Raw genomic sequence first — 57,671 nt, forward strand, 5'->3', positions numbered from 1 at the left:
TACGACATACTTCCTTGATGTACCTGGCATCTCTGATCCTCCTGTACGAGATGCCGAGAGCATACAAAAGCATGACAATTAGAGATAGAGCAACTAGTAGGTCAGGCCTCGCCTGACGTTGGTCGCACGCTGGTGGATTGACCACCTCAAATCACATGCTCCGTCGATTGATACGTAGGCCGGATGAAGGAGGCTCTTCGACGCCCATCCGGCACGGTTTGCCTCGCTCGAGCCATCACGACTGCCGGAGCTGCGCCGAAGCGGCTTGTTCCGGCCTACGGGTGGGGAGGGTGAAAGGGGGAAGGAACACAGGGCATCAGATCGTAGGTCAGGCCTCGCCTGACGTTGGTCGCTGGCCGTGGGGGGCACCATCTCAAACGATGTTCTTCGTCGAGATTCTTTTCGGCCGACTTGGTTGGATTGGGCAATCGCGAAATGGCATTGCCGGATGTGGCCCGCGTTGACTTGTTCCGGCTTCCTTTCTTCCGCTGCGAGACATTCGGAATTGGATGGTGGCAACGGGAATTGATTGCCGCCAAACTGCACGCGTTCCTTCCTACTGAACAAGGTGCTGCATGCTCGCTCGACGAAGTCTTGTTTTCATTGCCTGGTCCCTCTTCACCGCGTCCGCTGGGGTGTGGTTTGCGTTGGAAGCCAACCACAAAGCGACCGCCCAAGACGCAAGCCTCCAGGCCCCTCCTTCACCGACGCAAACGGATCCGGCTGAGCTCACGCTAAAACGGCTTTTCAAAACATCCGATTTCGCGTCTCGACTGCGGACGTTGAAATGGGATGACCAAAACGAATTCTTGTGGGAGCTGAAACGCGGCAAGGAGGGGCCCGCTTTGCAACGGTTCTCGATTCCGGCTTTGGGAGCGACGACGATTGTGCCGCGAGAACGTTTTTTGCTGCCCGCGACGGAATCGACCGATCCTGATACCGAGCAGCGCAGCGAGCCCCAGCCCATCGACATCGCCGAATGGACCTTTTCTGCCGATGAAAAGCGATTGCTCGTCTACAACAACACGCGTCGTGTATGGCGGCAGCACACGCGGGGCGATTACTGGCTGACGGATCTGACGAAGGAGGAGGTAGTTTGGCGTCAGGTCGGCGGCAAAGCGGAGGAGGCGAGCACGATGTTCGCGACGTTCGCACCGGACGGCCAATCCATCGCTTTCGTTCGAGACAACGATCTGTATCTGGAGGACTGCTCCACAGGTGACCTGCAGATGGTGGCGGGGTCCGACGATCCGCGGCTGATCCACGGGACGTTCGATTGGGTGTACGAAGAGGAGCTCGGATTGAGGAACGGGTTTCGATTCAGTCCCAACAGTCAGAAGCTGGCGTTTTGGCAATTGGACAGCACCGGGGTGCCGGTCCAAACGATGATTGACAACACATCCCAGCGGTACGCCCAGACCATCGAGTTTGCATATCCGAAAGTCGGGCAAACCAATTCGGCGGCGAAGGTTGGTGTCTGGGATCGAAACAGCAAGCACACGGTTTGGCTCGATCTGCCGGGTGATCCACGAGAACACTATGTTGCCGCGGTTGATTGGTTGCCCAAAGAATTTGCAAACGCGAATGGTCGTTTGTTGGTGCAGCAACTGAACCGCAAGCAAAATCACAACCGAGTGTTCTTGTGCGATGTCGAAACCGGACACTGCGTCAACATCCACACGGAAGTCAACGATGCCTGGGTTCGGCACCAGCCAAAACTTCACTGGATCCCGGCTTCGGCGTTGGGGGAATCCACCAGCAATCCAGCACCACGGTTGCTCTGGTTGTCCGAGCGATCTGGTTGGCAGCACATTGAAGCGATTGAAATCCCGACGCCAGAATCGTTTGACGACGAGTCCAGTCTTCCGTCGCGAATCACGCCGCTGACGGGAGGTGATTGGGATGTCCTTTCGATCGAAGCCGTTGCCGACGACGGCCGACGAATCGACTTTGTCGCATCTCCCGAACATGCCGCTCAGCGAGCCTTGTACCGCGTGACGCTGGCGGACGGCGGAACGACCAAGATCCAGACAACTCCCCAGCGAGTTTCTCCTGATGATGGCGGGACATTCACTTATTCAATCAGCCGCAACGCAAGACATGCCCTGGAGACCTGGTCTGATTTCAATTCCGCGCCGGTCAAACGCTTGGTGCAGCTGGATCCGTACCAGCAATTGAAGATCGTCTCGGACAACGAAACCCTTCAGCAATCGCTGGACGATTTGACGCCAGTCCACACTGAATTTTTGCGGCTACCGATCGGTGAGTTCACCGACGACACGGCCTCCGAGCAGATGGAGCTGGATGTGTGGATCATGATGCCCGTTGCGAACGCTTCCTCCGGAAACGACGCACCGCGAGAAAGCATTCCGTTGTTGGTGCATGTGTACGGTGAACCTGCTGGGCAGACGGTGCTTGATCGCTACGGCGGAACCAGTTACCTGTGGCACCGCATGTTGACTCAACATGGAATTGCCGTCGCCAGCGTTGACAATCGCGGAGCCAACTCGCCTCGCGGGAAGGCATTTCGACAATCAATCTACAAGCAAATTGGTCGCATCTCGATCTCGGATCAAGCTCACGCGACGCAGGCTCTGCTCAAGCGTTTTCCGGTGCTCGATCCAAATCGAGTTGGATTGTGGGGCTGGAGTGGCGGTGGATCATCGACATTGAACGGACTGTTCCAGTTCCCGGAGTTGTATTCCATGGGCATCGCCATCGCGCCGGTTCCCGACCAACTGGACTACGACACGATCTACCAAGAACGTTACATGGGACTCGTGACCGAAAACCGCGAAGCATTCGTTGCCGGCTCACCGATCACGCATGCTGGTGGCCTTTCGGATCCGTTGCTTCTGGTTCATGGGACGGCTGACGATAACGTGCACTACGCGTCGTCCGAGCGTTTGATCAATCGTCTGATCGCCGAAAACAAGCAGTTCCGATTGATGGCTTACCCCGGTCGCACGCACTCCATCAAAGAAGGAGAAGGCACTCGCTATCACCTGCGAACGATGATGACTGAGTTTGTTTTGGAGAAGCTGAAAGGGGAAAGGTAGCAGGGCCAGAGTCGAACCGTTGTCTCCAACGGTTTCGGTGCCAGGACTGCGGTGTTGGCAAGCTCGAATGAAAGCGAAGCCAATGCGAACGCAGAGCGGTTTGAGGCCGCGTTGCTGCGTTCGTTCGGCCTGCGTTTGAACTTGGGAACAGGCAACGATTGGAAAGGAACGTTTGGGACAAACGTTCTACTCGTCTTGCCAAAAAAACGTTTGAGACAAACGTCCTACACTTGTTGCCCAAGGGACATTTGGGGCAAATGTTCTACACTTCCGTGACTCAGTCTTTGTCGACGCCGAAACGATGGATGGTGGTTTCTTTCAGCGTGTCGCCGGGACGAAGCAAGGTGCTCTTGAAATTGGGATGATTGCAGGCGTCTGGGGAGTGTTGCGTTTCCAAACAGAAAGCTTCGTGGCTTTTGTGGCCGGCGGAGGAATCGTTGCCGCCCAGGTGGTTGCCCGTGTAAAGCTGCATGCCTGGTTGCGTCGTTTCGATTTCCAAAGTGCGACCGCTGTTGGGTTCCAGCACGCTCGCCGCGGGACGAAGTTTGCCTGGCTCTCCGGCGACAACGTAGCAATGGTCGTAACCCTTCGTCGCGGGCAATTGATCGATGCGTTTGCCGATCATTTCCGGATGCAAGAAATCAAAGGGCGTGCCCTCCACGCCGGACGTCGAGCCGGTTGGGATCAGGTCCTCGTCGACATCCAATGTCTCGTTGCAATGCAGCAGCAAGACATGGTCGTGAACCGAGCTGGCACCCCCGTCACCCGCCGCGATGCCAGCGAGATTCCAGTAGGCGTGATTGGTCAAGTTCACATGGGTCGGCTTCGTGGTGGTTGCTGAGTAGATGACGGTGAGTTCATTGTCGTCGTTCCACCGGTACTCTGCACCCGCGGTGACTTCGCCGGGAAAGCCTTCATCGCCGTCGGGGCTGAGCAAGCTGAAACGCACCCCAATTTCGTCGCGACCCTGGTCATCTTTTCCTGTGAACAGGTCCGCGTCCCACCATTTGTGCGAGAAGTTCTCTTTGCCACCGTGCAAGCAGTGTTTGCCATGATTCACGGTGACTTGATAGGTCTCGCCGTCAATGTCGAACTTCGCCAGTCCGATGCGATTGCAGAATCGACCGATGGAGCTACCAAAACCCGGATGAGGTTCGAGGTAGCGGTCCAGCGAATCAAAGACCATGTTCACGTTTGCCAAGTTGCCTAGGCGGTCTGGGACCTCGACCTCCAAAAGCGAGGCTCCCCAGTTCATTACCGAAACGCGATGCCCGTGCGAATTGGTCATCGTGATCTTTTGAACCGCTTTTCCGTCTTTGGTTTGACCGAATGGAGTGGTGACGAAACTCATGGGGCAACTGCGTTGAGAGGACAGGGGAAAAGGACAATGCATCGCGAGCGACGCGGCGTCTGTAGACTGTCATTTTCAACGCAGCCACGCAAGGTGCGGGCGTATGGTCAATGTTGGGGCCGCAGTTTCCAGCGAATCATCATCGAGGCAATCACGATCAGAAGCAGGCTGCTCACGAAATAGCCAATCACCAAAGTCGGCTCTCCCGGGTAGCTGTTGCCTCCTCGCATCAAGTTTTCATCCATCGGAAGTGCGAACAGAGCTGAGAAAGGACTCAAAACACCGGCCACCTGGACTCCCGACTGGATGCTCGACGAAAGCCCCAATGTCGACGAAAGAATTTTGGCCCCGGGCGGCACGACATACAGGATCAACAACGCCAGGTAGGTCGTCATCAATGCCATTGATGTGCGTTGTTGGTAGAGCGAGGCGGTCATCGCGATCACCGCGTTGACGACGCTGACCACGACGGGGATCGAAAACATCCCGACAATCAGCCGCCAATTGGAATAGAAGTCGGTGTTCAACCCGACGCCCAGCAACATCGGCCAAACCAGAAAACTGGTGAGCACGAACGCGACACGAAAACCGACAATGAACTTGCCCCAAAAAATTTTCCACGGCGACAACGTGGTGGTCATCAGCAGGTCCAGCGTTTGTCGCTCACGTTCGCTGGTCATCGTTCCCGCTAAAAACACAGGGCCGACCAACATGTTGAACACAATCACATAGACCGCGAACCAGGGTGCATTGGGTGTTTGCCAGAACAGCAACACGCCCATCAACGGGATCGCCAACAGGATGCTGATTTGGATCACCAAACGCAGCATCAACGTTCCTTGGCTGAAAATCTCGCCGTGGATCTCCTTGTCGTAAACCGGATTGGCCCCGTCCTCCATCAACGTTTCTTTTCGCGGTGGCGCGAACAAGCGATCGGGGAACTGGTCGGGCTGAATCACCAACCCAACGGCCTCCGCGGCTTCCTGTTCCAAGTCGATGACCTCCTTGCCTTCGCTGCCGACATCGGGTGGATACAGCATGCGGGAGGCTGCTGCCGCGGACATCAGAATCACGGCGGCGACCGCGAAGGCCGGAACCACCAACACGATGACTTTCAAACGCAACAAGCCATCACCGGCCAATGATTGCCACAGCAAGACACCGCCGATCACGAGCGGCAAAATCAACAGGTAACTCACCACTAGCGAGTTGCTCGTGCGAGAGAAGTAGCTGCTGCAAAAGACACCGATCGCACCAAACAAAACGACCGAAACGAACAGTCCCAAGTAAGCCGCCGCGACCTCATAAACACTGACGCCACCCAGCGGCAGAAACAGCACGATGATGGGCAGCGAAGCGACAATCAGTAACGCCAAATGCGTGAGCGCGGCGATCAGCTTCCCCATCACGATGGAGCCCGGTTTGAGCGGACTGGCCAAAAGCATCTCGTAGGTTTGACGCTCTTTTTCACCCGAGATCGTTCCCGCCGCGAAACTGGGGGCCATCAAACTGGCGATGACATACTGTCCCAAGAAAAACAGGTCGACCAACCGGCGTGCCGAAGGCGGGTTCTTGGACAGGTCCAATCGGTCATCGTCGGGCCACGCGATCAACGTCACAGCGGCCAACACCAACTGGTAAACCAACAGCAACAGAAACGAACGATTGGTGCGCAGGTTCACCAACAGTTCTCGCTGCAGCACCGGATTGTTCCGTAGCCATGCCACCGGATTGATCTGAAACAATCCTCGGATTGAATTCGTGATCGACTGGGCGAGCGTGGCCCCCGCTGAGTTCGCATTGGCGTCGAGGTGACTCGTGGTGTCAGCGGATGATTGGCTCAACGCGTTGTCCTTGGGGAATGAGTCGTGGCAACCTGCAGATCGTCTGTGCCCCGGAGCGCTGTTAGCGTTCAGATCCGCGTTTTCGTGACCTCGGGCCTACAATCGAGTCTTCGACGCTTCACCGGCTTGCTCGCACACGAAACGTGGCACGGCAAATCCAGGCAACCGCGATTCTAGCTGACGGATCAACTCGCGACCACGATCGTCGTCGACCTCGAAGTGAGCCGCTCCGCGGACGCGATCCAAGCGATGCAAGTAATACGGCATGACTCGCAGGTCGATCAGACGCCGTGACAAAGCTTCCAGTGCATCGGCGTCATCGTTGATGTCTTTCAACAAGACGGCTTGGTTCAGCACCGGAATCCCGGCGTCGACCAAACTCATCAGCGCGTCGCCGGTCACCGCATCCAATTCATTGGCGTGATTGCAATGGACCACGACCCACGACGTCAGTCGCGAACGTTTCATGCGATCGATCCAGTCCATCGTCACGCGAGACGGAATGACGATCGGCATGCGCGTGTGCCAACGCAAACGTTTGACGTGAGAGATCGCCTCCAGCCGCGTTAGCAATCGGTCCAAGACTTCATCGGTCAGCGTCAGTGGATCGCCGCCGCTGAGCAAGACTTCTTCGATCGAATCGTTTTGGCTCAGGTAGTCGATCGCCGCGTCCAGGTTGTTCCCGAGACTGGTGTTTTCACCATAAGGGAATTCGCGACGGAAACAGTAACGGCAATGGATGCCACACGCACCGGTCGTGATCGCGAGGGCTCGTCCGTGATATTTGTGGAGCAAGCCGGGTGCGACGGCGGCGTTCAGGTCTCCCACCGGATCGTCCGAAAACCCATCGGCCGAAACGCCCTCCTGCGGCAGAGGCAAAACCTGTCGAAGAAGAGGATCAGTTGGGTCGCCCGGTTTCATCCGAGCGGCGAATTCTAGCGGGACAAAGACCGGAAATCCGTGATCGTCCGACTCGATCGAGTTTTCCGCGTCGTTGGGCGGCAGATTCAGCTGCCGGCGGAGCTCGGAGGACGATCGGATGGCATGCTTCATCGAATGCCGCCAATGGGCCTCTTTTTCTGGCGTTTTGCCAGATTGCTTCGATGTGACGCCAGATTGAACCGGTGGCAACGGCGGGCATGGCGGCTGGTCGAGAACCTCGTCGATTCCGCCCCCCGAGGTGAGTTCCCCCACCGGGACAAACTCGGGCTCGATCGCTAAACTGCCCGCTCGAACGTTTCCTTCTGGGACTCGGTTCACTGAATCATCTTCCGTTTGGCTTATCTGATTGAGAGTGGAGCCCACCGTGGCAAGTTACAACACCAGCGATTTTCGCAAAGGACTGAAGGTTCAAATCGATGGCGAACCTTATTTGATAACTGAAATGAACTTCGTCAAACCCGGGAAGGGTAACGCGATGTACAAGTGCAAGATGAAAAACTTGATTCGCGGCACGACCCTGGACCGGACCTACAAAGGCGGCGACTCGCTGGAAGCCGCGGACGTGGAAACGACCTCCGTGCAATTCTTGTATCGCCAAGGACAGGATTACGTGTTCATGGACGGCACCACGTTTGATCAGTACGAAGTTCCCGGTGATGTCGCAGGCGAAATCTGGAAGTACCTGAAAGATGGTACCGAGTGCACGATGACGCTCTACAACGGCGCCGCGATCGTGGTCGAACCGCCGCAACACGTTTCACTGGAAGTCACCGAGTGTGGCCCCGGAACGAAAGGCGACACCGCCACCAACGTGACCAAGCCTGCAATGGTCGAAACCGGTGCGGAATTCAACGTCCCTGGTTTCATCAAAGAAGGCAACGTGATCAAGATCAACACCACCAACGACGAATACGTCGAACGCGTCAGCAACTGATTCGGCCGTCCGGCACATCACCGCTCACGCTGCGTCATGAGTTAGCACCAGGAGGTCGTCATGGTGAACACGCTCTTTCTGCCTGAACTTCGCGAAATGTTGCAGCTTGGCCAGGAATCGGAGCTGCGCGAGTTTTGCGTGACGCTGAATGCGGGACGCACGGCGGAGTTCATGGAGGGCCTGCACGACGCGGAAGTTTGGGCCGTTCTGCAATATGCCGAGCCTGAACGTCGCGCGGAGATCTTTGGTTACTTTGAAGAACCACGCCAACTGCACATGTTGGCGCGAGAGCCGGCGGGTCAGGCGGCGGAATTGGTGGAATACATTCCGCCCGATGACCGAGTCGACTTGATCCAGAACTTGCCGGAAGAAGCCGTCGAGAAGATCCTGCCGCTGTTGCCGGCGATTGATCGTCGCGACATCGAGCGGTTGCGTTCGTACGACGAGGGCACCGCCGGTTCGTTGATGACGACGGACGTCGCGAAGTTGGCCGAACGCTTCACGGCTCGCGAAGCGCTCGAGGAACTCGGGCGACGGGCCAGCGACTTGGAAACGATTTACTATCTGTACGTCGTTGACGACAACAACTTGCTTCGCGGGATCGTTTCCGCTCGGCAACTGGTTTCCGCCATCAGCAACACGACCAAAACGCTTGGCGATTTGATGGAAACCGATGTCGTCGTGGCCTTGGTGGGCGAGGATCAAGAATCGGTGGCCGAGAAGGTCGAGCGATTCAATTTGCTGGCGATCCCCGTCGTGGATTCCGGGCGACAATTGCTGGGCATCATCACGCACGATGATGTGATCGACGTGGTTCGCGAAGAATTGACCGAGGACGCTCAGCGGATTGCCGCGGTGGCTCCTTTGGAAGATGAGTTTCTTCGCATCGGTTTGTTCACGTTGTCTTATAAGCGTGGCATTTGGTTGACGATTCTGTTCTTTGCCGCCTTGCTGACCGCGTTTGCTTTGCGAGCTTACGAAACGGAGTTGGAGCTTTACGCGTGGTTGGTTTGGTTCATTCCGCTGATCATCAGTGCCGGTGGAAACTCCGGCAGTCAATCCGCGACGTTGGTCATCACGGCCATGACCAGTGGCGAAGTCAAAAATCGTGATCTGCCGCGAGTGCTCAGTCGTGAATTGGTCGTGTCGTTGCTGCTGGGATTGTTCCTGGCGTTCATCGGTTTCGCGGTGGCGCTGTTCATTGCGCCTTCGCCGTGGGACGCGATGGTGATTCCGTTCACGTTGTTGTCCGTGATCGTGTGTGGCTGCATGTGCGGTGTTGCCTTGCCGATCATGTTCAAACGCATGGGTTTGGACCCGGCTTTGATGAGCAACCCCTTTGTGGCCGGAATTGTTGATATCCTAGGCATCGTGATCTACATCAACGTCGCCCGGGTCCTGCTGGCTGATTGAACCTCCGTTCAATCTCAGCGCCGCTACGGCACGTTCAGACGCCCTCTCGCCCAAGACAAGCGGAGTTGCGTGGGCGGTTTCTCGTTTTGCAAAGGATGGATGAATGTCCCATTGGCCCATAGGCGTGTTTGCTTCGATTGATGCGGGACTCGGTGTGGCATGGCCCGTGATCCGAGAACTGGGACTGCCGACCATTCAACTGCACGCACCGCACGCGGGTAACCGAACGGCGGAAGCGGCACAGAAATTCAAATCACAACTGGATGATTTCGGCATCCAGTGCACCGCTGTGTTCGGTGGTTTTGATGGCGAAAGCTACGCCGACATTCCGACGGTCGTCAAAACCGTGGGATTGGTGCCCGCGGAAACACGGGCGGCTCGTTTAAAAGAGATGATGGAAATCAGCGACTTCGCACGCGCATTGGCGGTCGACTGCGTGGCGTTGCACATCGGGTTTGTGCCTCACGATCCACTGGATCAGGAATACGAAGGCATCGTGGAGGTGACTCGCCAACTGTGTGACCATTGCCGAGCCAACGAACAATTCCTGCACCTGGAAACCGGTCAAGAAACCGCGGACGGGTTGCTGACGTTCATCGAGTCGGTCGAACGAGACAACCTGAAGATCAACTTCGATCCCGCCAACATGATTCTTTACGGCTCCGGCGACCCGATCGAAGCTCTGCGAAAGGTCGGACCGTACGTTCGCAGCGTGCATTGCAAAGACGGTACCTGGAGCGATCAACCGGGAGTCACCTTCGGTTGCGAAGTTCCGTTGGGACAAGGCGATGTGGGAATGGAGAACTACCTGCAAACCTTGAAAGACATCGGCTACACCGGCCCGCTAACCATCGAACGCGAAATTCCAGAAGACCCCGCGCGGCAAAAAGCCGAAATCGGCGACGCCGTCCAACTGCTGACCGAGATTCGCAGCGAAATTCTGTTGTGAGCAATTTGATGATCAGCGTGTATGACTCCCAAAGTCATAATATTTCCATCAATTCTCTCGGATTTTCATGGTATTTCGATCGATTCAAAGACTAACCGAATAGAGATTTGTCTCCGTTTCCATCACGCATTGGTTCTGGTAGTCGTCTGGACAAAGCAGGCGAATGCAACATAGCCGCTCGGTGAAAGCGGCGTGTTGTAGTCGTGGCATCGTCCATCCTGAGCTATTCGTTGAGAGCGTCAGACAGAAGTGTTCAACGGTCGACGGCGACGTCGCCAAACAATGCCTCCGAGACTCGCAAACCCGAGCACCGCCAGCGACGACGGCTCGGGCACAGCCGAAGCATTGAGGCTGGCGTTTGTGCTTCCAACAAGCACGCTGCCATCAAGCTCCCCAACACCGGTAACCCCTACGTTAGTCAGCTGTAGGTTGATCGCGTTCGTATCTAGACTTAGGCTAGATGTGCCATCACCAACCAGGCTCTGTTCGTTAAGGATAAGTGTTGCTCCGCCTAGAACACTCGAAAGGTCAACCGTAGTGTTCGGAGCGATATCACCAGTGAGAGTCAAATCACCATCGAGATTCAAGCCAACTTGCGTTCCGTTTACCAGAACTTGAAGATTTGCAACGTTCATCATCCCGCTTGAAGAAAGCGAACCGAAGTCTCCATTCACAGCTGACGATACAGTGATCGTATCTGCGGTGATGGAAAGGACATCCGCAGCGACAGGCAAATCTCCTATCGAAAGGTCCAAGTCCTCAATTACCTGGCTCCCAATCGCGTTTTTAGTTCCCAGGCTCCCGTCAACGGTCGAAGAAGCAAGGGTCATTACGGAGCTGGAGCTGACTCCCAACGTGGTGATTACCCCTGATTCAACTCCCGCATCTGCCGCGATACCTAAAACCTCCTCCTCGACCGAATAGGCTGCCGGCGCTGATCCTGAAACGGAAGGGCCCAATGTCAGGTCGCCCGATACTGAAACGCCACCTAGTATCGGTAGTAGACTGACCTCAAGATCAGAGCTTAGGAAGCTGGAAGAGCTGCTTCCACCAATGACTGCTGCGTTGGCAATGCTTGATAGCATCATCAAGATGCCAGTCATTGCCCCGAAGATTCTCCATCTCATAAATGAGCCCCATAAAAGTAGAAAACGAAGGCCCTCAATGTCTTGCGGGCATCCCCAAACTACCAATTGTGACGCCTTGGAAATCCGTTAATTTTGAATCTGAGGGAAATCCCGCTTGTGCAAACACTCACCTCTTGTCTTATGAACACTGGTGTTTCCCCTGGTGATGTATTCTTCTTGAATACAGTTGTTGGTCCGGTCGGGGGGCGGGGCGACATAAGTTATCGAGAGAAAAAATTTTCTTTCAACGACGTGGTGGACGGACTTCTATGAGAAGAAAGTTGATCGTCATCATTCAGGTTGATGTGCCGTGTTCGAATCTGGTGCTACCGAAAGTAGGAAACCGCTTATTGCTTGGTATCTGTTGTCTCGCGGGTTCGATAGAGGAAGGCGTCGGAGGTTAGCAGGGATGTAATCAGTGCGTTCATGCTGCCGCCGCTTTCTTGGTAGGCCCGATGGGCGTCTTGTAAGACGGGTCGGTCGTGGATGGTTTCGTTGCGGCCCATCCAAAATCGAAATGCGTGACGCACAAAGACTTGCTCGACCCGTTCACTGCTGGCGATTCGCTGGATCATCTCGATCGCGTTAGCGACCTCGCCGTCCAAGTCCGCATCGCCGCTGTTGATGATCTCGCCGGATGTGTCGACGGGTTCGTTCAGTTCCAGCGTTCGGTACACACCCGCGTGGTTGTACATCTCGAACGGCAGTCCCAACGGATCCATCTTCTGGTGACAGGTCCAGCAGTATTCCTCGCGAGTCACCCGCATGCGTTCTCGCAAAGTGTGCTTCGGTTCGTCGGGCAGCATCGCGTCGACGGTGATCGGCACGTCGGGGACACCGCCGCCGAGCAAACGTTCGCGAATCCAACGGCCGCGACGAATCGCGTGATTGTCCATGGCGTCCGAATGCGAGACCAGCCAACTGGGATGCGTGAGGATTCCCATGCGTTGCCCTTCGGGTGCCGTCGCCAAAACCCGCTCGGGTTTGAGCGATCCGGTGCCGAAGCTGCGATGGCTGACTCGTGCGTAAATCATGGGGCCGTCCAGGCTGGCTTCCATCACGTCGTGGTTCGTGCGCGCTCGTGAGCGCCGGGCAGCTGCATGCTGACGCTCCTTCGTCTCGAGACGCTGTTTGGCTTGGCTCAACTTTTTGCGGATGTCTTTGTCGTCCGGCGACTCTTTCGATTGAACTTCGAGTTCTGCGATCGATTGTTCCAGCGCGGCAATAACAGCGGCTTCTTGCTTTTCCGCTTCCTTCGAAGCCGCTTTCGTTGCGGCGACGGAGGTCCGGCGTTCTTCCGGTGTGCTGCGACGACCGAAGTAGATATTGTCGTTCGGGCCTGCCACCACGGTTTGCGTTGTCAGTAGCTCTTGCAGGACGTTTTGATCCTTTTCCAAGATCCATTCCACCAAACGGTCAGTGCTCGCCGTTGCGTCGAACATGGCTTTGTAGTGCGTCATGCCCTGAGCGTTCACGCCGGTCGCCGAAAGGGCTTTGGTGTCCTTGCAAACGTAGCCACCAAGGTCGTAATCGAAGTAGTCCCGAAAGAACTGCAACACGCGAGGCTTGCGAATGCTTTCGTCAGCAAGCATTCGCGTGACTTCGCGGCGCACGTCTTCGCGAGTTCGCATGCGTCCGTCGACGATGGATTGCCGGAGTTGTGGATCCGGTGCGATGTAGCTCAGCGCGTGATTCACCGCCAATCCAAGTTCCCAATCCTGCAACATCACTCGGCCGTGTTCGTCCGGCGATCCGGTTTCGACCAATTCCGGCCGAAACAAAGCGTCTCGGTCCAAGAAGATCGCGGACAATCCGAGGACCACGCCGTCTGCCTTGCCCAACGTCTCGACGGAGTCATGGGTCAACGCGATGTACTCTGCAAGTTCCGCTTCGCTCGGCGGTCGAAACGTCACCGCTTCGAAGAGGTAACGCACGGATGCTTCCAAGACTTCGTCGTTGACGTCGTCCCCACGCATCAATTCGCGAATGGGCGTGATGGGACGCACTTCTTGGGTGCTGTAAACCAATGAGGTTGGCAGGCCACGAATGTCGCCTTTCATCTCGTAGGTTCGCGGGTCATCCGTGATTTGCTCGGGGTTGGCGATACTCAGCGGACCATCGGCCATGTAGCGAAGGATGTCCGCCGCGGCGCTCATGATCTGAGTCGCTTCGGCACTGTTGACGGTGTAGTAGGCCGGATAGTTTTCGAGCCCATGATTTCGTGCGGTCGACAAAATGGCTGGGATGCTTTTCACCGCGGTCGCGTAAGCCACCGTGCCGCCCTGCCACTTGATGATCCGGTCGACACCGAAGTACATCTTCAGCTCGCCGCCATGGTTGGTGGGAACCGCATCTCCACGGGTTCGCTGGCCCGGCCGCTTGGGATCGAACTCGGGTTCAGAGTTGATCAACTCGTTCAGTCGCGTGAGGTGTTCCTGTGGTGTCAAACGCCAAAGTCGTGCTGGTGAAGCGGTTGGGCGGAGCGTGATGGAATCGGGGAGCTCCTCAAAAAGCAGATCGTGATCCAGGAAGTTGCCCTTCTCTGGATCGCGGTGGGCATCGAAGCCGCCTTTCTCTCGCATCGCATCGGTCAACTCGTGAACGATGCCATCGGTGAATTTCAAACGCTCCACCACATCGAGACTGGATGCATCCGGAGGCGGCATTTCTTTCAAAGCAACTTGAGCCCAGATGCTTCGCCACGTGGCCGCGTTGATCTCGTCAACAGGGCCCAGGTTTTTTAGCGTCAGATTGCCTTCCGGGTAAGAGCCTCCGTGACAATCCGTGCAGTGGTTCTCAAGAAAGTTCTTGGCGAACGATTGAAAGTCTCCCGAGGGGCGATCTCCCGGCGTGTAAGTCTCTGCGTCCCGCGAGGTGTCACGCGAAGGATCGGGATCGGCGGCCAACAGCGGCGACATGAAACCGTTGACGATGATCGCCCAGCAAAGTCCCAAAACGCTTTTGCGCCGACTCGCGATTCTAAAACCTTGCATCACGCCAACACTTCCGACAATGGTCCGTTGCCTTCGTCGAACTTCTTTGCCATTTGTTCGGACATGTTGAATCGGTCCACGTTCTGTCCGGCAACACGCAGCAGCGTCGTGTACAGCGAGTTGATGGGACGTTTGCCGTCGATCTGTGTGAAGCACCCGGTCTTGAAAATGCCTCCGCAATTGCCGAGCAACATCACCGGCCAATTGGCGCCGTTTGTATGTTGCTTGTCCGCGTTGTTGCTGGTGTACACGATCAACGTGTTGTCCATCATGGTGCCGCTACCCTCCGGAATGCTTTCCAACTTTTCCATGATGCGAACCAACATGCGGCTGTTGTACTGTCGGATCTTGATCCAGATTGGATTGTCAGGTTGATCCATGTGGCCCAGGTTGTGACCTTGTTGGTCGATCCCCAGACCTTTCCATGCCCCGAAAATTTCACCGCGGCCGGAACCGATTGTCAGGGTGTTGGTGATGCCCGAGGTGAGTGACGAAATGCCCAGGTCGAGCAATCGGTCATGCCAATCGGTTTCACACTCCGGTTGGGCGTAGCGTTCATCGACTCTCGGAGCGAACTGACGCAAGTGTTCCGAGATGGTCGACAGTTGCTCGCGAAGACCGTTGGTGTCCTGGAATCCGCGAACGAATTGGCCGTAGCGATGTTGGTCTTCGGCTGGCAGAGACTGACCTTTCGCGGCTGCCAAGGCCTCGATCTTGTTCATGACATTTGATCGGGCTTCGTGTTGCCGACGAATTTCGCCTTCGGCGATGCCACCATACAGCAGTTGGTACAAGTGGTTCGGGTTGGAGTGCATGAAAATCGGCTGCCCCGCACCACTGGCGGATAACCGCGCGATCGTGGGTTTGGTCTTCATGTTTTCGATGGAGTCCATGCCGATGCACAAATGTGGCAACATGGTTTGCGGCAAGACTTTGCTGAGTTCGTAGTCGATCGTGGAGCCGCTTGGCGGAACCCCATCGCCACCTCGATAACCACCTAGTGCACCAAAGAACGCACTGTGCGATGGGCTGGTGTGCGTGCCGTGCAGACCGTTGATGATGTGCAGACGATCTTTGAACGGTTCAAGCGGACTAATGGGCTCGGGGAGCTTGGCTGTGCCCAATGAACCGCTGTGTTTCATTCCTTTGGGGATGCAGGTCCGAGGGTCGAAGCCTTGGTTCTGCATGAAGAACACAATGCGTTTTGGCCCACCACCGGAACGGAGTGTGGCACTGGGCAAGCCAGACTCGGTGGGAGCAGCGAACGAGCGCGGGCTGGGCATCCCCATGGCAACGCCGGCTCCGGAAAAGGCAGCTTGCAGCATTCGACGTCGATTCAACATGACGATGGCTTCGCGAAAGGTGGGAAACATCGATGGCGTGCAATCGATGTCCGGCGGGCGGGGTGTCGATGAATGCCGGTGCCGAATTCGTTTTGGTCGAATCAACGTGGTGTCATCCACGTCGACGGCGTTTCATCGAAGCAAGTTGGGTGGGACAGGTGGGACTTCAGCGGTGGCGATCATTTGGCTGCATCGCGACTCACTGGCGACGTCTCATGTTAGCCGTGCTATGAATGAGATTGCAACAAATTTTTCACCAAGGGAAGGCAGCGGGACGGTATGCCATTTTGGTGAGTTTGAAACCGTTTCCAGCTTGTGCAGGGAAACGATTTCGACCCGATTCAGAACGATTTGCGACAGCCCGCGAAGTGGTTTGTAGTCGCGCATGAAAAAGCCCAATTGATGGGACACCAATTGGGCTGGATTTCGTGGTTTCGTCAGGTCGAGCCGGACGCGAATCAGCTGTCGGACTTTTTGGCTTTCTTTTCGAAGCCTTTGCTGAACGCTTTGTCGTTGAACACCAATTCTGCTTGCTTGTCTTTTTCGGTGCCTTCGACTTTGCCTTTGCATCCGTTGCAGCAGAAGGCAACTTTTGCACCGGCAACGGTGAGCGTGGTTTCTGGATTCACCTCGCCACCGCTGAAGGGGCAGCCCTTTTGCTCGTACTGCTTGGTTTGAACCAATTGGCGGTTGGCTTGGACGGAGAATTTCTCAGGCGTCTTGGCGAACTTGCCCGCACATCCGCCGCAGCAGAAGTACACCTTGCCTTCTTTGTAATCCGCCGATTTGCTTTCTTGAGCATCGCGGCTGGCGATCACACATTGGACATCGTCGAGTTTGACTTGTTCGACCGCATCGGCGGCGACCACGGTGGTGGCGGCGACCAACAGGACGGCAAATGCCGACATCATGTTCTTGACCATCGTTTCAGTTCTTTCAAAAGTGAAATTGGGACAGCTGACTTCGTTGAGCAACCAGCGAAAGTGCGTTGGGAAGGGACGCAGGAAATTTCGATCGGTCGCAATCGGGCACGCGGCGAATGGACGCAGGCGGATCTCCCATAGGCTAAGTCCCGCGGGGATCCGGTGTCAAATCCGGTTGAGTCGACTTTGACGGTCCAAATTGCCGCTCGCGAGGACCGACTTCACCTGCGATTATTACCGGAAGTCGAGCCCGAGTTGGCGTTTGCCTTGGACTTGGCGACCGCGGCGGCCCAGGGATTCAGCTTGGCCGGTTCAGCGTCCGTGGCCTCCTTCACCCCGGGCTGCGTGTCGACCGGCTCGTCCGCTGGCGTTGTGGTTGGTGCCTCAAGCTTGGCGGGCTCCTGAGGCGTGGATTCAGCAGCAGGCGGATCTGCTGAAACAGGCTGGGCGACGGGCGGCTCCGCAACAGGAATCTCGGCGGGAACTTCAACAGGAACCTCTGCCGTGGCCGGTTCCGACGTCGTCACATCCGGTGTCGTCACATTCGGTGTTGGGGCCGAACTCTCGGCGTCCGCGGTACTTGGAACGTTCTCGACCGCGTCGGACACGGGGGTCTGTGCTGCGGGCTGGCTGTCGCCGCTTTCTGTCTTGATTGGCGACTGCGGGGCCGAATCGGTGACTGCGGGTGAATCCTCACCGCTCGCCAAACGTTCGGCTTTGGCCTGCTTTTTCGCGAGCCGCCGGGCGACGTGCTGAGCAGCCAATTCTTCCATCGTATAGATCGTCTCGGGTTGATCCCGTCCGGTCTGTTTGAGGTAGAGCGCGGCGATGAATTCTTTCAGCGGCTTTTTCCAGGGCTGGTCCTTGATGTCCGCGTAGCTGGGAAAACGACGAGGCTCCAGCCCCAATTCGCGGGCCATTTGGACTTCGGCGTGCGTCAGTTTGTATTGCTTTCGGATGTTGATCCAAGGCAAAAATTTGTGGGGAATTCTGGCTTTTTTCTTGTTCGCCATGGGCTTTGATGAGGGGGGAAGGGGACGATTGCGAGGCGATTCTTCGTTGGGTCGGTCTTGACGGTTCGCCGCAAGGCTCCGTATTGAAGCAGAAGTGTTTCAACGCGTCAGTGCGTCGAAGCCGTCGAAAACGGACTTTCGACTATCCCGCATATATTTCACGGAAGAGTCTCGCCATGACAGATCGTTCCCTCGGCGTTCCTTTGCTGGACGTCAATCGTGACAACGCCCCGCACCGCGAAGAGTTTTTGGAAGCACTGACGGAAGTGCTCGACAGCGGGCGTTTCTTGTTCGGTCCCGATGTCAGCGAGTTGGAAAACGAAGTTGCGGCCTACACCGAAACTCCCAACGCCGTCGGTTGTGCATCGGGCAGCGATGCCTTGTTGTTGTCGTTGATGGCATTGGATGTCAAAGCGGGCGATGAAGTCATCGTTCCCAGCTTCACGTTCTTCGCTTCGGTCAGTTGCATCACGCGATTGGGTGCGACCCCCGTGTTCGCCGACATCTGCCCGGACACCTACAACGTCGATCCTGAATCGATTGAGTCGCTGATCACGGACAAGACCGCGGCAATCATTCCCGTTCACCTGTTTGGACAGTGTGCCCAAATCGATCGCATCTGTGAGATCGCAGCCAAGCACGACATTCCCGTTGTCGAAGACGCCGCACAAGCAATCGGCGCCGCTTACAAAGATCGTCCAGCCGGCAGTTGGGGTCAGGTTGGTTGCTTCAGCTTTTATCCCACCAAAAACTTGGGCGGCATGGGCGACGGCGGAATCCTGACCTCCAACGACGCTAGCTTTGCCGATCGTTTGCGTCTGTTCGCGGGCCATGGCATGCGGCCTCGTTACTACCACCAAGTCGTCGGAATCAACAGCCGTTTGGATACGTTTCAAGCCGCCGTGTTGCGGGTCAAGCTGCGACACCTCGATGCCGCGGTCGAAGCTCGCACGGTCAACGCGAATCGCTACACCCGATTGCTGACGGAAGCCGGCTTGGTTGGCGAAGGCCAATTGGAAACACCGTATCACGACAGCAACGCACGTCACGTGTGGAACCAATACACGTTGCGAGTTCCCGGCGAACGTCGCGACGCGTTGCGAGCTCATTTGTCCGAGCGAAACATCGGGTCGGAAATCTATTACCCCGTCCCGATGCACAAACAGGAATGCTTCCAAGACATCATGTTCCGCCACAACGGGTTGGAGCACACGGAAGCCGCCAGCGCCGAAGTTTTGAACCTGCCGATCTTCCCATCGCTCACCGAAGAAGAACAAATTCGCGTGGTGGATTCGATCGCGTCGTTCTATCAACAAGCCAGCCGAGCGGCTGCCTGAGTTGAAACTGATTGAGTCAACTCAAATGCAGTTGCCGCTTTCCTGATGAACCTGCTGCCGCCTGATTTCGAACGGCGGAAGTTGAACTTGAACGTCCGGTTCCGACCGGACGTTTGGCTCAAATGGATTGAGCCGTGACCTCTGTCTCTTCCTTTTCTTCGATCTCGCCATGTTGGTGACTCGTATTCAATCGTCCGTCTCGCGTTCGTCTCCATCGACGCCAGACACCATCACTCAACGCGTGTCTTCGCGAGGCATGTCGGGTTGGGCCGCGTCGATCGTGCTTGCCCTGTTCTGCTCCGCATCTGCCCTCTTCTGCACCGCTTTGACATGCGTCGCAGAGGAAGCTGATCTGCAAGCGGTCACCGCGGAATTGTTGCAAAACACTCAGGCGGAACAGTGGGACGATGCGATGCAGTCGGCTCGTTCGATTGCCGCCACAGAAAAAACCTCGGTGCGTTCCATCGCGGCGTTGATTCAATTGGCGCGCCGACTGGACTCGTCCGCCAACCACGCGGAAGACGCCGCGGACGTGCATGACATGGCGGCTTACGCTTTGATGCGTTTACGGACGCAACAACCGGAAGCATTGAACGACGCGCAAGCCGGCAATTTGTTGTTGGGCGTCGCCCGCGGTCTCTCACGAGCCGGTCGCCACACCGACGCGCATCGTTGGTTAACCGAAGTCCAAGCACTTGAAATCGATCACCCAGAGTGGATTGCAACGTGCATGACCATCGCATCGGGTTTGCTGGACGAAGGGCAACTGGAATCAGCGGAGCAGACTTACACATGGGTGATTGAATCTGGCGAGAGCCCACAGCTCGCCACCGCGCGACTCGGACGGGCTTGGTGCGTGGCGATGTCCGGCCAAGACGACCCCGCCGCGATCGAAGCCATCAATCAATTCCTTCAACATCATCCCGACCACGCCGATGTACCTTCCGCGTTGTTGATGCGGATGTCGTGCCAATCTCGATCGGGTCAAACCGATGCTGCCGACCAATCGTTTGAACAACTGATCCGCGATCACGCGGACTCGGGTGCTTGTTTGCAAGCTATCGTGGCTCGGTGCAACCAGCGTCCCTTGCAAGTGAATCATGGGTTGTTGGCAGAGCAATTGATCACGCGTTGGGAAGCGTTCGTCGACTCACCGACTTTCAACGCTTCTTTGCGATCGGTCGCGATGGGATTGTTGGCGGCTGCGGCCGGTGGTGATGCCGATGCGGAATCCGCCTACGCCGACTCGATTGCGAAACAAGACGAAACGGGCGACATCACCGCGATGGTGCTCGAGCAATTGGTTCAAGCCGATCGAAAAGCGGACGCGGAACGAATCGCGGTTCGTTGGATCGCGTTGCCAAACGTTGGCGGATCGCGTGACCAAGTCGCTGCAACGGGCGATCGATTCATCACCGCTGGCGTGCGTGAGTCGGCCTGTCGTTGGGCGGGACGAACCGGCAACTGGTCGATGCTCGCCGCAGCCGCGAAGGATGAAGAAACGTATTTGGATGGAAGCGACCAAACCGCAGAAATTCGCGGGCGAAACCTGCACGTCGAGCGTTTGTTCGCCGAAGGTTTGCTGCAGACCGGCGATGCAAAAGCCTCGTTCCGATGGTGGAAACGGATTGTCGATGACGGCGGCGCGGAGGACTTTCCGACTTTGTTGCGTTTGGCCGAGACGGCATCGTCCTCGGGCACCGTGACGGAAGCCGCACAACGAATTGCAGCCGCGCGGGCTGCCATCTCGCCGTCATCGCCTCAATCCGCTTTGGTCAACTTGTTGGCTGCGGACGTGGAGATTCGGCAACTGAATTTCGATCGTGGTCGATCGCTTTTGGAAAGCGTCGTTCGCTTGGGATCGGCTGACGAGGATGCTCGCGGTCGCGCTCAATGGATGATCGGCGAAACCTATTACATGCAGGAACGATTCACCGATGCCATCGATGCATATCGATTGGTGGAAGGAATCAGCGGCGACGGGCAATGGACCGCCGCCGCGTTGGTTCAAGCTGGGAAATCGTTCGAACAATTGGGGCGGACACGCGAAGCCGCCGTGTGCTATTCAACGTTGGTGCGTCGCTTTGCGAACAGCCAACACGCAAACGGTGCGCGACGCCGATTGGCCGCGCTGTCGCCGGATGCCTCCTCTGAATCCCCACTTCGACGATGATTCCACATCGAAACGATTCCCGTTCACGACCTGGCCGCCTGCGTCCGACGCTGGCGGTCGCTTCGCGTTTTCTGCCTGTGATCGTTCTCACCGTCGGCATGTCCGTTTGGTCGAACTGGCACGCGTCCGTGACGGCGCAAAACTACAGCAACCAGGGATTCAGCCAGCCATCCATGAACGGTGGCTTTGGCAACAACGGCTACAACAACTCGTTCAATAACAACGCGTCGTCGCAGCAATACGGCGGCGGCAATTTTGGTGCGTCTCAGCCCGCCGCTCGCATTGCAGCCAACCCGACCGCCACCCAAAGCATGTCCATTCCCGAAGCTCCCGCATCCGAACCGGTGGGCGAAGGCGAAACGGAAGAAGCCACAGGCGAAGGATGGCAACCACCGGCGTTTGTGGGCAAAATTGCCGAAGGCGGTGTCTTGATGATCCCACTGGCGGTCTGTTCGTTGATCGTATTGGGATTGTCGATGGAACGTCTGATTGCCCTGCGTCGCAGTCGCGTGATCCCCAAACCCTTTGTGCGTCGCTTCACCGAATGCGTGGAAGACGGCCAACTGAGCTACGAAGAAGCGACATCGATCTGTGACGAGTTTGATTGCCCCGTGGCAGAGGTCTTCCACGCCGCGGTTCGCCGCTGGGGACGACCGATGTTAGAAATTGAACAAGCCGTGATTGACGCGGGCGACCGTGTTGGCGACTCGCTGCGTCGATTCCTACGAGTCTTTCACGCGATCAGCAACGTGACTCCGCTGATCGGTTTGTTGGGAACCGTCTTGGGAATGATCCAAGCCTTCGAAACGATTGCGGATCCCAACGCCGGCGGTCAAAGCGATCTGTTGGCATCGGGAATCAGCACCGCGTTGATGACCACCGCCGGTGGTTTGAGCGTGGCCATTCCGGCCTACCTGGCGTACATGTATTTCGGCGCCAAATCCGACGGCTACTTGGGTGAGATCGACAAGCTTTGCCAACGCGTGATTGACTGCATCTCCGCCGAAGGGTTGGAGAACGCTGGAACGGCCAAGGTACCTCGCAAACGACGGGCGGCTTGATGAAACGCAATCGCGGAACCGAAGACGCGTCGATCAACCTGACACCCATGATCGATGTGGTGTTCCTGTTGGTGATCTTTTTCATGGTCAGCAGCAAAATGGATTCGGGTGACAGCGGCGTCCAAGTCAACGTCGCTGCCGCGGACATGCGTTCGATGGCTCGCACGCCGGATCAGCGCGTGGTCGAAGTTCGCAACGACGGAACCTTGTTGCTGGATGGAACCCCGATGAGTTCCGAACAGCTAACCCAAACTCTGAAACAACAACGCGATGCTTACCCTGGTTTGCAAGTCTCCTTGAAAGGCGACAGCGACAGTGCACTGCACCGAGTCGTGCAGGTCATGCGTCAAATCGAACAAGCCGGGGTGCGAAAGATTGGCGTCAGCGAACGCCGTTAACCGCGACTGATCTTGCCGATGACTGCCGTTCCTCCCACGCCGATGATTCCGGTTGCCGAAGCGTCCGACGCGCGGCGGGTGGCTTCGTGGGATCACCTGGAAACATTGTGGGCCGACCCGAACGTTGTTCGCGGAGTCGCCTTGGTCGCGGTGACGCTGTTGGTCATCACGATCGTTCTCTTTCGACGTCGCAAAGCCAGCGGTCGTGGGGCCGCAATCATCTGTTTGATCCTGTCCGTGGCCTTGCACGGCGTCTTGATCCTATACGTTCCAAAGTTGTCGGTCTTTTGGAACGGTGGCGGCCCCGAGAGTGATGCGACGGCGAGCGAAGGTGCGTCGGAAATCGCCGTGACCACGTTCGATCCGGAGATGCTGGAATCGCTGCAGGAATCCTCGGAAGAAACGGCTCAGCCATCCGCTTTGGCGGCTTTGAAATTGCCGGAACCATTGCTGCCGGAACGCGACGTTGAGGCCGAAGCCACACCCATCGCATCGGAAGATGTCAGCTCCACCGAACTGGAATCCCCTACGCCGGAGCCCCCAACGCCCGAACCCGAAAACATACCGATCCCGTCCATGCCAGCCATCCTGGCGTCCGCTCCGAAGCCGGCGGAGTTGAGCGAGATGGACTCCAACGAAGAAGCAACCGTTCCCGAGACCATCGAAAGTTCCATTGACGATTGGTTGCAATCCGCGTTGGCTGAAACACCACCGGACGTGGAGCCAATCCAGGAACTCGCCCCTTCACCAATCGTTCCGGAAACTCCAGCGCCGGCGTCAACCGCGGCTTCGATGACGAACGGATCCGCGACGAAGGCGAGCCCGGATGCGGTGGCCAAGATCGCTTCTGTTCACCCGGCAGCCTCGTTACCCGAGCAGCCTTCGTTGGGCAACGTCGACGAAGACTTTGCATCGCGGGCCGGTGCGGCAAAGGCTCATGCGTTGGCTCAAAATGGTGGAGACGCCAGCACCGAAGCCGCGGTGGAAGCCGCCCTGAAATACTTGGCGGCTCAACAACGAAGCGACGGAGCCTGGGATCCCAAAACCACCGGTGCCGGACAAGAGCGAGCGCCGCTGGGACTGCATCGTGGCGGCGCGGGACGCAATGCGGAAACGGCCATCACCGGGTTGGCGTTGCTGGCGATGCTTGGATCCGGACACACTCATCAAGAAGGCGAACATCGCGACACCGTGTATCGCGGTCTCGCGTTCTTACTTTCGCGGCAGCAATCCAACGGTTCGTTGGCGGGCCCGGCGTCGGTGTACGCGGCTCACTACAGCCATGCCATGGCCGGATTGGCACTCGCTGAAACCGCGGCAATGACCGGCGACCCATCCGCCATCGAAGCCACACGTCGATCGATCGCGTACACCCGTTCGATGCAGCATCCGGTCACCGGCGGTTGGCGTTACAACCGAGGCGACACAGGCGACCTCAGCCAGCTCGGTTGGCAAGCGTTGTTGATTGACGCCGCCGAGCGAGCCGAGGCGGTCCAGCCAAACCGCCGCATGTCCGACGGTATATCGCGGTTTTTGGACTCGGTGAGGCGCGGACGCGCCGGGGGACAAGCCTGCTATCGACCCGGCGAACCCACGTCGCCAACGATGACCGCGGAAGCTCTCGCCACGCGATTGCTGATCGGTCAGAAGCTTCCCGACGCAACAATTCAAGAAGCCGAATCGGTGCTGTTGTCGAACTTGCCTGGTCAAGGCACCGGGCCTGACAACTATTACTACTGGTACTACGCCACGATGGCTCTGCATCAATTGCAAGATGATGCCTGGGAACGATGGAACGCGGCGTTGAAACAACGTTTGCTCTCAACGCAACGCCCCGATGGATCCTGGTCCGATCAGACCTTGTGGGGCGGCTACGGAGGCACGGTTTACACCACGTCCATGGCCACGTTGTGTCTCGAAAGCTACTATCGACATTCACGCCGTACCGAGTGAACATCGGCTGAACCAAACGCCATTGACTACTCGACCAGCACCACGTCACGAGCCGCGGGAAAGGGCGAAGAGGGAGCCAACGTGGTTTGGCCCAAAGTGACGAAACGAATCGTCCCCGCAGCGATCTTCAGGTCGTAACGGCTGTTGGCACCGACCAAGGACACATGCCCCCACTTGGCGTAGATCGTCCCCGAGAGATCGTTGTCACCGATGAGTTGCTGACATTCCAGCAGCATCGGACGGCGATCGGAAGGATGCTGGTAGATCAGCATTTCATGATACGGCGAGGACGGATGATTCAGGCCCGTCAGTTTGCCACCAGGTAGCAACGGTGCGATCACGACGCTGGGAGGGATAGTAGAAACGAGATTGGGAGGCGGTTCTGAACCCGTCATGTCCTCACCAATCAAATTGCCGCTGCCATCGAAAGTGGCGGACGGAGTGAGATAGAACATCACGCCTTCGGCTTGAATTGGCCCCAACAAACACAAGGAAATTTCAGTCACCGGGTTCTTGCCCGTGATGACGTAGACGCCCGGTTCGAAGCGGACTCCTCCCGTGGGAGCGACCACCGTGATCGATCGGTAGACGCCCGGTGAGTAAACCGTTTGGGCGAGCGTTTGTTCCAGCGGGGCTCTGAAAGGTGCCAGCAATGGACGAAGCAGGCTCGTCAATCCGGCCGTGACTTCATCCAGCACATCCTGAGCACCCGCCACGGAAAGCGTGATTCCCACAATGTCAGCGTTCGGGTGTGAGTTGCTCGGGGTTCCAAACGAAAGGGGCGACGGCAAACCTTCCAGCGGGTCCGGAACCGGCGAGCGATTGGCCTGCAGAGGTGATGCGGCACCTGAATCCAAGGGTTGATAGCAGGATCTTCGATCAACACCACCTGCCACCCGTATGTGTTCGGCTTTCAATCGTGTCGTCGACAGCAACGGCATGCAGGCGACTGCGTGCGGGTAATGCGGGTTCTCACCAACTGGATCGCCTCGTTCATCGACGCCGCCCCATTCATTGTTGACGTGCACGGAACCTTCTACCTGCAGACATCCAAGCCCTTCGACTTCGAGCCCCGCCGTCAACGTGGGAAGATGAAGCGGGACAAGGTTCTGAACGACCTGATCAAGCGTTTGGGCGACCACTGTTAACGTCGCGTCGAGCAATTCATTTTGCAGCAACGCCTCCACAATGCCCGACAGTAACGGCACGGCGGACAGCAATGAACCAAGTTCGTATTGATTGATGGCCAGATTGCGAACACTGAGGTGACCAAGGCTTTGCAACAGAGAAGGAAGGTCGGCAACGGAAAGCGTTTCGGGATCCGGATCCAATGCCACCAACGCCGCACCGGGTGTGACCGCATCGCATCCCGCAACGGATCGCGTGGTCATGGTGTATTCGCGTTGTCCCGCAAAGAGTCCCATGAAAGATGCGTGATAAGTCGTGTCGACAATCACCTCGACGTAGTTTGCATTGCCTTGATAAGAACCGCTCGCCGGCGGCCGATTGATCGAAACATTCGCGGTGGGAAGGCTGTGGTCCAAACAGACGATTCGATCCGCGACCGAATGCAGTTGGCCGGTAATTCCAAGTTGCAACTGATTCGCCGCCGCCATTGCCGCCGAGTCGGTAGCGTGTTGCTGAACCCATTGGTCCGTCGCCAAACGACCGCCGTCGAAAACCAATCCAACGAAAGCGAGAAGGGTGGGCAACAGAATTACAAGCGAGACAAGGATCTTGCCTTGCCGTGGCTCTCTTGCGTCGCGGCGGTTTGCTGCGTGCTGAAAAGAATAGAGTTTGGCTGGATGCATGAAGGTGCTCTCAATTGACGATCGTCATGGTGGAGGTGCCTTGCAGTTCAAACGGTCCCCATGGAAACAGACCAGGCACCAGCGAATCATGAGTGAATTCGAGTTGAACCCTCACGCGATCTCCGGGGCGTTGTTCGCCATCCGGCCACTCCACTTTCATCGAAACGCTTTCTGGATCCATCGTCGGCAGAAAGGCTTGCAAATTTCCGGCGTAGTGCGTTCCCGAGACCATGTTTCCGCTGAATGACTCGGGCCCCCAAGTGCCGTTGGCTGGCGGGCTCATTGAACCGTGCAGCGTCGCACGTCGGCCGATGCGGCGAGCAGTATCCGAGAGAGCGTTCATTCGAATGGCCGCGGTACCGAGGTCCAACAAAGCCAACAAAATCCACAGCAACAACGGCAGTGTGAAAGCTGCCTCGACCGCCGTGGCACCACGACGCGATTGCCGATGCGATTTCGATTCTCGAAAGCACATCGGATCGGGGATAACTATTTTGGAGATGGTTCGCCGTTTCATCGGAATTGCTGAAACTCCGCGACATGACGCACCTGAACTTCCTGCGGAAGGACCGGCCACTGAACAATCGTGCGAAACGGGATGGACACCTCACTCGCGATGATCTTCTGTCCGTTTCCATTGTCACGGTGGGAAACCGAGACGATGGCATCCGCTGAATCAATGGAAAGGTGTCCCAGCTCATCCTGAATAGCTTGCTGAACATTGCTTCGCCACTGTGACTCATTCTGTGGATGAAACCGATTCATGGCGCCGTGCAAGGAACCCACTCGCGCCGCATTGGCCACCACTTGGCGAACGTGAATGATCCGTGCGAAATCGCAACACGCAAAAACCAAAAGCAAAATCACTGGCAGCAACAATGCGAATTCGGTCGCGGTTGCTCCCGATCGTTCCGCGACTTTTTCGCGACGCAAGTGCCGATTGGGTGAAAGAAGCAAGTTGCTCATTGGCCCGCGAAAGCCTCCTGGATCTTGAAGGCGGCCGGGCTGACCAGCACGATGAAGATGGCCGGAAAGATGAACAGCATCGTGGGAAGGATGATTTTGACCGATGCCTTTTGTGCATTCTCTTCTGCGGCTTGTTCTCGTTGAAAGCGGAGCATGTCCGAATGCCCACGCAACGCTTCGCTGATGTTGGTTCCGAACCGCTGTCCCTCACGCACCAGTGAACTCAGCGTGCGAAGAGCATCGTCGTTGGTGCGGTCCGCGAATCTTCTCAGAGCTCGTTCCACCGGTGATCCCAATTCAATGTCTTGCTGGACCATACTGATTTGCGTTGCAAAATCGGGATGGATCCATTGCAATTCTTGACCGACACGCTGGATGCTTTCTTGCAAGCTCAATCCCGCATCCAGACACACCACCATCAGATCCAAAAAGTCAGGAAGAGCGTTCCGCAACATGCGATGAAATTGCCTGGATGTCCGGCGCAGCCACAGGATCGGTGCGGCGTAACCCACCGTCATGAGAATCGCGGCTACGCAAAAAGCATGTTGCATCGGAAGCTTGCCTGCCCAATAGCAAGCACCGAGGGCAAAGGGAGGGACCACCAACAACAAACACCGAAGTGTGGACAAGAAAAACCACATTCCACGGTGGTGAATACCCGCTTCCATCATCGGTGCGGCCGTTAGCCAGGAACGCAGCCCCGGCCGAACGCGATCGGACTTGCCGTCACGGTTGACCCCCGAGTCGTGTTCGGCCCAATCGACCGAGTCACCGTCCTCATCCTGTGAAAGTTCCGCCAAGCGACCTTGCACGTCTCGCCAGTAGGGATCCCACCAATGAAAGATGAGATACGTCACCAAAGAAACGGTGGCAAAAATCCCAAGCAACGCGACCGCTTGCGGAGCGACATCAATGACATTCATTTCAATACTCAAAACGGACGATGCGGCGGATCAAATAGGCACCCACAAGTTGGGAAGTAGCGGTTGCCGCAAGAAGTCGAGGGCGTTCCAAGAGCGTGCTGGCGTACTCGGGAGAAAAAGCGACGATCGCCCCCAGCGCCACCACGGGAAGCAAGATCAATACCCATGCCTGCATCCGACCTTCAGCAGTCAACGCCTGCAACTTGTCTCGCATTCGCAAACGCTTGGTGACCAGCAGTGAGAGATTGTCCAGCAGCTCCACCAAGTCGCCGCCAGAACGATTTTGAACGAGTAACGCGACCACAAAAATTCGCAATTCCATCACGGGGTTGCGTTCGGCAAGTTTACGCAGGGCCAGTTCGCGGCCCATGCCAAGGTCTTGTTGCTCGTAACAAAGAGCGAACTCTTCACGGATCGGGGATTGGTGGTCTTCGGCGATCATTTGCAACGCCGCGGTAACCGTTTGGCCGGATCGCACCGCCCGGCTGATGATCTGGAACACTTCCGGAAGTTGTCTGCTGAGTTGTTGATTTCGCGAATGGCGTTTGAGGTACAGGTACAGGAACGGGAAAGCACTGCCGATCACCGCTGATGCGGCGGCGACTTGCCAATTCCACAACATTCCAAACGTCGCGAGAGAGACGGTGACAGCAAGCGTTCCCAACCAAAGTTGACGGAGACTCCAATTGACTCCCGCTTGTTCGATCAACTTGGTGATGGTGGCGGGATGGATTAGGAACGGCCACTTCGTTGAGTGAGAACCCGTGGTCTTGAAAAGGTCCGCAGCATCCATGTCTTCCGCGTCGTGGCTCAATGCCGCCATTCGCCGACGCACGCCGAATCGATACCGAAACACGTGCTGATGCAGCACGGTACTGGTTGCAAACACGGTCATTGCGACCATGAGGAAAACGCTGCAGGAGACGATCCACACATTCATTGCGTTCTCCTCAATCCGTCCAACTGTTCTTCACGGAACGTGCCGGCCCGGAAGTAAGACCGAGGAATTTTCAAACCGTTGCGTTCCAAGCGATCAATGCACTGGGGTACGATTCCTTTGGCTTCGAATTGCCCAAGTGTCCGCCCCTCTTCACTCATGCCTGTTTGGCGAAAAACAAACAAGTCATGCATGTTGATGTTTTCACCGTGCACACCGGTCACTTCCGAAATTTGCACGATCTTGCGTTCGCCACCGGGCATGCGGGACACGTGGACGATCATGTGAATGGCCGACGCAATTTGTCGGTGGATGAACCACATGGGCAAGTCAGATGTCGCCATGCTGACCAACATCTCCAATCGACTGATCGCTTCCCGAGCGTCATTTGAGTGGATCGTCGACATGCCGCCGTCGTGTCCGGTGTTCATCGCCTGAAGCATGTCAAACGCTTCTGCACCCCGACATTCGCCCATGATGATTCGGTCCGGACGCATCCGAAGGGCGTTGCAAAGGAGGTCACGTGCGGTGACTTGTCCTCGACCCTCCAAGTTGGCGGCGCGAGTTTCCATTCTCGCCACATGAGGTTGTTGCAATCTGAGTTCGGCGGCGTCTTCGATGGTTGCGATTCGTTCCTTGGAAGGCACAAAACCTGAAAGCAAATTCAACAAAGTCGTCTTGCCACTGCCCGTTCCTCCCGAAATCAAAATGTTCAGCCGTGCTCGAACGCACGCCGATAAAAACTCCAACATCATCGGAGTCGCTGAGTTGGAGTTGATCAGCGTTTTCGCTGTGATGGGTTTGGAGGAAAAACGGCGGATCGAAACCAAGGCCCCGTCCAGTGCCAATGGCGGGATCACCGCGTTCAGTCGGCTGCCGTCATGCAACCGAGCGTCCACCATCGGACTGGATTCATCGATCCGTCGACCAACTCGTCCCGCCAGTTTCCGAACGATGTCCACCAAATGGTTGTTGTCGCGGAACTGAATGTTGGTTTGCTCCAAGATCCCGGCGCGCTCGACGTAAACGCAGTTGGGGCCGTTGACCAAAATGTCCGAAACCGTGGGGTCTCGCATGAGAGGTTCCAACGGTCCCAAACCCAATGTCTCGTCGACCAACTCATCAATCAGTCGCTGTCGTTCCGCTTGGGAGAGCAGGTCCGAATGCATGCGAGAGAGTTGTTCGGCGCCACGTCGAAGTTCTTCCCGTAGCCGATTGGGATTGGCCGTTCGCGAAGCTGCCAAGTCAATTCCACTAATGAGCTTTTCGTGGATCTCGGCTTTGAGTTGTTGAAACCGGCTTTCTCGTTCAGTCGAATCGAAGCTGGCGGAGCGAATCATGATGGATCTCGAGGGTGGCGATCAAATACGCTGGCGAACAAAGATGCCAACGGAAAAAGACGTGAAGGGACAACGTTGCCATGGGCATTTGCCACGTTCACGTTCCGGCGATGAGTCCCGACACCAGTGAAAGTTTCAAACTGGTCAGCAAGCCTTTGGGCACCGGCGATCCGTTGGAAGCTTCGCTCGGCAGCAAGTCGCGAATGCATGGAATCGTCCAAGTCGTTTCACGGAGCGCTTTCGCGATGTTGCTGTGCGGAGATTCGAGTACAACCGGATTGCCCATGTTAAGTGACACCGTGACGCTGACCGGATCGTCCGGGATGCTTCGAATCGTGTTGACGTTCAGCAGTTTTTCGACGGAACGAATGGGTAATTCACCGGCGTGCCCTGTTGCCATTGCGACGACGTGGAACGATGCAGGCAAGGTTTGCTTCTTGCGTAAGAATCGGAGGTATTCCTTCGTCCGCAGCAGCGATACAAAATCCAATCGCGTTGCCAAGACGATGGCGTCAAAGGACTCAAGAATGTCAAGGTCGTCTGCTTGAATCGGGTCCTCCAAATGCACGACCGAGCATGCGTATGCGCCAGCGACGATGTTCAGGATCGTTTCGCAGCATCTTGGTTTGAGATTCGTAAACCGACTGCAAAGAGGCGGGCTGGCAAGCAACTGAATTCCACATGGATGTGGTGTCATGGCTTGGTCCACCATGGATGCGTCCACACCGTCGGCTTTGGTCATCAATGGTTGCAGCGTGTGTTGCGGATCAATCTTCAACATCGCGGCGAGGTCACCGCCTCCAACCCGCATGTCGATCAACGAGCACGTGCCCAAATGCTCGCTGATCGACGCGGCCAGATTGCAGGCCAGCAGGTTGGAGTCAGTCGCGGAAGCCGTGGGAATGACACCGATCAATGAGCCATTGCATCTGTGCTGAATCGATTCGCTTTGAATCCTCGCCACAACGCGTCGGATCTCTTCGGCGGAATCGTTGCTCCATCGAATCACATCCGACACGCCAACACGAAACAATTGCAAGATGGCGTCGGGATCGGTGATCGACGCCAGCACAATCACCTTGCAATCACCAGCAGTCAGCAACGTTTGCAGAAATAGAAGGTGTTCCGGGGTGATGGTTTGAAAGACCACGAAGATCAAGCGGTGCCCCACAAACGGGTCCACGGCCAGTTCGGTATCCAAACACAAGTCGACCATTCGGTCTTGCGGGCAGTTGAGGCCTAGCTCGCAGAGGGTTTGTTGAACCTCCGTCGCGATCTCATTGCGTTCATGCAGGATCCAGGTTTCCATGATTTCACTGTGGGGGAGAAGCACGAATGTTTCCTGCCATTCGTGCGGGTCACTTTGGGGCGTTGGCTGTCAACGAATCCATCACGATGACAATCAACCCTAAGACCCAAATTGCGCAAATGACGTCACCCGGGTGTCAAAATGACCCTAGGGAAAGCCCTTGGTGATTTACCCTAGTGGCGACTTAAAGGTGCTCTCCTGCCCTTTGGTGTGACTGCCTTCAACGTTGAGCAAGCGATCTGCGCCAGCACGCCTGGATCTCGCAAGGATCGATTTACCATTGGCAAACTCGGTGCAATCGCGAAGGTGCCCAACGCCGCGTCGACCAATTCATGAGCTCAGTCGAATGAATTGCGAATGAGTACAAGGCGAACGCTCGCGCGAGGTTGGTTGATGTTCGCCAGCGGATTTCACGCTTGAACTTCCGCCGGATTTTCGTTCGCCCATGACGAACATCTTTTGTCTGCAACCGCTCCCGCGGCCAGGGGTAAGGGTTTGCCCGATGGACGAGCGAGCAGCAGTGGTTGGTCTAGTTTGCCTTTGCTGTCATTCAGTGTTCTTGCTGCGACAAAATCAGGTGACGAGCTGATTTTTGCTTGCTCCTCCAAGTGGCGGCGACGATACACACAAGGTGCGGTGATGCGCAGTCAAAATGGTTGCACTTACCGCGAGTCATTGCTCGATCGGACCGTTAGACTAGGAAGAACACGCCGATGAGCCGCTGCAATGTGATCTTCGCAATGCGAGCATTGCAGCATGATTGTCGTTCACTGATTCAAAGAGGGCACTATGAATCAATCCACTGTTTTCTTAATCGAAGACGAATCGTCGAGAGACGAATCCGTCGTTGATTTGTTGCATCGGGGCAATCTTCCCGTGCAGGTTTTTCGACACCCAAGTCTGTTTTACGAGGAGTACGACCCGAATCAACCGGGATGCATGGTGATGGACCTGAACCGGTCCCTCGTCGCGGGCGTGACGCTTGCCGAACAAATCCATGACCGCGGGTACTGTCCGCCTTACATCATAGTGGGGGGCCAGCCGCGAACATGTGATTTGGCCAGGGCGATGCGGAGTGGCGCGAGGGATTTCTTCGAGAAACCCGTCGAGGTCGATCTCTTTCTGCAAAGAATCCGTGAAGCGATCGCGGAGGATCATCTTCGTCGACAACAACGTGACGAGGATTCACTGATTCGCCAACGAATTGAGTCGCTGAGTCCACGGGAAAGCGAGATTTTGAATCTGGTCATGGAAGGGAAACTCTCCAAGCAGATCGCTTCGCATTTAGAGATTTCGATCAAGACCGTGGAGGCACATCGAGCGAACATCCTTCGCAAAATGCACGTGGATTCGTTCATCCAAGTGGTGTGCTTGATCGCCAATCGTCCGCAACTGCTTCAAGCGGACTCCATTTCTCTGTCGACCAGCGGGTAAAAACGGGCGGGGGCAGACGACACAAGCGGCCGAAGGCGGATCGGTCGGAGCGTGGACGCTACCCGCGACGTGTTGGCGGAAGAAACGTGGGGGTTGTCGGGTTGCAAACATTTCAGTCGGCAGATTCTCTATGACGATGAAAAGCGTGATTCCCTTGAGATTTTCGCGTCCCCGCCCGATCACACATCGCCCCAGAACGCATGGATTCGACTGCTTCCCGAGACGGTTTGCCTCCCGATGACGAGTCGATTTTTCGAGCCCTGACCCGCGTGGGACAGAGTTTGGACCTGCCGGTCGACTTGTCCGACGTGCTTTCGAACGATTCCATGCCGGAGGACGAAGAGGACCCACTGTGGGTGCTGCGAACCAGCGCGATGCAGGCGGGAATCATTCTGGACGAAACACGCCTGGGATCGGGAACAGAAGCCTTTGTGTTTCTGAGCGAAGGTCATCCGATTGTGCTGGCGTATCCCGATGGGACGCTGAAGGTCCTGGAAAAAGCGACCTGGCGATCCTTGGAATTGTTCTCCAGCGGCGATGAAATCAACTCGCAAACGATCAGCCGCCGTCGACTGAATCGTTTGTTTTCGGATGAGGCCGTGCGAACCTTCATCGGCCGAAAGCAATTCGAGTGCGAATCGATCTCCGCCACGCACGGTCACGGCGACCATGACCATCCGCCGCCGCTTCGCCGATTCATCGGTCTGTTGAATCTGGATCGGTCCGATATTTGGATGGTGGTCCTGTTTGGTTTGGTGGCCAGCGTGCTGACGCTGGCTTCGCCGTTGGCGGTGGAGTCGTTGGTCAATGTGGTCAGTTGGGGGACGCAGTTTCAACCTTTGATCATTCTCGGGCTGATGCTGCTGATCTGCCTCAGCATCGCCGGCGTTTTGAATGTGTTGCAAACGGTGGTCGTGGAAATGATTCAGCGTCGCCAGTTCGTTCGCATCGCAAGCGATCTGGCGCACCGCTTCCCTCAGGCCAGCCAATCGGCGCTAAAGGGCGAGTACCGTCGCGAATTGGCGAACCGGTTCTTCGACATCATGACCATTCAAAAAGCGACCGCGGTGTTGCTGCTCGATGGCGTGTCGATCGTGTTGTCGACGGCATTGGGGATGGCGCTGCTGGCGTTCTATCACCCGTTCTTGTTGGGCTTCGACTTGGTGTTGTTGTTCTGCATGATCTTCATCACTTGGTTGCTTGGCCGAGGCGGGATCCGCACCGCGGTCGAGGAATCCATCGCCAAGTACAAAGTGGCTCACTGGTTGCAAGACGTCATCGCTCAGCCCTCCGTGTTCAAAACCGGTGGCGCTGAAATGTTGGCCGTTCATCGAACGGACCGTTTGACGGCAGATTACATCGCGGCACGCCAACGACAGTTTCGCGTCGTCATTCGCCAAATCGGTTTCGCGGTTGCCCTGCAAGTCGTCGCATCGACGGTGCTGTTGGCGATGGGCGGTTGGTTGGTCATCAAGGGCTCGCTGACGTTGGGACAATTGGTTGCAAGCGAGTTGGTGGTGACCGTGGTGGTGGGTGCCTTTGCCAAAGCCGGTAAGTCACTCGAAAAATTCTACGACTTGATGGCTGGCATCGACAAAGTCGGCCACTTGCTGGACATCCCGACGGACCAAAAAGTCGACATCGGTCCTATCCCGGAAGAACCCGCCAAGGTGCGTTGGTCGGATTTGACGTTCCACGATGGCGAATTCCATTCCAAGGTGGAGGGAATGACGATCGAGCCGGGCAGCAGCGTGGCCTTCATGAGCGATGACATCAGCGGGTTGACGTTCATGGCCCGCGCGATTGCTGGCCAGGCGAACGTGCAGGAAGGACTGATCCAAATCGCCGGGGTGGAAGCGACCCATGCATCGACCGCTGGGTTGGGCAGGTTGGTTTCGTACGCCGGGGCGAGAAAGATTTTTCACGGCAGCGTTCGCGACAATGTGGACTTGGGACGCCGAGGCATCGGCCAGCAGCGCGTTCGCGAGGCACTGGCTCAAGTCGGTTTGACCGAGGCGGTGGAACAACTCGACGAAGGTTTGCAGACCAATTTGCAAACGGGCGGCTATCCCTTGGCGACCGAACAAATCACGCGGCTGCTGTTTGCCCGAGCCATTGTCTCGAAACCGAAGTTGCTGGTCGTGGACCGTTTGTTGGACGAGTTGTCCGAGTCGACCGTCGAGATGTTGTGGCCGCACATTCGATCGACCGATCCATCGTGGACTTTGATCGTATTTACCAATCGGAAAGACATCGCAGAACGCTGCGAGCAGCGGATGACGCTGCGGTTTTGAATGACGAGCAGCAATGAGAGCAGCCGGTTGAGTCGGTGAGTTCGGCCGGATCAGCCCGCGGCGGTTAATCGATTCTCCTAGCCGAGTATCCGATCACTCATCCGGATCGGCCAACGCACAATTGAAAACACTTTCGCCTAGTTGAAGTCTTATGAATCCCACCTATCCCACATCTGATGATTTCGCGTCGATGCAGTTGGTTCGAACCAGCAGTTGGGTGCGGTTCGTTGGTCGATTGACGTTCATCGGTTTGGTGGTGTCGATCATCAGCATGCTGTTTTTGCCGTGGCAACAGACGGCTCGTGGTGTCGGTACCGTCGTGGCCATCGACCCTCAGCAAAGACCGCAACCGGTGCGAAGCCCATCCAAGGGTGTGGTGGAATACGTCAAGCCAGGATTGCGTGAAGGCAGTTACGTCGAACAGAACGAATTGCTGCTGAGGTTGTCGCCGTTTGCTGTGGATGGCGTTTCGCAAATTGACACCCAAATCATCGCCACCGAGTCCAAGGAAGCGGCGGCCTTGTCGGCTTTGGAAGTGGCCAAACAAGCGGTCGTGCTGCAGGAGAACGCGGGGAAGAGTTTGACGGAATCGCTGAAGCAAGATTTGGAAGCCGCCAAACAAAAGTGGGAGCAGGCTCGCAACGAAGTGACCTCGCTAGAAGCCGAGTTGCAAGACAAACGCAATCAACTGCGAATCGCGGAAGACATTGCCGACCGAGGCTTGGTGTCCAAAGAAGAGTTGTTTAGCAAGCGACAGGCGGTGGAGGTCCAGCTCGCCAAAATTGAGAAAGCTCAAAACGTCGTGCACGAACTCTCGGCGTCTTTGATCTCGAAGGAAGAAGAGATCGAGTCCAAACTGCAGGACATCGCGATCAAAAACCGCGAGGCCGAACAGAAAGTGTTGGACTCGATGCAGAAGATCAACACGATCGAGAAAGAAATTCTGGATCTAAGAAACAAACGTGGCGAACTGGATCGGTTAGAAATTCGTGCTCCACGATCAGGCCGAATTCAAGAATGGTTTGGCGTGGAAGGCAGCGACACGATCAAAGAAGGCGATCAATTGTTCGTGATCGTGCCCGATACGGACGAATTGTCGGTGGAGATGAGTGTCAGCGGCAACGACATGCCTCTGATCCAGGAAGGGGCTCCGGTCCGCCTGCAGTTTGAAGGTTGGCCAGCCGTTCAGTTTGTGGGCTGGCCGTCGGTCGCCGTCGGCACGTTTGGCGGTAAAGTCAACCGAGTTTTCCCAACCGACGATGGTCGAGGCAATTTTCGTGTCCTGGTCACCCCGGACAATCATTTTGATCGGGAGAATGGTTGGCCAGATGACCGATACCTACGGCAAGGCGTCCGTGCAAACGCATGGGTGCTGCTGAATCAGGTTCCGCTGGGCTACGAGATATGGCGTCAATTGAATGGATTTCCTCCGGTCGTTTCCGACCAGGAGCCAATCCAGTCCAAAGACAGCAGTTCGAAGGGAAAGGGCGGCAAGGTCATCTTGCCCAAGCCTTAAACTTTGCTCGCTGCGCCGGTTCAAGACGGAGGTTCTGGACCGCCGTGCTGAGCGTTGCCGTGTTGACGCTGATGACGCCCGCAATCGTGCGGGCTCAAACGCCATTGTCACAACCAGTCGTGACAAACGGGCAACAGGCCACGGCATCCAATTCGGCCATGATCGAATCGGATTCGATGAGCTTCGCCGAATTTTTGAGCGTCGCTCAGGCACAAGTCGAAACCGTCCCTGCGCCTGAATCGGCGGAGGACGCGGGGGCTGACTCGGAACTTGGCGCGAATACCAACCTGGAGCTCAGTGCGGATTCATCGCTAAACGCTGACAACGGTCCGCGGGCGGATGATTCCGAGGACACGCTGATCCTGGCCGATGTGATCGCCAGCGTGTATCGATCCTACCCGGAGATTTTGCGAGCTCGGCAGCAAGCGGGTTTGACCAGCGGCGAATTGTTGTCCGCTCGAGGTGCCTACGACACGAAGTTCAGTGCGTTTTCGCTTTCCGAGCCGACGGGTTATTACGAGAACTATCGCAACGGTTTGAAGCTTGCCCGCCAAACGTGGTGGGGCGGATACGTCGAGGCCGGATATCGCATCGGGCGAGGCTTCTATCAGCCTTGGTACAAAGAACGCCAAACGGATGATGCGGGTGAGTTCAAAGTCGCAATGATTCAGCCGCTGTTGCAAGGTCGTGCGATCGACCCGCAACGTGTCGCGGTGTTCCAAGCCAGTCTGGCTCGGCAGGCCGTTGGACCTTCGATTCAAAAGGCTCTGTTGGAAGTGTCGTACGACGCCGCGACCAATTATTGGCAATGGGTTGCCGCCGGAGCGATGTTGAAAGCCCAACGTGAATTGCTGGACTTGGCGGAAACACGGGGCGAACAGTTCGAGGTGGGCGTCGAGGCCGGCAAGTTCGCCGAGATCGACTTGATCTTGAATCAGCAATTGATCGCGGAACGTTCTGCCAAAGTACTGGAAACCGAACGCAAGTACCGGGAGACGAGCTTCAAACTGGGGCTGTTCCTACGCGACGCCAATGGACGGCCAATCATTCCCGGTGATGAATGGGTGCCGGAACGTTTTCCCGCGGTCCTGCCGCCGCCACAGAATGATTTCGAAGCGGATCTGTCTGCGGCATTGGCTCGCCGGCCAGAACCTCAAATCCTGCAACTTGAAATTCGCGGCATCCAGTTGGATCGGCAACTGGCGTGCAATGAAATGTTGCCACGATTGGACTTCGTCGCGGAAGCGTCGCAAGACATGGGTGAACCGTCCACCAAATCGGACGATAAAGGCGAGTTCGAATTGGTGATTGGGATCACCAGCGAGGTGCCCATTCAACGACGCAAAGCTCGTGGCAAAATCCAATCGACCACGGCTAAGATTGCTCAAACCAACCAAAAGCTACGCTTGGTCCGCGACAAAATCGGAGTCGAGCTACGCACGGCCTACAACGCGTTGATGTTGTCGGGCCAAATCGTGGAGCAAACCGAGGCTTCCTTGCGAGCTGCCATCGACACGTTGGAGCGATATCGTTTCGCGTTCGATCGAGGCAAGATTGATTTGATCTATTTGAACTTGTTGGAAACCAAAGCCAACGAAACCGAGATCAAACTCATCGAAGCTCAACAGAATTGGTTCGCGGCGCTCGCGGAGATGCAGGTGGCTCTCGGTTTGGATCCATTGGAACAAGCCATGTCGGTTTCGTCCCTGCCCGCCAGCCAACTGCCAACTTCGCTGGATCCCGGCAAACTCCGTGACCGCGACCCGAAAGTGTTGGAGCAGGACTGGGAGCTTCGCAATCAACCCAACGGGGCCAATGGTCGCTAACAAGGGCAAGTCCCAACATTCGCGTCCTCACTGCACTCATCTCTCGTCCAATAATTTGATCAAACGCTCGTCATGAACGAACAAGCCAAACAACCCGCGAAGCCCATTCTTCATAGAGCCACCTTGACCGAATTGGTCTATTGCAGCGTCGCGACTCGTCCCATCAGCGAAGAGGACCTGAGCCGCTTGCTGGCATCAGCGCGATCCAACAATGCCGCGCTCGAGGTGACCGGCATTTTGCTGTACAGCGATGCGACGCGAGAATTTGTGCAGATGATCGAAGGTGAAGAAGCAACGTTGATGAAGTTGTTTTCCATCATCGCGTCGGACGATCGTCACACATCAGTCGACATGATGTATCGTGGCTCCATTGAGTCACGCAGTTTCGACGGTTGGTCGATGGCTTACCGCTCCATGGAAGACATCGAACCAAAGATCCTCGGCGGACAAACGTCTTTCCGTACCGCCACGCAGTCCGTCTCTGCCCGAGAAGGAACCGTCAGCCGCGCACGAGCGATGTTTCATTCCTTGAGTTCGACGAACTGATCACTCAAGTCGATTGCTTTTGTCACGACGCTGCGTATCTCTCAAACGTGACACCGGTCGGCTCACGCCAATCCGCTAAAAGACTTTGGTCTTGCAAAAAAAGCATGTTAGCGGCACGGCGCAAGCCGTCCGGTATCGGAACTCTTCTTCGCATCGTTGCATCACCGGTCGGCTCGCGCCGATCCGCTACGAACTTTGGTTGCGCAGAAACAGCTTGTTAGCGGCACGGCGAAAGCCGTACGGTGCCACTACAACCAGCACGAAATTCTCTGTATCGGCACGGCAACGGGAAGTATCTGTAGAACGACAGGTCGAGGTATTCGGAGCATTCTCGTGGTTCTAACGTTGGATCTTCCGCGTTGCTTTACAATGTCGGCTTCAAAAGCGTTGCCTTCAAAAGCGCTGGCGAATTTCTAAAACGTTCCGCGTGATGCCCTGCGTGACTGCGAGCTTTTGATCGGCAGCTTTCGAAGATCATCAGGAGACACCGTTCGTGACCGAATTCAACCGACTCACTCTTTGTTACTGCATCATCTTGTGTTGCCTGAGCGGACCCGTTGTCGCCCAGGAGCCAGTACGGGAGCCCGCGAAGAAGCGGTGGATCATTGATCCGCACACGCACTTCAAAGGAGCGGAACAGATTGAACGGGAGGCGCGGACGACCAAACGCCATCCGAAGAACACGCTAGGGCACGTGATCACCCCGGAAGATTATTGTTCGGTGGCGGATCGATTGGGAATCCAGTCTACCGTGGTCGTGGAAGCGGTCGAACAAGACACACCGCAGTTCAATGACTGGTTACTTGAACAAGCTGAATCAGATTTGATCAGCGGCTATGTCGCTCGTGGCAATCTGTTGTCGCCCGAATTTGCTGCCAACTATGAACGGTACAAGTCGAGTGGGTACTTGCGAGGCTTTCGATTTCGCCAAGCCGAGTTGCGAGGCTACTTGGATCACGAAACGGCCAGGCAGCATCTCCAACGTTTGGAGCGTGATGGCATGGTGGTGGACCTGCTGGTCAACAGCGACCACGCAGAATATGTCATGGCACTGGCGCGAGAATATCCCGAGCTGAAGATCGTGATCGATCACTGCTTCGGAGCTCGATTGGTAAGTGGCAAGGTGTCACCCGAGTGGACCAAAGCGGTCAACGATTGCAGCCAGTTTCCAAACGTGCACTGCAAACTTTCCAGCATCTTGAACTTCAGCGATGCCGCACCGTTTGGCCAGCCCGCATCCGTCGATTTGGAAACCTACAAGCCGATTCTGGAAACTTGCTTCCGTGCCTTCGGGGAAGACCGGGTGATGTTCGCCACGAACTGGGCCGTTTGCACTCACTACGGACAAGTTGATGATGTTGTGAACATCGTGACAGAGTTTCTGAAGTCGAAGGGCGAGCAAGCGTTGCACAAAGGAATGCGTGAGAACGCCTTGCGCGTTTTCCAAATCCGCGAAGAGCATCTCCGTCCGCGCGAAAAAAAGTAGGCCGGATCAAGAAACGAAGTGACGCAGATCCGGCACAAACTTGGAATCCACGACGTCCCGCCGGAACTTCACTTCGTGTTGTTCCGGCCGACGATTGGTCTGACTCGTATTCGGGCGGCGCATAAAAAAAGCCCGGTGTGGACCGGGCATTTTTCGAAGAAGTACCGAAGGAGGGACTCGAACCCTCACTCCCTTGCGGGAACTGGATTTTGAATCCGATGCTGCGATCACCGCAAAACCTTACGGGAAAAAGCTTTCGGAAGTTCTAAGCCCTCCCTGTTGTACCCCTCGTTGTACCAAGGCTTTTCCGTTGCCTCTTTCTGGCCCTCGGCGAGAGCCGAGGGGCAGAGGCTACCTGGACGACTCGGACAGCCCGGAAGACGCAAAGAAAAGCCTCCGGAAGACCTCGTCTGGGCAGGGCTGTCCGGGCTGTTGGCGACGGTAGCGGCGGAAAGAGCTGACGTTTTTGGCTCTGTCCAACCTGTCTAGGCTGTTGCACCTGTCCTGCCGCTTTGAAAAGAAGAGGCGGCTCCCAACTGCGAGGACGACCGCAGACGGGGCGAGAGACCAGGAAAGCAGGGTCGCGTACTCCCGAGAGTCCCACGCCGCCAAAAAGGCGGCGAAGCCGACTTGATGGGGGCAGTAATTGGGCGAATTCCGAGCCAGAATTCATGCCTCTGCTAGGCTCCAATGTTACATGCTGCGACCACCACTCCGCTGAAAGGACGTCTCCATCAGGTCGCTCTCGCTGTATGCCCGGTATCGTACCTTTACACCCGCCAACCGCTGCAGGGCGGTTGCCATAGCCCCCGTCAATTGTCTAGCCTGGGTATCTGTCCCCTTTAGCTCGGGATATCTACTCGGTTTATGCCCGGTAGTTAATCGGGATAATTAATTGTTCCCAGACCGAAACATGTCAGACGAAAACCCGTACACAACGCCGATACCTGATCCCGTCAATCGAGCAACGACAACTGTATCCGCAGGCGCCAATGCCCTTCAAACGTCCATGCTGGTATTGGGGGTCGGCGCATCGGCATTGCTGGCTGGACTGGTCTGTTGGTTTTGTATAAGCGCGGCTGCAGCGGATACTGGGTATCCTGCTCTTCTGTTGGCATTCATTGTGTCTCCAGTCGCGAATATTGTGATTGCACTAGGCTGTGTTGCGGTCTGCGCGATCGGATCATCCCGCGATGGTATGATGGCTGCTCCCGCTGCTTTCATCGCGCCGTTTCTCTCCACCGTCTATGTGTTCTACTACGTAATGTTTGTGATCGACGTTCATGGCTCTTGACGTGCACTCAGGCTGCGGGGAACCATGCCGTGAACCGGAGGACGGCATCACGCGGTCACAAATGGAAAATCAAAACGCCGTCCCCGGTTACGGCTACCGTTCGCTGGCTATTTGAATGAAATCGACTGATCTTGCAGCGTTTTTTAACCTGATCTGTATTCTCGCGATGGCAACACCCTGCGTCGCCTCCGACAGCAACAAATTGCGGCATCGATGGAACGACCGTCTTGAAGCGGAACTTGCTGAGCTGAGCGATGAGGATCAAGAGCATCCACGGAACATACTGATCGTCTCCAAGGCTTCAGCCGGGGAGATCGAGGAAGCGATCTCGATTGTGTCAGATGTGGTTCCGCGAGAGAGACGAGCAGAAATGCTCGGTTACGTTGCAGCGTGCCAGGCTCAGGCTGGGGAGCTTCGGGGTGCTACAGAAACCGTGAATCTTATTGCGTCAAGCGTTTCCCGGCAGTTTGCATGGAAACGCGTTATCCAGGTCTTGGCTTCCGTACGCAGACTAGATGATGCTCGCAATCTTCTGAAACATCTCGATGAGATTTCCATCCGTGATGATGTTCTCGCGCTGCTAGCTTTGGCCCACGCTAAAGAAGGGGCGTTTGAGGTCGCTAGCGAAACAGCTGAGACGATCAGTTCAAAAGATATCCGCAACGATGTGGCTGCGAAGATACGCACAGTCCGTGGGGGTGAGATCAACCCAATCGAAAAATTGAAACGCGGTTATATCCGCGATCAAATTTCGGTGCTGACCGCATTCTCAGGGCCAAATGCATACCGTGAACCAATCCTTGCCATTGCAGCAGCCCAAAATGGTGATGCTGCATCATTGGATCGTCTTGCCAAAGCGGCCACTGACGACGCTGGGACATCGCTTCTCGAACCACGGCTCTCAACGACATCGGTACTGCTTGCGGTAGCGTTTGCAAATTCGGGAAATACCGCGAAAGCTAAGCGGTTAATCAATGCCGGTTATGAAGCCTCTGGTCGTGACGATAGGTTCGGAACCGTCAATGCGTTCGGCAGCCCAATTTTGGTGTATTTGATGATTCAATTAGAGATGCAGCAGCTCTTGCTAGAAGATTTTGCGCGAACACGCAGCGAAGGTGGTCGAACTAGTGAACAGACACTTCAAGCAATGGGGGCAGCGTTTGCAGAATTGGAGAGGCTTGAGAGTGGTGAAGAGATCTACAAAACACTCCGCAATCCAGTAGAGAAAAGTAACTTTTGCGTGGGGGTTCTTACTGGACTCGACTACTTGCAGCGAACAAAGCCGTGAACCGGAGCGGCGAAGTCGAGCGGGTTTAAAATGGAGAACCATTCGTCGCCGCCCGGTTACGGCGGTCGTTCGTCGATAAGGAGTGATTGATTGTCGCGACCGAAGACAATCCTATTTACACGCGGACGCTGGGACCGCATCTTTGCGACTGCGACGCTGGTCGCCTCCGGTGTTGCATTTTTCAGTATCTATCTGATTGGTGGATTGCGTTTTCTCGTTGTGCCATTTGTTTTCGTTGGTATGTGGCTCTATTTCCGACGATCAACGCCAGAATCTGGCACGCGCATTGATACGATTGAGGGGAATCCAGCGACGATCCGCCTGTTGGTTTGGCTGGGGCTGATTTTGGTGTGGACCTTTAGTTTCTTCTTGTTCGACACCCTCGTCCTTGGTAACTCGTTTCATGGTCCTCTGTATTGGTATCATTGGGTATTCTTGGTTGCTACCGTAGCGTCCATGACCATTGGTTGCGGGTTGATCGGTCCCATCTCAGCACATCAGAAACCCGCGGCAGATAACGACGAACCATCGGATGCACGTGAGTCGCCGAGCTGAGTTTTTTGAAATGGTGAGTCGTTCGCGGCGACCACGTGATCCGTACCGTTCGTCGCACGTCACTTGCAGTGTTCATTTCAACGTCTTTCGCATTTGAGTACAACGTGAACGTTTCGAAATACATCCGTGCCGATCTCCGATCTTTGTTTGTCTTGATCGTAGCCAATGTCGTTGCATCAATTCTTCATTACGTCGACAATATTTGCTACTTCGATGACTACCCGGAACCAACCTGGCTTGACCCGTGCATCGTAGACGCCTTTTGGTTCGTGATGACGCCATTTGCAATCGCTGGATACTGGTACTACACCCAGAATTGGGCTGATCTTGGAAAATGGGCGTTGGTCATCTACTCCGTGATGAGCATGCTTGTTTTGGGACACTACCTAATTACACCACCGTGGGATGTTTCGTTGAAGATCAATGCCTTCATCCTCTTAGAGACTCTTGCGGCCGTTGTGCTGCTGCTCTACGTGGTCAGTGGCGTGCCGAGTACTGAACCCACAATCTAAAGCGACGAATCATGAAATGCACAGGAGGACGGGAGTCAACGTTTTTGGTGTGCTTGCAAGTCTTTCGCCCGTCCCCCGTGATTTCTACCGTTCCCCGACTGAAAAGAACTCCCCATCACCGCAAGGACAACGCTGATGGCCATCCTCGATTTAACGCTCGACAGTGATTGCCCGCCGATTGAGGTTTACACCGTCTTGCGATCCGTGACCGGAATCTCAGTTGGCCAATTGCGACAACGTGCGTCATCTCGATCACCAGTCGTCGTGTGGGATACTGACGATTTCCCGCTCGCGTCGGAACGCGAAAGGCACCGCGCAACGATTCTCGATGCGATAAATCGTTTGATGTCCTGCAAATGTGGGTTTCGTTTGGACTATCGACCCGCACCTGAGGACGACGCGGAGACTGTGTCAATCGCCATGCTTGAGAACTTGTTCAAAGCCGAGATAGAATACGACAACCAAACCTACGACTGATCGAAGTGGTTGACTCGTACCCGTTGCAAACGCGGCGAACCATCTAATGTACCCGAGTCGCGAAGTCGGGCGTCTGAACAATGGAAAGTCTCTCGTCGCGACCGAGTGATTTTAAACGTTCGCCGCCCGGTTGCGGTGGCGTTCGTCAACTAACTAAGGATCGCCTTACATTATGACTGATTGGCTTGCACAAGCGTACGAGCAGTTTCTGATGGATGGAGACGAGGTACTGTTAAAATCCGCTATTGAGCAATATGGTGGAACCGAATCACCGTCCGAATTAGATTGCCCCTTCGCACATCGAATTCAGGATCTGGTTGTATGCGGTGACTGGTTCCGCGTGGTGCGTGTCTACGATCCTGATGATCGCTCATGTCGCGTGTACATCTATCCATTCGACACATCATTTGGAGGGCAGCCGGGTGTACCGTACGAACTTTCTGGTGATTCGTTGCATCAATGGGTGATGGATGAATTGGAGGAACCGACAGATGGGGATACGGACTGGAGTAAGTACGGCATTATGTCCGACTGAAAGCGGCGGCGAGTCAATAAGGATTTCACGGTCGCCCAACTGAAGCTCAAATCCTCTGTGCAAGAAGCTCAACAGAAAGAGCCCCCTCCCGAAAGATCGAGAGGGGGCTCTTTTCTTCTCCAGCCTCACGTGCTTTATTCAGTATTCGTCGCAGAGATAGACCGTCGTATGCGAACGATCAGCTGCCGTCTCCACGTAGAAATCATCCCCGCCCTCGCCCTTGTACTTCGAGAGAATGCGAAGTTGGCAGTCGATCGAGAAAATGTTCTCCTTAATATCCGCGGGGCAGAGATCGCCAAACTCGCCCGAAGCGTGGCAAGTCAGAGCCTGATGAATGTCCCGATGGGACAGAGACTCCAGAGCGGTCCGGGAAATCAGAAGTTGCCCCATCGGGAAGAGTGGCTCGCTCATTTTGCACCTCCCTTCGTGCTGCGGCGAGCAGACTTTTTGACTGCCTTTTTAACCGCCTTCCGAGGCTTTTCCTTGGCCTCGGGAGCGGCTTTGGAAGGAGCGGGGCTCCGACGCCGCGAAGGCTTCTTCACAGCCTTCTTCGTGGTTTTCCGTGGCTTCTCTTTGACCTCGGGGGCGGGAGCATCCGAATACTCTTGGCGGAGCAACATCCCAAGAATCAGAGTCTGCGGAAGTCCTGTGGCGAATGAGGCATCCTTCAAGGTAATCAATGATTCATCCGAAATCGGAAGCCGTGCTGCATGGTTGCTTCCAATCTCCTTCTGGAATCCGAGAGCCAAAACCTTCTGAGTGAAATCCTCAAGGCGGGAGGAGACGACGCCATCAACGAACTGTTGATTCGTGACTCCGCGAAGGTCGCGTTTATATCGGAAGGCTTCGAGGTCTTCGGCGGTGAATTTCAGAACTCGGAAATTGCATTCGGTGGTCATAGTTATAATTCCTGGAGAGTGGGTCGGGGGGAGGGGGGATTAGAGTCCGAGGTAGATGCGGACGAGCTGCGTCATCTTCTCGTCCATCGGCTCGGACTCGATTTTGTAGAGGGCTGTCGGGTCATTCATGACAGCGTCGATCTCTGAGTCTTCGCCTTCCTCGTAGGGACGAGGTGGCTCGCCTGGGATTGCGATGAGGGTTTGTGATTCGTCGAAGATGACTCGTGTTTGATCGTCGAAGACTAGGACGTTGAGGGTGTCGTTTTCGATCAGTCGGGTGGCGGTCTTCATGCTCTCTCTGCTCGCTTGAAGGAAAAGTAATTAAAGGAAAATCCATTAAAACAGGCCGAAAAATCGGCAGGAATTATTCCTCTTCCAAGCGATATGTGACTCACTGTCGCATCCATTCCGGCAGGTGGTGAGTGCAGGCGTTGCGGCAGTCTTTAATGCGTTTTCCAGCAGAAGACTTTGCAGGAAAAGTTAGGTTATCTCGCACCTAATTCAGGAGTATTAAAGATGGCAGAAAGATGGCGACCGATCGTTCACAAAGGCATCCCCTTCCCCTACGAAGTCAGCGATCAGGGGAGGATTCGCAACGCAAGAACTCGCCGAATCAAAAGGCAACAGGAAAACTGCAGGACCGGCTATCGCTATGTCATGCTCAGCGGACCAGGGAAACTCTACCCGCTGAGAATTGCGTCCCTCGTCGTGACGGCATTCCTTCGCGAGAGAGAGCCGTGGGAACAAATCGATCATATTAACGGCAGTAAAACCGACGACAGACTAAAAAACCTCGAAATCGTAACCCAGCAAATCAACGTCAGGAGACGCTACAACATGCAAGGCTCAGTTAAACGGACGACCAATCATTTCCTTACGCCAGAAACGCATGAACGCATCAAAGAAATCTGGCAGACTGGTGAATATAGCCAAGTCGATATAGCCCGAATGTTCGGCATTACGAACGGTGCCGTCTCCAAAATCATCAAAAGGAAATCCAAAGTCCGGTCCTATAAGAACGGCAAACAGGAGGACCGAAAACCCGACTTCAGCAAGGCGAAGAAGACCAAGGTCCGAGCGAAGCTCAATGCGTCAATGGCTAGAGAAATCTACGAATCAACAGACTCACAGAAAGAATTGGCTCAGCGATTCGGCGTCTCCCAAGTCACGGTGAGCAAGATCAAAAGCGGCTCCGCATGGAGAGCGGCGACAGGGCACGTCAGCCCATCTTCTGAAGAGCCATCGAGAGGCACTCAATAGGCCAACCAGCCCTGTCCAAAATCGTCATGATGGAGTCATCCCAATTCTCCACCAACTCCTCATATGAAATCACCAAATCGGAACTGCGGAGGAACAAATCATCCGCAATTCCGATTTGCCTCCGCATCTCAGCCCGAGGAATCACCGGCTTCAGGCGATTACTCACCGGCTCCTGAGCAGTCCAACGCCCCGTCGCACAAGCTCTCTGCCAAGAATCTATCTGAGCCTCGACATCCCTGCGGAACATGAAGACTCGAAAGCCGAAGCCGTTGTACTTGCCGAAATCCGGAAGCGAACGGGACAGCACCAGAAGCTTGAATAGATTGTGCTGCCGAATATGGATAGACCTGTCCCGCGAAAGCTTGAAGTCCGAATAACCATCCTCCGGATTCAGGACCTCCCCGGCAGACTTCGCAAGAGAATGAGACGCCAGCGAAGTTAGCAGCAAATGGGTGCCGCAACGAGGGCTGCTGCAAATGACGATCTTCTTCATACTCTCTTGAACCACAAGCTACCAATACGAGAGCAGCGACCCACCAATTCCTCCACAGCCTGAATCACTCCAGGCCACTCCGGGCAATAATCGTGTCCGCAGATATAGCCCCCAGGCATGACCTTCGGAAGCCAAGCTGAGATGTCCGCAGCGACGTGCTCATATTCATGCATCGCATCGATGAAGACAGCTCCGAGCGAAGCATCCGGAAAACTCGACGCCATAGGCAATGAATCCCCGACGCGAATTTCAGCGTCCACCGAAGACCGTCGCAGATTCGCCAAAACGCCCTCCGCAGACTTCCGAATCCCAAGCATCTGCTCCCGAGTCCTCCAGCCCTTCACGGCTCGCCAAGGATCGATCATCGTCAAGCCGCAGGACTTCGGCAGATGCAAGCCAATAGCGAGAGCCGAACGCCCAGCATAAGAGCCCACCTCCACGAAACGAGAGCCCTCCGGAACCCGAGCCGCCAAAGTCGCGAGACCAATAAGCTCTTCCCGCGTCGTCTGACCAGCAATTCCTATCGCCTGATCGAAGACCTCGGGGAGTAGACGACGCTCGCCATAAGCCGCCAAAATATCCGCCCTTTGGGACGCGCTCAAAGACGGATAGCCGTTCGCGTGCAGAAAGAAGGCCTCCCGCTTCATCCCGTCATCGGTCCAACGTTCATGCGTCGGGACATTGAAACGCGCGTCCAGAATATCAGCCGTGCCCGAAGGAATGCTCTGGAGAATCTGGTTCAGTTGCTCCTGCTCCCAATAGACGCCCTGGATTGGCCCTTCACTCGCTATCCGCTCTTCCAGATGCCTCATTCCGACGCTATCCAGACAGACTACGCCCGTGTTCCAGTACAGGTCAGCGGGCCAGCACTCATCCCGACGCATAAGCCAATTCAAGCCTAAATCGCGGGGAGGAGTCTTCCGAGTCGGAATCCGAAGATGAAGCTCCGAGCACGCCCCATTGCGATGCTCGAAGATATCGGGGCTCCCAGACCTCGGAAGAACATCAGCGTCGAGCAGGAGAAGCTGATCGTACCCAGCCCTCACCGCCTCATGGACAAGCTCATACTTCGCGAAGGGAGGCTCATGCATCGAGGTCCCCGTCACCAGCAAAATATCAGCATCGACCTGCTCGGCATAATCCAACGCATAAGGGAGAGTCAATTCAATCATCCCCGCAAAATTCACCGCAGCGGTAGCGATCAATCTCCCCTCAGGCTCTGGTGGAGAGTCCTCCACCGAATCCACCGACTGAAGGTCTGACAAATCCTCGCAGCGAATCACCTCAGTCGACTCGTGGCAAAGATCCTCGATGAAGTCAGTGGAGCCCGCCCAAGTCCCCAGCACGACGAGATCGAACTTCTGACCCTCAAGACTCGAAGGGTATTTCACCATATTCAAATTCGCCGCATTCACTCCCGCCCTTTCGAGGACGCGAAGTGGACCGACCCAATTGAAGCCGCCTTCGAAGTAGAGCCAACTGACTTCGGCGGATTGCTGCTGCGATAGTAGATTCAGGATCTTATCCTGCCCGAGATGATCCAGGATGAGCACCCTCTCGAATCGCCTGTCCCCAATTTCGGCGAGCATACGCTTCGTATTCTTGTCGCAGGGGAAGAACTCCGTGTCTGCGGGCAATTCATTCAGATTCCACCAGCACCGTTGAATATGCTTCTTGGACTTGGCCCCGAAGTGATAGACGCTCGTCCGCATCACCCGATTCCGAGCCCATTCCCTGCGGAATTTCGGATACCACGTATTGAAATGCATCGGAATCGAGTAGATCGGCACACCCTCATGCAGAAGCTTCACGCAGGTCGCGTTCTCATCAGGGCAGCCATACCGGTCGAAATTGATGCGAGAGCCCAGACTGTAGGCGTCGATCGACTTGAGCAGCTCCGAATGACGCTCGATCGAGTACAGGTACATCCCACCATTGAAATGCAAATACTTCGGCTGAGATGGAATCCCAAGTCTCTGGGACCAATAATTCTGTGCTCGGACAGACCTGGAATTCGGCAGGTATGAGCACGCTCCGAACTTATCCTCCGGGACGATGTCGAATAGGTTCGGACAGTCTGAGCGGAACAGCAGATCATCATCGAGCTGGAGGACTCGCTCGACATGCGGGAGGTTTTCCTGGACGTAGCGGCAGATAGTCTGCTTATGCCAGTGAGGATGGCATTCCAAATCCTTCGCCGTCGGTTCCTCCAGGACATGCAATTCAACGCCCCACTTGTCCGCAATGTAGGCATAGTTGCTGCGGCACTTCGGATGCATGATCTGCGGTTTCATCGACAGCGTGACGATAGCGTTAGTCATCCGATTACCTCCGGTGAATGGTAAAAGTGAAAGAGGGGGCCATCCTGCGTCCTATACGGAACGTTCGGCCAATAGCTGGAGCCGTCCTCCGGAAGCGGATTCGACTCAAAGAAGCTCTGATGGGCCACGAAAATCCCGCGAAGTTGTCCCCTGCTGCGACGCTTCCGAAACCAGCGACCGCGAACAGCCGTCTCTTCGGGAGGCTGCTCCAAAATTTCTTCAGACTGCTCCCGAGTCATGTCACAGCGGGAGTTGTGTGGGAAATAAGCCGTCGTCAAATCCCTCCGGGCAGAGGCGATTCCCTTCCGAAGTGCTGCGGGGCATATGACGCTGTCCGCGTTCCCAACGACGAGGATATGACCGGGGAAACGCTTCGCCGCTCGATTGATCACCGCAGCCTTATTGAATGCCTTCGAATCATCCACCTCAATATGAACAGTGTCTTCGCCAAGCTGCGAGCGGTAGTAAGCCGTCACCCAATCGAATGCCTGATTTCTGGAAGGGTGTGGCTTCCAAGGGATGATCACCTTCACCGGAAGTTGCTCGGCTTCGGGCTGATCCGAGAGCAACTCCTTGAGGTATTTGACGCAGGCCCCTTTGAAATAGGCATGCGTATGATTCAGGATTTTGTGGGGCGTCCTGATTTCGTTGACGGCCTTCGTGACCCTGAGGAATTTTCGCCCGTAGTCCTCGGCCTTCGCCGCATGGTAGCGATTGAAGTAGATGTTCTCCCAGTTCCTGTAGTTCTCGAATAACTTCAGCTCGGCCTCGTTCTTCAGGAAGCTTTCGGACCAGATGGGTTGCGGCATATGGGCGGCGAAGTCGTATGTCGGGCAGTTGTTTTCGAGCAACCATTCGTAGGCCATCTGGCGGGTTCTTCCCCATTTGTTCTTCTTCTTGTCGACCCAGCCATAGTAACGCTGCTGCGAGACGTGCCGCACATATTTCGGGGTAGCTGCTTCTTTGATGCTGAAGTCTTTGATCCAGTAGACGTCATCCATCATCCATATGAATCGGGGCAGCTTTTCGGCCATCAGGAGGAGTTTGCTGTAGCAGTCCTTGAAGGCTTGGTCTTCGCGTTTGCTGATTCTTGGTTTATGGACGAATTCGGCGATGTCTTCGCTATACCATCCGGGCTTGTCTCCGACGATGATGCATCGGGCTTGGGGGTGCCATTTTTTGACGAGGTGGATGCTATACCAAAGCTCGTCGTCGATTGCTCCGGCTCCGTAGTAGGTCCAGACGAAGGGCCAGTTTTCGAGCGTATATTCCTTGTCTTCGGTTGCTTCTTTCTGGCGGGCCTTCTGGATGGCTTGGCGCACCCAGTGGCGGGCTACGTGGCGGGCTGAGGCGGTGCCGAAGAGGCTGGTGAGTTTGTGTTGGGATGCTTGCGTGACGAGGTGTTCAACGATTTCGTCGAAGTGTTTCTCGCATCCTTCGACGCCCCATCGGTTCATTTTTCGGGCGTAGGCGTGGCATCCGCAGCTTTTCTTCTTGAATAGCTTGGGGATGAGGGCTTTGAGTTCTGTTCCTGGTCCGTCTTTTGGGCTGTCGTCCTGGAGTTCTGGGGCAGCTATCTTGATGAGTTGCTCAGGGATCTCTTTGGCATGCTTCTTGGCGTGGCTGATGGCGAGTCCTGCGGTGATGGGATTTAGGTTGGATGGTTGCTCGGTTCTGAGGCAGTCTTTGCATGCTGGTTCGGGTGCCTTGTATTGGATGCCGATGAGGTCACTTACGATTTGGCAGTTGCCGTTTCTGTCTCGTTGGTTGCAGTTGATCATCGTCTATTCGCATTCAATTTCGATTTGAATCACTTGACCTTCGTAATGTGGCTTTCGGTAGCCTGCGGTTTTAGGTTCAAGGTTTGGAGGACATGCCTCATCGGGGCACGTGCATCCGTTCAGGAATTGCCATTGGTCACCATGCCATATGTAGTAGGCTGAGCCAGTAGTAACTTCGCCTGAAGGAGGTCGTGCTGACACCGTCTTTGCTTTTGCTTTCATTGTGTATACTTCGCTGTACTCCTCCCATATCATGCTGCCATTGCAGTCCGTTCCCATACTCATATTGTCCCCATCAATGCCTGTGGGCGATGGCATCGTCGGGTATGGGGCGTCAGGGTCAAAGTCGTATCCGAACTGCGGAGATGGACCATCCCATTGTTCAGCGATCCATGTCCAGAAGACGACGCATTCAGTGGATGGCTCGGGCTCACTCTCCTCGACACTCTCTGAAGACTCGGACGGATCAGATTCGGACGGATCAGACTCCGAAGAATCACTCTCTGAAGACTCGGATTCACTGCTTTCGGATGAGTCGCTCTGACTGGAGGCGGATTCACTGCTTTCAGATGAATCACTCTGGCTCGATTCCGAATCCGACGAGTCGCTATCAGACTCCGAAGATTCACTCTCGGAAGAATCGCTATGCGAGGACTCCGACTCAGATTCACTTTGAGAAGAATCTGAGTCACTGCTCGATGAGTCACTCTCACTAGATTCCGAATCAGACGAGTCACTTTCAGACTCCGAGGACTGGCTCTCCGATGAATCGCTCTCGGAAGACACGGACGAATCACTCTCCGAGGACTCCGACTCGGATTCGCTGCTTGATTCGCTGTGAGAGGAATCTGACTCACTACTCAATGATGCCGACTCACTGCTGGAGGATTCGCTCTGAGAAGATTCGCTGCTTGATGATGCCGATTCGCTGCTGGTCGATTCACTCTGAGAGGAATCTGACTCACTACTCGACGATGCCGACTCACTGCTGGAGGATTCACTCTCGGAACTGCTTGAATCCGAGGACTGGCTACTCGAAGAGCTTGATCCGCTCTCGGAGCTACTCGAATCACTGCTGCTGCTCGAAGATTCGCTCGAACTAGATTCAGACGATGATGAGGAAGACGAAGAAGAGGAGGACGAAGAACTCGACGACGACGACGACGACGAAAGCAGAATCGACTCACTGCTGCTCGAAGAACTCTCGGAAGAACTGCTGCTCGGAATCGAATCACTACTACTCGAATCGCTGCTGCTGCTCAGACTGGAGCTAGATAGAGACGATTCGCTCGATGAACTCAGGCTGCTACTACTCAGGCTCGAACTCGACAGAGACGATTCGCTGCTCGAACTGCTACTGCTCAAGCTAGAACTCGAAGACGAAGACGAGGAGGAACTCGACAGCGAAGATTCACTACTCGAACTGCTGCTGCTACTCAGGCTGGAGCTAGACAGCGAAGATTCACTGCTCGAAGACGAAGAACTCGACGAGCTGGAGCTGGAAGAACTAGAACTCGATGAGCTGGACGAATCACAACAGCAAGTCGGATTCCGGCGGTTCCCAAAATCAGAAGTCATTTCAGACTCCAGTAATACAAGGAGCCTGGATGTAATAGAACTCGCTGCCCACCTGCTTCACGAAAGCTCGACTACCCGACTTTAGATCCGTAAACATCGCCAACGGATCAAGGACCGTCACGAAAATGCCCGTAGGCTCACCACTCATACCAAGTAAAGCAGCAGACCCGCCACCAATCACCGAGACCTGCCAGAAATGCTGCGAAGTCCCCAGGCTAACCAGACAAAACTGAGGCCCCAGCCCACCCTCCGCCTGCAGAATCTTCGCATCGCCCGAAGTCGAAGAAATCAAGTTATTCGCACTGTCCCCAAGATAGGCATACGCATCGCCCACCTTCTTGATATCCACCACCGCAGGCGTGATCCCGCCAACAGCGGCAAGGCCGATCTCCCCATTCTTAATCGGCTCCTGAAGGACAGCGATTTTCTCCGCATCCTGCGGGAATGCCGGGAGCTTCCCCTGGAGAGTCGGACGCCTCCAATATTCAGTCGAATCATATGAATGGTTATAGACCACCGAAGACCAGCTCAGAATCTGGCCCCGAAGCAAATTCACGCCCGAACTGTTCTTGATATTCAGAACCGAACATCGTGAATCCAACGGCAGGGCATCCACCCCCTTGTACGAAGTCCCCTCCCCGTCGAAGAACGACTCCACCTTATTCCAGGTCGAAGCCTGGATATTCCCGTCAAGAGGTTGCCCACCGCGAACCGGCATTAGACAGTCGCTCCGATCTTGAGGGCATCAAAATCGCCGAACTGATAAACGCGGTCAACGCTCACCGTATCCACCACCGACTGAAGGCCAGCGACGCCCTCCGTCTGCTTATAACGGCACCACAAATAGTCATGCCCAAGCTTCTCGATCCCAGAAACCGCCCCAAGAGTCAGGCCCGAAATGTTCGGATTCGCTGCGAATTTGAAGTCAATATCCGTCGATTCCCCAGGAATGATCGTCACTCCAGTTCCCAGGAAAAGCAGCTCTCCACGCGCGAAGCCCAGGAACTCCGCATCATTCATCGTGTACGTCAGGGAGAGCAGCGTCAGGACATAAGAATCAGTAATGAAATCGCCTGGAATTCGGGCTCGGCAACTGATGGAAAGCTGAGGGACTCCGATTTCTATCCCCTCCACTCGATTCTGGTCATCAATATTGATGGCCCCCTTTGAATCGAAACCGCTACTTCCGAAGTCCTCGTAATCGAAGGCCTGCATGACCTTGGTGGTTCCGCCAGCCGTATCCACCGAAATCTCGTATTCGCCCTCCGGAAGGCGCTTCGTGCTGTACTGGACCTCCGCTTCCCAGGAATCCCCCTTCTCGTTATTCACCTCTAGGCTATATGAATCGAAAGCCATCCCTTCGAAGGTATCACCTATGACGTTCAATAGCTCCGTCTCAATCTCACCCGGATCTTTGGAGCCATATAGCCAGAATCTTAGAGTGACAGCACGATCACCGCCCCTTTCAGAATTACTGACGGTGAACGCCCTGGAACGTCCGATCTCTCGAATAGTGACGGGCATATACTTCTATCCAACGTAGGCACGAAATTCCTACGTTAGATTTGGCTAGCGAGTCCCAAACGAAGGCGTTCGGAGACGATCCAACTTCCGATTCGTTGAACGGGATTCCTCCACCATCCTCTCGAACAGAGAAAGGGAGCGATTCTGATAGCGAGACTCTTGCGAATGCCCCGTCCCAAGACGAATCGCTGAGAATGCATTGAACGCGCCCGCAGTCTCAACCGAAGACTTCGCCTGCTCAGGATCAAAAGACGGCTCCTTCTGCGAATCGACTCCCCTATATTCCTCAGGGACTTCCCAGGAGAGTTTGCGGAGCGAATCAGAGTCGCCATCCAGGAGGGCTATCTCGTCCTTCAGGCTGTAGATTGAATCCATAAGGCCTTTCATTCCGTCGTCGTTGGAGTCCTCCCTGCCTTCGGAGTCCTTCTCCAGCTGTCCCTCAATCTCTGAAATGAGGGAGTCGATGTCCGTATCGGGAGCCTCCAATTCCGGGCCGTCTTCCCAAAGGCTGTCGGTGGAAGTGTCCTCCACCTTCGGAGAGGCTTTCTCTTGCATCTCCGAGGCGTTCGGAGGCGGCTGGACCACAGGAGCCTCCTCCTTGGTTTCTGGAGCCTCCGTGATACCTTCCGGAGCCTGCCCGCCCCCTTCGGCAGCCTTGGCCTCCTCTGCTAGACGCTTGGCCTTCGCCGTCAGAGCATCGAGTTCCGCCTGAGCCTTCTTCCTCGCCCCACTGATGACTCCCCCCTCGCCCGATAGCTGGATCTGTGAGACCTGCTTTCCGAAGCTACTCGCCAGCTCCGCCGCAGAAAACGGATTCTTCATGATCTGCCAGACCGTCTTCAGACCACGCTTCGCCAGCTCCACAATCCCCAGGAACAAATCCTTCCAGAAAGTCAAAATCGAAGGCATCGCATTCTTGACGCCAAGAATGATCGAATCGAGGCCGTCATAAAACGCCACCTTCGCGCCAGCCCAAAGGATCTGAATAGCCAGACCCCAATTCCCCGCAGATAATGCCGCCTGAATCCCAGCAAACGTCTGCTTCGCCGTCTCCACCAGACGACCAAACATCGCCGCCAACTCCCCAGACTTATGCATCGCCAAAACAATCGGTGCGACAATCAGGCCGAGAGCCGCAGTGATAAGGCCAATGCCAATTGCAATCGGAGCCAAATACGGAAGCAAAACCGTCGTGAAAATCGTGCTCAAAGTTCCGAAGAGAGTGATAGCCGCAGAAACAGCCGCCCCCACTCCGACGATCGCAATTCCCAACGTCGAAAGCACGCCACCCAGGACGCCCGCTCCGCCAATCACCATCACTAGAGTGCGGACGAGCAACGGATTCTGATCCGCCCAACGCTTGACGCCCTGAGCCGCATCCCCCGCGAATTTCACGACAGGAGTTAGCACGGGAATCAGCTGCGAGCCAATATTGGTAGCGACATCAATCACCTGAGCCTTCAGACGCTTCATCTGATTCGTGAAGCTGCCCGAAGTCTTGATGGCATCACCCTGGGCGGCAGTCGTCCCCGCCAAAATCAATTGCCAACGAGCATACGCCTTCTGCTGCTCCGTCGCCGCCTTCGGATCGATTCCCTGCTCAAGTAGTTTCTGTTTAACAGCCGTCTCCGAAACGATGACGCCGTATTTCTTCATGACTTCGCCTGACCCCGTCAAAGCCGCCTGAAGATCGTTCAGGGCATCTGCATCGGCGACGTTATTAAACGAAGCGAGGTCCACAGCGAGAGCGGAGATTTCCTTCGAGAGTCCTTGAGCCTCCTTGTCGGCAAACCCCATAGGAACCAGGAGGTCTTGAGTCGATGAGAGGAATTTCTTCATCTCATTCTCAGAACGACCAACATCTCCCGCGAATTTCTTAGCCCAAGACTCGGTAGCCCCTGCCATTTCACCGAAGACCGTCTGGAATTTGCTGTTCGTCTCCTCCGCTTCGGC

At 55.6% G+C, this 57,671-nt stretch carries 46 protein-coding genes and 1 tRNA gene (1 of these 47 running past the window's edge); 22 read left to right on the forward strand and 25 right to left on the reverse strand.

The genetic code is table 11. The annotated features are described in order from the left end of the window. The first annotated feature begins 575 nt into the window (after nucleotides 1-575). A complete protein-coding gene (locus LOC70_RS05420; RefSeq protein WP_230252375.1) occupies nucleotides 576-3,059 on the forward strand; it encodes a S9 family peptidase in 2,484 nt (827 codons plus the stop codon). Nucleotides 3,060-3,336: 277 nt separating this feature from the next. On the opposite strand, the gene LOC70_RS05425 is transcribed toward LOC70_RS05420, so the two are convergent. The 3 genes from LOC70_RS05425 to epmB form a co-directional block, all read right to left on the reverse strand. Beyond that, complete coding sequence (locus tag LOC70_RS05425; protein WP_230252376.1) at nucleotides 3,337-4,410, reverse strand: aldose epimerase family protein; 1,074 nt, start codon at nucleotides 4,408-4,410, stop codon at nucleotides 3,337-3,339. A gap of 107 nt (nucleotides 4,411-4,517) precedes the next feature. Beyond that, a complete protein-coding gene (locus LOC70_RS05430; protein WP_230252604.1) occupies nucleotides 4,518-6,176 on the reverse strand; it encodes an ABC transporter permease in 1,659 nt (552 codons plus the stop codon). Nucleotides 6,177-6,350: 174 nt separating this feature from the next. Then, complete coding sequence (gene epmB, locus LOC70_RS05435; RefSeq protein ID WP_230252377.1) at nucleotides 6,351-7,514, reverse strand: EF-P beta-lysylation protein EpmB; 1,164 nt, start codon at nucleotides 7,512-7,514, stop codon at nucleotides 6,351-6,353. A gap of 46 nt (nucleotides 7,515-7,560) precedes the next feature. On the opposite strand from epmB, the gene efp reads away from it, so the two are divergent. The 3 genes from efp to LOC70_RS05450 all read left to right on the forward strand — a co-directional run bounded on the left by efp (nucleotide 7,561) and on the right by LOC70_RS05450 (nucleotide 10,492). Next, complete coding sequence (gene efp / locus LOC70_RS05440; RefSeq protein WP_230252378.1) at nucleotides 7,561-8,130, forward strand: elongation factor P; 570 nt, start codon at nucleotides 7,561-7,563, stop codon at nucleotides 8,128-8,130. A 60-nt stretch (nucleotides 8,131-8,190) separates the two neighbouring features. Beyond that, a complete protein-coding gene (mgtE, locus tag LOC70_RS05445; protein ID WP_230252380.1) occupies nucleotides 8,191-9,543 on the forward strand; it encodes a magnesium transporter in 1,353 nt (450 codons plus the stop codon). A 103-nt stretch (nucleotides 9,544-9,646) separates the two neighbouring features. Further along, nucleotides 9,647-10,492, forward strand: coding sequence for a sugar phosphate isomerase/epimerase family protein (locus LOC70_RS05450; protein WP_230252381.1), 846 nt, complete (start codon nucleotides 9,647-9,649; stop codon nucleotides 10,490-10,492). A gap of 239 nt (nucleotides 10,493-10,731) precedes the next feature. Here LOC70_RS05450 and LOC70_RS05455 read toward each other — a convergent pair whose 3' ends face one another. From LOC70_RS05455 to LOC70_RS05475, 5 genes are all read right to left on the reverse strand, one after another. Beyond that, nucleotides 10,732-11,595: a PEP-CTERM sorting domain-containing protein gene (locus LOC70_RS05455; protein ID WP_230252383.1), complete on the reverse strand. Its 864-nt coding sequence runs from the start codon at nucleotides 11,593-11,595 to the stop codon at nucleotides 10,732-10,734. Between the two features lie 371 nt (nucleotides 11,596-11,966). Beyond that, the gene (locus LOC70_RS05460; protein ID WP_230252385.1) at nucleotides 11,967-14,537 is read right to left on the reverse strand and encodes a DUF1588 domain-containing protein; all 2,571 of its coding nucleotides are present in this window, start codon (nucleotides 14,535-14,537) and stop codon (nucleotides 11,967-11,969) included. A 74-nt stretch (nucleotides 14,538-14,611) separates the two neighbouring features. Then, on the reverse strand, nucleotides 14,612-15,955 hold the full coding sequence (locus LOC70_RS05465) for a DUF1552 domain-containing protein (RefSeq protein WP_230252605.1): 1,344 nt from the start codon (nucleotides 15,953-15,955) through the stop codon (nucleotides 14,612-14,614). Nucleotides 15,956-16,413: 458 nt separating this feature from the next. After that, entirely contained in the window at nucleotides 16,414-16,866 is a 453-nt protein-coding gene (locus tag LOC70_RS05470; RefSeq protein WP_230252386.1) for a hypothetical protein, read from the reverse strand. A gap of 233 nt (nucleotides 16,867-17,099) precedes the next feature. Next, nucleotides 17,100-17,891: a hypothetical protein gene (locus LOC70_RS05475; RefSeq protein WP_230252387.1), complete on the reverse strand. Its 792-nt coding sequence runs from the start codon at nucleotides 17,889-17,891 to the stop codon at nucleotides 17,100-17,102. A 176-nt stretch (nucleotides 17,892-18,067) separates the two neighbouring features. On the opposite strand from LOC70_RS05475, the gene LOC70_RS05480 reads away from it, so the two are divergent. The 5 genes from LOC70_RS05480 to LOC70_RS05500 all read left to right on the forward strand — a co-directional run bounded on the left by LOC70_RS05480 (nucleotide 18,068) and on the right by LOC70_RS05500 (nucleotide 24,813). Then, nucleotides 18,068-19,228: a DegT/DnrJ/EryC1/StrS family aminotransferase gene (locus LOC70_RS05480; protein WP_230252388.1), complete on the forward strand. Its 1,161-nt coding sequence runs from the start codon at nucleotides 18,068-18,070 to the stop codon at nucleotides 19,226-19,228. Nucleotides 19,229-19,397: 169 nt separating this feature from the next. Further along, nucleotides 19,398-21,401: a tetratricopeptide repeat protein gene (locus LOC70_RS05485; RefSeq protein WP_230252389.1), complete on the forward strand. Its 2,004-nt coding sequence runs from the start codon at nucleotides 19,398-19,400 to the stop codon at nucleotides 21,399-21,401. Next, the gene (locus LOC70_RS05490; RefSeq protein WP_230252390.1) at nucleotides 21,398-22,462 is read left to right on the forward strand and encodes a MotA/TolQ/ExbB proton channel family protein; all 1,065 of its coding nucleotides are present in this window, start codon (nucleotides 21,398-21,400) and stop codon (nucleotides 22,460-22,462) included. Before LOC70_RS05485 ends, LOC70_RS05490 begins: the two co-directional genes overlap by 4 nt. Beyond that, nucleotides 22,462-22,860 carry an ExbD/TolR family protein gene (locus LOC70_RS05495; RefSeq protein ID WP_230252392.1) on the forward strand — a complete coding sequence of 133 codons (399 nt, stop codon included), beginning with the start codon at nucleotides 22,462-22,464 and terminating at the stop codon, nucleotides 22,858-22,860. The genes LOC70_RS05490 and LOC70_RS05495 overlap by 1 nt, the downstream gene beginning before the upstream one ends. Nucleotides 22,861-22,878: 18 nt before the next feature. Beyond that, nucleotides 22,879-24,813, forward strand: a complete 1,935-nt coding sequence (locus LOC70_RS05500) for a prenyltransferase/squalene oxidase repeat-containing protein (RefSeq protein ID WP_230252394.1) — start codon at nucleotides 22,879-22,881, stop codon at nucleotides 24,811-24,813. Between the two features lie 26 nt (nucleotides 24,814-24,839). On the opposite strand, the gene LOC70_RS05505 is transcribed toward LOC70_RS05500, so the two are convergent. The 7 genes from LOC70_RS05505 to LOC70_RS05535 form a co-directional block, all read right to left on the reverse strand. Then, nucleotides 24,840-26,624, reverse strand: a complete 1,785-nt coding sequence (locus tag LOC70_RS05505; protein ID WP_230252396.1) for a pilus assembly protein TadG-related protein — start codon at nucleotides 26,622-26,624, stop codon at nucleotides 24,840-24,842. A 10-nt stretch (nucleotides 26,625-26,634) separates the two neighbouring features. After that, nucleotides 26,635-27,141 carry a TadE/TadG family type IV pilus assembly protein gene (locus LOC70_RS05510; protein ID WP_230252398.1) on the reverse strand — a complete coding sequence of 169 codons (507 nt, stop codon included), beginning with the start codon at nucleotides 27,139-27,141 and terminating at the stop codon, nucleotides 26,635-26,637. After that, on the reverse strand, nucleotides 27,138-27,590 hold the full coding sequence (locus tag LOC70_RS05515) for a TadE/TadG family type IV pilus assembly protein (RefSeq protein ID WP_230252399.1): 453 nt from the start codon (nucleotides 27,588-27,590) through the stop codon (nucleotides 27,138-27,140). Before LOC70_RS05515 ends, LOC70_RS05510 begins: the two co-directional genes overlap by 4 nt. Then, on the reverse strand, nucleotides 27,587-28,513 hold the full coding sequence (locus tag LOC70_RS05520; protein WP_230252400.1) for a type II secretion system F family protein: 927 nt from the start codon (nucleotides 28,511-28,513) through the stop codon (nucleotides 27,587-27,589). Before LOC70_RS05520 ends, LOC70_RS05515 begins: the two co-directional genes overlap by 4 nt. 1 nt (nucleotide 28,514) lies before the next feature. Continuing rightward, nucleotides 28,515-29,453, reverse strand: coding sequence for a type II secretion system F family protein (locus tag LOC70_RS05525; RefSeq protein ID WP_230252401.1), 939 nt, complete (start codon nucleotides 29,451-29,453; stop codon nucleotides 28,515-28,517). Beyond that, nucleotides 29,450-30,790, reverse strand: coding sequence for a CpaF family protein (locus tag LOC70_RS05530; protein ID WP_230252402.1), 1,341 nt, complete (start codon nucleotides 30,788-30,790; stop codon nucleotides 29,450-29,452). Before LOC70_RS05530 ends, LOC70_RS05525 begins: the two co-directional genes overlap by 4 nt. A gap of 97 nt (nucleotides 30,791-30,887) precedes the next feature. Continuing rightward, entirely contained in the window at nucleotides 30,888-32,099 is a 1,212-nt protein-coding gene (locus LOC70_RS05535) for an AAA family ATPase (protein ID WP_230252403.1), read from the reverse strand. 789 nt (nucleotides 32,100-32,888) lie between these two features. On the opposite strand from LOC70_RS05535, the gene LOC70_RS05540 reads away from it, so the two are divergent. The 6 genes from LOC70_RS05540 to LOC70_RS05565 all read left to right on the forward strand — a co-directional run bounded on the left by LOC70_RS05540 (nucleotide 32,889) and on the right by LOC70_RS05565 (nucleotide 41,201). Continuing rightward, nucleotides 32,889-33,533, forward strand: a complete 645-nt coding sequence (locus LOC70_RS05540) for a response regulator transcription factor (RefSeq protein WP_230252404.1) — start codon at nucleotides 32,889-32,891, stop codon at nucleotides 33,531-33,533. A gap of 200 nt (nucleotides 33,534-33,733) precedes the next feature. Then, the gene (locus LOC70_RS05545; RefSeq protein WP_230252405.1) at nucleotides 33,734-35,827 is read left to right on the forward strand and encodes an ABC transporter transmembrane domain-containing protein; all 2,094 of its coding nucleotides are present in this window, start codon (nucleotides 33,734-33,736) and stop codon (nucleotides 35,825-35,827) included. A 151-nt stretch (nucleotides 35,828-35,978) separates the two neighbouring features. Beyond that, nucleotides 35,979-37,343 (forward strand): HlyD family secretion protein, encoded by a 1,365-nt coding sequence (locus LOC70_RS05550; protein WP_230252406.1) that lies wholly within the window; start codon nucleotides 35,979-35,981, stop codon nucleotides 37,341-37,343. A gap of 44 nt (nucleotides 37,344-37,387) precedes the next feature. Next, nucleotides 37,388-39,169 carry a TolC family protein gene (locus tag LOC70_RS05555; RefSeq protein WP_230252407.1) on the forward strand — a complete coding sequence of 594 codons (1,782 nt, stop codon included), beginning with the start codon at nucleotides 37,388-37,390 and terminating at the stop codon, nucleotides 39,167-39,169. Between the two features lie 72 nt (nucleotides 39,170-39,241). Further along, the gene (locus LOC70_RS05560) at nucleotides 39,242-39,715 is read left to right on the forward strand and encodes a BLUF domain-containing protein (RefSeq protein WP_230252408.1); all 474 of its coding nucleotides are present in this window, start codon (nucleotides 39,242-39,244) and stop codon (nucleotides 39,713-39,715) included. A 493-nt stretch (nucleotides 39,716-40,208) separates the two neighbouring features. Further along, entirely contained in the window at nucleotides 40,209-41,201 is a 993-nt protein-coding gene (locus LOC70_RS05565) for an amidohydrolase family protein (protein ID WP_230252409.1), read from the forward strand. Between the two features lie 163 nt (nucleotides 41,202-41,364). On the opposite strand, the gene LOC70_RS05570 is transcribed toward LOC70_RS05565, so the two are convergent. Then, nucleotides 41,365-41,461: transfer RNA gene (locus tag LOC70_RS05570), tRNA-Leu, on the reverse strand. A 653-nt stretch (nucleotides 41,462-42,114) separates the two neighbouring features. On the opposite strand from LOC70_RS05570, the gene LOC70_RS05575 reads away from it, so the two are divergent. The 6 genes from LOC70_RS05575 (at nucleotide 42,115) to LOC70_RS05600 (ending at nucleotide 45,862) form a co-directional block, all read left to right on the forward strand. After that, nucleotides 42,115-42,495: a hypothetical protein gene (locus LOC70_RS05575; protein ID WP_230252410.1), complete on the forward strand. Its 381-nt coding sequence runs from the start codon at nucleotides 42,115-42,117 to the stop codon at nucleotides 42,493-42,495. 115 nt (nucleotides 42,496-42,610) lie between these two features. After that, on the forward strand, nucleotides 42,611-43,783 hold the full coding sequence (locus tag LOC70_RS05580) for a hypothetical protein (RefSeq protein ID WP_230252411.1): 1,173 nt from the start codon (nucleotides 42,611-42,613) through the stop codon (nucleotides 43,781-43,783). 90 nt (nucleotides 43,784-43,873) lie between these two features. After that, nucleotides 43,874-44,338, forward strand: a complete 465-nt coding sequence (locus LOC70_RS05585; protein WP_230252412.1) for a hypothetical protein — start codon at nucleotides 43,874-43,876, stop codon at nucleotides 44,336-44,338. Between the two features lie 272 nt (nucleotides 44,339-44,610). Next, nucleotides 44,611-44,850, forward strand: a complete 240-nt coding sequence (locus LOC70_RS05590) for a hypothetical protein (RefSeq protein ID WP_230252413.1) — start codon at nucleotides 44,611-44,613, stop codon at nucleotides 44,848-44,850. A gap of 135 nt (nucleotides 44,851-44,985) precedes the next feature. After that, nucleotides 44,986-45,327, forward strand: a complete 342-nt coding sequence (locus LOC70_RS05595) for a hypothetical protein (protein ID WP_230252414.1) — start codon at nucleotides 44,986-44,988, stop codon at nucleotides 45,325-45,327. A 172-nt stretch (nucleotides 45,328-45,499) separates the two neighbouring features. Then, on the forward strand, nucleotides 45,500-45,862 hold the full coding sequence (locus LOC70_RS05600; RefSeq protein ID WP_230252415.1) for a hypothetical protein: 363 nt from the start codon (nucleotides 45,500-45,502) through the stop codon (nucleotides 45,860-45,862). 138 nt (nucleotides 45,863-46,000) lie between these two features. On the opposite strand, the gene LOC70_RS05605 is transcribed toward LOC70_RS05600, so the two are convergent. The 3 genes from LOC70_RS05605 to LOC70_RS05615 are packed head-to-tail and all read right to left on the reverse strand — an operon-like array spanning nucleotide 46,001 to nucleotide 47,052. Continuing rightward, entirely contained in the window at nucleotides 46,001-46,273 is a 273-nt protein-coding gene (locus LOC70_RS05605) for a hypothetical protein (protein WP_230252416.1), read from the reverse strand. Then, nucleotides 46,270-46,761 (reverse strand): hypothetical protein, encoded by a 492-nt coding sequence (locus tag LOC70_RS05610; protein WP_230252417.1) that lies wholly within the window; start codon nucleotides 46,759-46,761, stop codon nucleotides 46,270-46,272. Before LOC70_RS05610 ends, LOC70_RS05605 begins: the two co-directional genes overlap by 4 nt. 39 nt (nucleotides 46,762-46,800) lie before the next feature. Then, nucleotides 46,801-47,052 carry a hypothetical protein gene (locus tag LOC70_RS05615; RefSeq protein WP_230252418.1) on the reverse strand — a complete coding sequence of 84 codons (252 nt, stop codon included), beginning with the start codon at nucleotides 47,050-47,052 and terminating at the stop codon, nucleotides 46,801-46,803. A gap of 225 nt (nucleotides 47,053-47,277) precedes the next feature. Here LOC70_RS05615 and LOC70_RS05620 point away from each other — a divergent pair, with 225 nt between their 5' ends. Then, on the forward strand, nucleotides 47,278-48,021 hold the full coding sequence (locus LOC70_RS05620; RefSeq protein ID WP_230252420.1) for an NUMOD4 domain-containing protein: 744 nt from the start codon (nucleotides 47,278-47,280) through the stop codon (nucleotides 48,019-48,021). Here LOC70_RS05620 and LOC70_RS05625 read toward each other — a convergent pair. From LOC70_RS05625 to LOC70_RS05650, 6 genes are all read right to left on the reverse strand, one after another. Further along, nucleotides 47,981-48,514 (reverse strand): hypothetical protein, encoded by a 534-nt coding sequence (locus tag LOC70_RS05625; RefSeq protein ID WP_230252422.1) that lies wholly within the window; start codon nucleotides 48,512-48,514, stop codon nucleotides 47,981-47,983. The two genes, LOC70_RS05620 and LOC70_RS05625, sit on opposite strands and share 41 nt — an antisense overlap. Beyond that, a complete protein-coding gene (locus tag LOC70_RS05630; RefSeq protein ID WP_230252423.1) occupies nucleotides 48,511-50,835 on the reverse strand; it encodes a class I SAM-dependent methyltransferase in 2,325 nt (774 codons plus the stop codon). The genes LOC70_RS05625 and LOC70_RS05630 overlap by 4 nt, the downstream gene beginning before the upstream one ends. Further along, nucleotides 50,832-52,616 (reverse strand): hypothetical protein, encoded by a 1,785-nt coding sequence (locus LOC70_RS05635; RefSeq protein ID WP_230252424.1) that lies wholly within the window; start codon nucleotides 52,614-52,616, stop codon nucleotides 50,832-50,834. Before LOC70_RS05635 ends, LOC70_RS05630 begins: the two co-directional genes overlap by 4 nt. Before the next feature lie 1,579 nt (nucleotides 52,617-54,195). After that, nucleotides 54,196-54,912, reverse strand: a complete 717-nt coding sequence (locus tag LOC70_RS05640; protein ID WP_230252425.1) for a hypothetical protein — start codon at nucleotides 54,910-54,912, stop codon at nucleotides 54,196-54,198. After that, a complete protein-coding gene (locus tag LOC70_RS05645) occupies nucleotides 54,912-55,718 on the reverse strand; it encodes a hypothetical protein (protein WP_230252426.1) in 807 nt (268 codons plus the stop codon). Before LOC70_RS05645 ends, LOC70_RS05640 begins: the two co-directional genes overlap by 1 nt. A 45-nt stretch (nucleotides 55,719-55,763) precedes the next feature. Then, a protein-coding gene (locus LOC70_RS05650; RefSeq protein ID WP_230252427.1) for a phage tail tape measure protein crosses the window boundary here: on the reverse strand, nucleotides 55,764-57,671 show its 3' portion. 186 nt of this gene lie beyond the right edge of the window; only the last 1,908 of its 2,094 coding nucleotides appear in the window; its start codon lies off the right edge, out of view; its stop codon occupies nucleotides 55,764-55,766.

Origin of the sequence: Rhodopirellula halodulae (assembly GCF_020966775.1) — a bacterium.
GTDB lineage: Bacteria > Planctomycetota > Planctomycetia > Pirellulales > Pirellulaceae > Rhodopirellula > Rhodopirellula halodulae.

What these genes read in the sequence shown, in the direction of transcription:
- LOC70_RS05420 (WP_230252375.1), top strand. Translation starts at nt 576, where the DNA reads ATGCTCGCTCGACGAAGTCTTGTTTTCATTGCCTGGTCCCTCTTCACC.
- LOC70_RS05425 (WP_230252376.1), bottom strand. Translation starts at nt 4,410, where the DNA reads ATGAGTTTCGTCACCACTCCATTCGGTCAAACCAAAGACGGAAAAGCG.
- mgtE (WP_230252380.1), top strand. Translation starts at nt 8,191, where the DNA reads ATGGTGAACACGCTCTTTCTGCCTGAACTTCGCGAAATGTTGCAGCTT.
- LOC70_RS05450 (WP_230252381.1), top strand. Translation starts at nt 9,647, where the DNA reads ATGTCCCATTGGCCCATAGGCGTGTTTGCTTCGATTGATGCGGGACTC.
- LOC70_RS05455 (WP_230252383.1), bottom strand. Translation starts at nt 11,595, where the DNA reads ATGACTGGCATCTTGATGATGCTATCAAGCATTGCCAACGCAGCAGTC.
- LOC70_RS05460 (WP_230252385.1), bottom strand. Translation starts at nt 14,537, where the DNA reads ATGTCGCCGCTGTTGGCCGCCGATCCCGATCCTTCGCGTGACACCTCG.
- LOC70_RS05465 (WP_230252605.1), bottom strand. Translation starts at nt 15,955, where the DNA reads ATGTTGAATCGACGTCGAATGCTGCAAGCTGCCTTTTCCGGAGCCGGC.
- LOC70_RS05470 (WP_230252386.1), bottom strand. Translation starts at nt 16,866, where the DNA reads ATGATGTCGGCATTTGCCGTCCTGTTGGTCGCCGCCACCACCGTGGTC.
- LOC70_RS05475 (WP_230252387.1), bottom strand. Translation starts at nt 17,891, where the DNA reads ATGGCGAACAAGAAAAAAGCCAGAATTCCCCACAAATTTTTGCCTTGG.
- LOC70_RS05480 (WP_230252388.1), top strand. Translation starts at nt 18,068, where the DNA reads ATGACAGATCGTTCCCTCGGCGTTCCTTTGCTGGACGTCAATCGTGAC.
- LOC70_RS05485 (WP_230252389.1), top strand. Translation starts at nt 19,398, where the DNA reads ATGTTGGTGACTCGTATTCAATCGTCCGTCTCGCGTTCGTCTCCATCG.
- LOC70_RS05490 (WP_230252390.1), top strand. Translation starts at nt 21,398, where the DNA reads ATGATTCCACATCGAAACGATTCCCGTTCACGACCTGGCCGCCTGCGT.
- LOC70_RS05495 (WP_230252392.1), top strand. Translation starts at nt 22,462, where the DNA reads ATGAAACGCAATCGCGGAACCGAAGACGCGTCGATCAACCTGACACCC.
- LOC70_RS05500 (WP_230252394.1), top strand. Translation starts at nt 22,879, where the DNA reads ATGACTGCCGTTCCTCCCACGCCGATGATTCCGGTTGCCGAAGCGTCC.
- LOC70_RS05505 (WP_230252396.1), bottom strand. Translation starts at nt 26,624, where the DNA reads ATGCATCCAGCCAAACTCTATTCTTTTCAGCACGCAGCAAACCGCCGC.
- LOC70_RS05510 (WP_230252398.1), bottom strand. Translation starts at nt 27,141, where the DNA reads ATGAAACGGCGAACCATCTCCAAAATAGTTATCCCCGATCCGATGTGC.
- LOC70_RS05515 (WP_230252399.1), bottom strand. Translation starts at nt 27,590, where the DNA reads ATGAGCAACTTGCTTCTTTCACCCAATCGGCACTTGCGTCGCGAAAAA.
- LOC70_RS05520 (WP_230252400.1), bottom strand. Translation starts at nt 28,513, where the DNA reads ATGAATGTCATTGATGTCGCTCCGCAAGCGGTCGCGTTGCTTGGGATT.
- LOC70_RS05525 (WP_230252401.1), bottom strand. Translation starts at nt 29,453, where the DNA reads ATGAATGTGTGGATCGTCTCCTGCAGCGTTTTCCTCATGGTCGCAATG.
- LOC70_RS05530 (WP_230252402.1), bottom strand. Translation starts at nt 30,790, where the DNA reads ATGATTCGCTCCGCCAGCTTCGATTCGACTGAACGAGAAAGCCGGTTT.
- LOC70_RS05535 (WP_230252403.1), bottom strand. Translation starts at nt 32,099, where the DNA reads ATGGAAACCTGGATCCTGCATGAACGCAATGAGATCGCGACGGAGGTT.
- LOC70_RS05540 (WP_230252404.1), top strand. Translation starts at nt 32,889, where the DNA reads ATGAATCAATCCACTGTTTTCTTAATCGAAGACGAATCGTCGAGAGAC.
- LOC70_RS05545 (WP_230252405.1), top strand. Translation starts at nt 33,734, where the DNA reads ATGGATTCGACTGCTTCCCGAGACGGTTTGCCTCCCGATGACGAGTCG.
- LOC70_RS05550 (WP_230252406.1), top strand. Translation starts at nt 35,979, where the DNA reads ATGAATCCCACCTATCCCACATCTGATGATTTCGCGTCGATGCAGTTG.
- LOC70_RS05560 (WP_230252408.1), top strand. Translation starts at nt 39,242, where the DNA reads ATGAACGAACAAGCCAAACAACCCGCGAAGCCCATTCTTCATAGAGCC.
- LOC70_RS05575 (WP_230252410.1), top strand. Translation starts at nt 42,115, where the DNA reads ATGTCAGACGAAAACCCGTACACAACGCCGATACCTGATCCCGTCAAT.
- LOC70_RS05580 (WP_230252411.1), top strand. Translation starts at nt 42,611, where the DNA reads ATGAAATCGACTGATCTTGCAGCGTTTTTTAACCTGATCTGTATTCTC.
- LOC70_RS05590 (WP_230252413.1), top strand. Translation starts at nt 44,611, where the DNA reads ATGACGCCATTTGCAATCGCTGGATACTGGTACTACACCCAGAATTGG.
- LOC70_RS05595 (WP_230252414.1), top strand. Translation starts at nt 44,986, where the DNA reads ATGGCCATCCTCGATTTAACGCTCGACAGTGATTGCCCGCCGATTGAG.
- LOC70_RS05600 (WP_230252415.1), top strand. Translation starts at nt 45,500, where the DNA reads ATGACTGATTGGCTTGCACAAGCGTACGAGCAGTTTCTGATGGATGGA.
- LOC70_RS05605 (WP_230252416.1), bottom strand. Translation starts at nt 46,273, where the DNA reads ATGAGCGAGCCACTCTTCCCGATGGGGCAACTTCTGATTTCCCGGACC.
- LOC70_RS05610 (WP_230252417.1), bottom strand. Translation starts at nt 46,761, where the DNA reads ATGACCACCGAATGCAATTTCCGAGTTCTGAAATTCACCGCCGAAGAC.
- LOC70_RS05615 (WP_230252418.1), bottom strand. Translation starts at nt 47,052, where the DNA reads ATGAAGACCGCCACCCGACTGATCGAAAACGACACCCTCAACGTCCTA.
- LOC70_RS05620 (WP_230252420.1), top strand. Translation starts at nt 47,278, where the DNA reads ATGGCAGAAAGATGGCGACCGATCGTTCACAAAGGCATCCCCTTCCCC.
- LOC70_RS05625 (WP_230252422.1), bottom strand. Translation starts at nt 48,514, where the DNA reads ATGAAGAAGATCGTCATTTGCAGCAGCCCTCGTTGCGGCACCCATTTG.
- LOC70_RS05630 (WP_230252423.1), bottom strand. Translation starts at nt 50,835, where the DNA reads ATGACTAACGCTATCGTCACGCTGTCGATGAAACCGCAGATCATGCAT.
- LOC70_RS05635 (WP_230252424.1), bottom strand. Translation starts at nt 52,616, where the DNA reads ATGATCAACTGCAACCAACGAGACAGAAACGGCAACTGCCAAATCGTA.
- LOC70_RS05640 (WP_230252425.1), bottom strand. Translation starts at nt 54,912, where the DNA reads ATGCCGGTTCGCGGTGGGCAACCTCTTGACGGGAATATCCAGGCTTCG.
- LOC70_RS05645 (WP_230252426.1), bottom strand. Translation starts at nt 55,718, where the DNA reads ATGCCCGTCACTATTCGAGAGATCGGACGTTCCAGGGCGTTCACCGTC.